Here is a 57,671-nt window from a genome sequence, read left to right on the forward strand (position 1 = left end):
CTATTTTCTTTCTCTAATTTTTCACAAATTGCATCTCTAAGTTCCTTGATCCCGAGGTTAGGTGTATAGTGTGTACAATTATCCCCTATAGCCTGGATACCTGCAGCCTTAATATTATCAGGGGTATTAAAATCAGGTTCACCTGCTCCAAACCCTATAACGTCATGTCCTTGTGCTTTGAGATTTTTGGCAACTGCTACAAGTCCCAATGTTGGTGAAGGTTCAATTTTTTTTACTCTTTTAGACAACGACACATTGATCATTCCCTTCTTTTCTTATAATTTACCAAAAAACCCAGGATTACCCCGGGCTTATTTCGCTCATCAGTTCTTTTCACATATCTGATTTCCGACAGTACAGGAAGTCTTACAAGCTGACTGACATGAAACCTGGCATTTTCCACACCCTCCAGTTTCTTGGGTTTTCTGAAGTTGTGATTTTAGTATGGTTTTAATATGTTTTAGTTCTCTTGCCATGTTTGTTACCTCCTCCTTTTAATGAAACACACCCTATTGAAGCTATACTCTGTTCCCGAGGAATGTCCCCAACTTGCTCGAAAGACGCAATGCAAGATGTTGCCTCTTGAATATTATAGCACTATTGAATTATAAGGTAAACATTGTCAACGGTAAGTATTCAGTATACGTTCAGGATGCATGAGGCAGAAGCTTTTTGCTGATATCCTACTTCTTGAATTAGTACCGCTTTCTCTTACTTGTTGATACTATGCCCAGCTCACTTCTGTATTTTGCTACTGTTCTTCTTGATATATTTATGCCCTGAGCCTTTAAAATATTTGTTAATTGCTGGTCTGTATAAGGTTTATTGGAGTTTTCATTTATGACATAATCTTTCAGCATCTTTTTTATGCTTTCAGAAGACACGCCATTACCAGCATAGTTGTCAACACCACTTGCAAAAAAGAATTTTAGTGGAAATACTCCCTGTGGTGTTTGGATATATTTATTGTTGGTTGCCCTACTAACAGTTGACTCATGTATGTCTAACTGGTCAGCAATTTGCTTTAAATTTAGAGGTTTTAAACACTTTACCCCGTCATCAAGAAAAGCTTTCTGAAAATCTACGATGCAGTTCACAACCCTATATAATGTTAGTCTTCTTTGTTCAATACTCCTAATAATCCATGCTGCTGAATTTAATTTACCTTCAATAAACTTTTTAGCATTAATGTCCACAGTATCTGCTGATAATAATCTTCTGTAAACAGGATTAATCCCCAATCTCGGGGTGGAAACATCATTAACTATTACAATAAATTCACCTTCAACCTTCTCCACAGCTACATCCGGCACAATATATGTTGTCTGATCGGAATCTGCAAACCACCGGCCTGGTTTTGGATCAAGTGTTTTTATATAATCAACTAATTGCTGGACTTCTTCGGGAGTAATATCTAAGCTTTTAGATATCTTCAATAATTTGCCTGCCGCAATATCTTCTAAATGATATTTTATTATTGATGTTAATAAAGAGTTTAGCTCAAGCTCCTGATGACTTATTTGTAATAATAAACATTCTGCTAGATCTCTTGCAGCTATACCAGGTGGGTCGAAGGACTGAACCAATTTTAATGCAGCTTCTGCTTTATCGAGATTCACAGAGTACATATCACAAATTTCTTTCAATGTAGTGCACAAATATCCATTTTTATCTATATTTCCAATAATAAAACTAGCAATGTTTTTCTCGTTAGTACTACAACAAGACATTTCTAGTTGAGTTAATAAGAAATCTTCTAAAGATGGAGCCTTAGTTAAAAAATTATCATAATTAATCTCTTTATATTCTTCACGAGGTGCTTTTATATATCCAATGTCGCGATCCTGAAAGTATTCGTGCCAGTCAACGTCAAACTTTTCCTTTTCATCCTTTGCAGTTTCAGTTGCAGCAACCTCTTCAGAGTTTTCCTCAGCAACTTCTATTTCTAAAGCTGGATTTTCCATGATTTGTTCCTGCACAAACTCAGCCAATTCGAGAGATGATAACTGTAGGACAGCTATAGCCTGACGCAGTTCTGGAGTCATTATTAATTTTTGGGTTTGCTGTAAGTTAAGTTCGAAGCCCATTTGCATAAAACCCACACTCCTTAAAAGACATTTTAAAAGAACAATGTCAATGTCTTACTCCATATATTCTATATAAGTATCAATATTTCCTTCTCATTGCCCCTTGGTTATATTTATTCGCCACATTTTGTTTAATTCTAGATGGACATGACAAATCATTTTGGTTATTATTGTAATAATTTTCAGTTAAATCCACCTGAACGAAATCCATCTCAAAAAGATCCACAAAAAACTTCCTGTCTTAATATAAAATATGAGGCTAAGAGTCTGATTTGCCTTCTCTTCTGTCTTTTGAATTCTGAATTCTGTCTTCTGCAGTTAGATTAGGTTTTATAGGTAGCTTAATTATAAATATAGTTCCAACACCTTTTTTGCTTTCTATGGATATCTTACCCTTATGATTTTCAATGATTCTATAACAAATACTAAGACCCAGTCCCGTTCCTTCATGATTAGTGGTATAGAAAGGATTAAATATATCATTTAGTATTTCATCTTCAATTCCTACACCGTTATCCTTAAAGTCGATATTAACTGACTCACCCTTAATGGTAATTGAAATCTCCAGCTTTTTAAATAATGTACCTTCCATTGCCTTTAAAGAATTCAATGCTAGATTCAGAAAAACTTGCATCAGTTGTTTATTATCCCAGTTCACTATTGGATTATCATTTTGCTTGTATACAAGGGCCACTTCAGTATCTTTTAACTGACAGTGCGGCTTAATCAAACTATATATTTTTTCAAAAACTTCCTGCAAAGGCTTTTCAGTAAACTCAGGTTCTGAAGGTCTTGCGAAGGTTAAAAATTCGTTCAACATTGAATTAGCTCTATTAGCTTCTTCAATTATTAGTGCGAAGGTGTCTGCTAAGCTATCATTTTCGACTTTTCTTTGCTTTAATTGTGCCATACCCTTGATTATAGTTAATGGATTCCTAATTTCATGGGCTATTCCGGCGGCCATTTCTCCTATAGCTGCTAGTTTATCAGCTTGCATAATTTGCCTATCTCTCTTCTTTAATTCTGTAACATCATTTATTAAAAAAGAAACACCCTCTACTCTTTCCTGAATGTTTTTTATAACCCCTACAGATATTAACAGTTCTTTATGTTTTTGAGTTTCACCTCTCAATTTCAGCTCTCGATTCAAAAAATTCCTCGGTGACTGGAGCACTTTTTCTATATAATCGCTAAGTTCATTAGAAAAAAGCTCACGATAACTTCTAAATAACGCTGTATTATGATCCAAGTAAAAAAAGCTACTGGCCTCTTTATTGAAAAATATCAAATCACCTTTTTCACTAAACGTGAGCAGAGGCATTTCTATTGAGTTAGTTATAAAATGCACCTTTTGTTCAAGGCTATATAGAACATTGGTCTGAGTAAGGTCTTTAATTATAAAAACCTTTCCAAGATAAGTTCCATCATCACTTGCAACTTTAGAACAACTCAAAAGATAATTGTTGTCGCTTATAAAAACACCCTCATCACTAGGCAATTCTGTTTCTGTATTTTGAGCTATCTCAACTAGAGATGACGTTTCTGACATACCACTAATATTAGATATACTTTTTTCTAAAACTAGGTTTTTATCTAATTTTAATATTTCTTCAGCTGACGAATTGAAAATTCTTACTATATCGTTGTTATCAATATACACAATACCACAGTCATTATTCTCCAAGATATATTTGTCCCTTTGGGCAAATTCTATTATGCTGGACCTCATCTGCTCTTCTGTTTCCAAGAGGCTACCAAGTAACCAGATTAAAAGAACGGAGATTACTGTAAAAATAAACATTTCTTCGAAGTTAAGATCACTTGCATTTGCTAAAAGGTCTAAAATTAAAAAAGCTATAATAGTTATGCCGGTAATAATAAGACCTATCTGCTTACCATACTTAATGATAACAAGAATCATGGGAATGAAAAATAAACTTTTTGTCACAAAGGAATCAGTTAAATAAGCCAATAAAAATACTGTAAATATATAACCAGCTAATATCAGTATTTCATAAATCAGCGCTTTTTTAGTGTTATATGGTTTTATTTTTCCAAGGAAAGCCAGGGTGATTATTCCTAGAAAGCTTATCATAAGTAGTGCATAAAATGATTCCATACTGGCATAGCTAGCTGCTTCAAACTGCAAGTACCATATAATAATGACAAAATGAAATACCATTTGAAATATAACAAGGTATCTGTTTATTTTTTCTTTTCTCTCGTTTTCAAACATAGAAATATTCATTAAACACACATTCCTAAAACATTATTTTGTTTTATGTCTCCTCATGAAAAGAATTATGAATCCTGTTAAAAAAAGTAAAATAGTCTGTGGAGTAGCAATAGCTATTCTTAATATGGGGCTTTCGATTACTGTTTCAAGGCTTATATTAAATTGATACATTAAAAATTTAAAGGCTATAAACTCATAGACTATAAGAAATATACCAGAACCAAGAGCAGCAGGAATTACCTTGATCATATCATATTTAATAGCATAGGAAATAATAAAAGATAAGAATAACATTAATAGTACAGTATGTACTCCAAAGGCAAATGGCAACAGCCTAATAAATAATGCTCCCGTAGTTTGGATTATTCCCAGCAATAATACCGTTTTCCAATTAAATTTAGCCTTTAGTAATACCATAGATAAAAATACTAGAGCAGTTGATTCAGGTATTCCTTGCAGTACTGCAGATATAATGGGCAATTTATACATTTAAAGGAACCTCCTTAGTTTGTGTCACCTATATATTTCGACAATTTTTGCAGTATTCCTGCTAAATATTACCTGGCTTTTAATAAAGCTTGTTCCCTTTTAATAACTTTGCACATAATATCTACAATATACTTATCGTACAAGGTTCCTGCTCCGTTATTTAACTCTGCTAAAACCTGCTGAGTTGACATCTCAGGTTTGTAAGATCTTTTAGTTATCATGGCATCATAGCTGTCAACAACCCTTAGAATCCTTGCTTCTATTGGAATATTAATATTTTTTATTTTAGATGGATATCCAGTTCCATCAAAGTTTTCATGATGAAATTTTATAATATTTGCTACTTCATGAAAATAATGGTTAGCACAAATAATGTCAGCTCCCCATCCTGGATGCATCATCATCATTTCCCATTCTTTTTTGGTTAGTTTCCCCTGTTTATTTAATACTTCTCTTGGGATTTCTATCTTGCCAATGTCATGGAATAAGGCTGCCCATTTCAAGTTTCGGATCTGTAAATTAGAAAGTTTCATTTCCTTAGCTACTTTTAAAGCTGACTCCATTACTCTTTCTGAATGTCCAAAGGTATAACGATCCTTTGCATTTAATACTCGCAACAGTACTTTTACAGAATCAACAAATCCCTTTTCATTTTCATCTAAATCAGTATCTACAACATCAAATATGGACTGGTATACACTAATCTTTTCTTTGCTTACAAATTTAGCTTTATAAAGGGCATCGTCTGCTGCTTGAATCAAGTCATCCTTTGTCTTTGAGGTAGTAGGATATGCAGCTATGCCCTGCGAAAGAGTAATTTTCCCAATGGGTATTTTTTTTGCTCCATAAAACTCTGCTTTTTCTACAACTTCCTTTACCATTTCAGCTGTCTTTTTTGCATTTATTAAATCATAACCTGGTAGGATTAAAGCAAACTCATCCCCACCAAATCTTGCAGCAATTCCTTCACTATTTATTGTTCTTTTAAGTATATCCGCAACTTCTCTTAACACTTCATCTCCCTTTTGGTGACCATAGGAGTCATTATATATTTTAAAATGATCTAAATCCATCATAACTAAAGATACCGGACTTTGCTCATTACTTATAAAAACGCATTTCTCAAGGATATCATGAAACGTTCTGTGGTTTATTAAATCCGTTAATCCATCCTTTTCAGCTAGTTCAGTAATTCTTTCCCGAGCGGTTTTTTCAATTTCCATGAGGTTGCCTATTAACCAGGATATAAGTATTAATAATCCACCTATAATCAAACTGGTTTCTAAGCTAATAATTTCATAAAAATAATAATAGAATATATCATTAATAAACATAATGCCTGCAATCAGTCCTGCAATCATTATACTTATTCTTTTTCCATATTTTATTGTAATTATAATTACTGGTACAAATAATAATATACGAGCTCCAATAAAATCAACACTATAAATAAGATAACCTATTAAAAAAAGGTAAATTAATAAAACAAGAACTTCATAAGTTAAACCATTTCCATCTTTTTTGTAATTTAACTTTCCCAACATTGTAATGGCAAAGATACCAAAAAGTAATATTATTAAAAATGACATAAAGCTATCTACTGAGGTAATATTATAATAGTCAGCTAAAGTTATCAATAAAATCATCAGCAAAAAATGAAATGCTATTTGAAAGGTAAATATATATTTGTTAATTTCCTTTTGTCTTTGTTCTTCATATTTCATCTAAAATATATCTCCTCACTATAAAGAGGTGGTCTCCCACCTCTTTATATACTATCTTCTTAAGCTTTTTGGAAGTTCAGGTTGATATGCCCAAGCAAAGCAAGCTCCTGCGGCACTAACTAAAGCAAGTATTGTCAACAAGTATGTAGCAGTTGTTAAAACTAAAAGTCTAAGTTTTTTCATGTATCTCCCCCCCTTTCAGTATCAGTTTTAATAAATCATCAATATATGCGATGACTTTGATGCCTAATGGAGTAATGGTAAAACTTTGCCATAAAAACCCAGTAGTGATATATAAAATAGTTCGCATATCAAAAACAAAATATGATAAAATGACAACTGCTCCAATGACTGCACTAAACCCCAGAGCACCCTTTTTCAATTTCCTTCTGTGGGGCTCTGATATAGGCTTTTCCTTTACTTGTACAGGTGCATATACTGCGATAAAAATCACCGCTACTATAAAACAGACACTAATTAAACCAAATGAGAGTGTTAATATATTAGAAGTTAAATATGCAAGAAACGTGAAGACAATTATAGTTACAACAGTACACCGTCCCATTGAACTGCAGTGAGCTCCCCCTGTAAAAACTCTGGTTACCAATGCAGTCAAAGAAATAATTAATGCAGCCCCCAACAATCCAAATAGATAACCAAACACTACTATCCCTAAAAACCCTAAAAAAATCGCGATAAAAGTCTCCATTCCATAGGCTAAGACTTCTCTTTTTTCTTCTGACAAATTAAGTTCTTGTTTGACATAGCAGCTAGCTCTTTCTGTATATCTAGACATAGTTAAACCTCATTTATGTTTAGTTACTATAATGCTATAATTCTACATTTATTCAATTTTTCCTGCATAAAATAGCTTAAACCTCTATTTTTTTCCATTTTGCCTGGTTAAATCTCCACAGAGCAATGGTGGCTATTAATAGCCATTGAAATGCAGTAATCCACCAAACAGCCTCCAATCCCATATTAAAAATACGCAAGGCTACATAGAAAAGTGGTAAGCGGATAAACCAATTACCTAATAAAGAAAGATATAATGGAAATCTAGTATCTCCTGCCCCTCTAAGGGCTCCCGCCATGGTCATTTCAGTTGCTACGGCAGTCTGAGCAAAAGCAGCAATTTGCACTACAGAGGCTGCAATGGGAATAATATTTTCATCAGTAGTAAAAATACGGACAACGGGTTCACTAAGAAAGAAAAATATAAATGCAGCTGTGGTCATTGTGGCCATAGCAAGATACATTGTCTTAAAAGCCAATCTTTGTGCTTTATCAGGGTTCAGGGAACCAAGGTTTTGTCCGACCAAGGTAGCACCAGCAATAGCAAAACCGTATCCAGGCATAAAGGACATGGATTCAATAGCAAGTGCCACTTGATGTGCAGCATATGGTACTGAACCTAAGCCAATGATTAAATATACACCAGCTATTTGACTACCTGCTCGTACTAGTTCTTCTCCCCCAGCAGGTACTGTCAGTCTTACAATCCTTTTAAAATCTATTTTTCGTATTTTCAAAAGGTGACCTTTTGTAATTTTAATGGGTATTTTCCCACTAGCAAGCACAAAGAGAATAATGCAACAAGAAGTGGTAAAACTCACAAATGTACCTATTGCTGCTCCTTTTACACCTAAAGTAGGAAAACCTAATTTTCCAAAAATTAGTACATAATTTAAAACTATATTTACTGTATTACCCACCATTGCTACTTTTAATGGGATTTTAGTGAAACCAGCACTACGACAAGCTGATTCTCCCACAAGTAATACTAATAAAAAAATACTGGACAATGATAAAATACGCAGATACTCTATACCAAGTTCCTTAACCACAATATTAGGAGCAAATATATTAAAAATGGCAGGAGCAAAATACCATGTAAGACCTCCCACAAGAACTCCTATGAGCGCTGCTAAGGTAAGCGCTTGTCCAGTTATTCTGCTCGCTTCCTCCATATTTTGAGCTCCTATTGCCCTTGCAACAATTGCTCCCGCACCTATTCCAACTGCCGCAAATAAAAAAATAGTAGTATAAATAAAATTGCCTCCTAAACTTACAGCTGTTAAGGAGTCAGCACCTAATCTTCCTACCATTGCAATATCAACAAGGCCCACCATCATATGTAATATCATTTCAAATATAGCTGGCAAAGCAAGTCTCATTATGAATTTATATTCCTGCATTTTCATCCCCACTTAGTTAAATTCTAAAGAAAACCACACAAAAAATAATCTATAGCAGAGCTATAGAAATAACCACCTGTTTTCTGGCTTCTGAATTCTGAATTCTGACTTCCGTATTCCTATTGATTCTTCCCAATTCTATCTGCTATCTTTTGTAATCTACGCATTCTATGATTAACACCTGACTTACTTACAACTGGTGTCATTAATTCTCCTAGCTCCTTTAAGCTTAAATCTGGATTACCCAACCGCAGGTTAGCAATCTTTTCAAGTCCAGAAGGAAGTTTATGAAGACCAATGTTTCTTTCTAAGAATTTAATAGTTTCTACTTGTTTAATGGCTGCGTCCACAGTTTTCGTTAGGTTAGCTGTTTCACAGTTTACAATTCTGTTAACCCTGTTCCTAACCTCTTTTTTAACACGAATTCCTTCAAAGGATAAAAGAGCAGCATGTGCCCCGATAATATTTAAGAAATCTACTATCTGTTCACTTTCCTTTAAATATATCATATGTTTATTTCTTTTCATAAGGGTTTTTGGATTAAGCCCGAAATTTCTCATTAATTCACATATTATTTTATAGTGAGTTGTATCTTTAACAACAATTTCTAAGTGATATGTCTTTTGCTCAGGATCACTTACCGAACCACTTCCTAAAAATACCCCTCTTAAATATGATCTATGGCAGCATCTGTTTTTAAAAATATCAGAATCCCATTTAATATCGTAACCCTTTGGAGTGAAAACGATTCCAAGGGCTTCAAAGGCTTTCTTGGTACCTATTTGAGGCAACAACCTTATAACATAAAGATTACTCTTTTTTAATCTAGCCCGTCTTCTAACAGATACTTCCTTTTGGAGGTTAAAAAGATTTTTAGCTAACCTATAAGCTCTTCTAGCAATTGCTGGATTTTCAGTTTCTAGAGTTAGGGATAAGTGATAATCCGCATCAATATGAACATTGCCAGCCATCATAATCAAGCTTTTTAGTTCAGCAAGCTGACAGCATCTATCCCCATCATCTATTCGCGCCATTTCATTTTTAACCTTTTGTGTGAAAGACATTGTCCATCTCCCCCTTTAAGCAGTAGTTATCAGGTTAACCCACTAAGTCTTTATACCTTTCACCAAAAAAGAGATCGAGTATCTTCAACCTTTCAGTAGCTGGTATACCCTTGATGATTTCCTTCATCAAAACTTTTGCAAGTTTATCAGAATCATGCCTCACCACATCTGAAAGATTTACAAAATCAGCCTTGTGTATTTTAGTCCTCAATTGTTTAACTGCTTTTTCGTCAAAAATTACTGGATGTGCACCTTTTTCTCTATATTTCTCTGAATAACTCCTTGGTATTTGTCCAGTATTAACTATTACCCTATCAATTTGCACTTGGGAAGCATTATCTTTTATAGCTTTGATATGATCAGCAACTGTATAGAAATCTGTTTCCCCTGGCTGAGTCATGACGTTACAAACATAATATACCTGAGAGCTACTTCTATTAATGGCATGCGATATTTTTTTTATTAACAAATTAGGAATTATACTAGTATATAGACTGCCTGGACCTATAACAATAGCATCCGCCTCTTTTATTGCCTTAAGAGCATCTTCTACAGGTTCACAATCCCCTGGAACAAGATTCATACGTTTAATCCTACCTGGATGCTTTACAATCTCTGTTTCCCCATAAACTTCCGTACCATCATTCATCTCTGCCTTTAAAATAACATTACTTAAAGTAGCTGGTAATACCGTTCCTCTTACTGCTAGCACTTTGCTTAGTTCTTTAATTGACTTATTCATATCCCCAGTAATATTTGTCATCGCAACAAGGAGTAGATTGCCAAGATTTCGATCTGCTAGCTCTGTCCCTTTTGGAAAGCGATAGTCTAACAAATCCTCAAGAAGACTTTCTCCATCAGCCAAGGCCATAAGGTTATTCCTTAAATCTCCAGGGGGTATAACCCCAAACTCCCCTCTAAGTTTTCCTGAACAACCTCCATCATCTGTCACTGTAACAAGGGCTGTAATGTTACTTGTGTAATGCTTTAATCCTCTAAGAAGGACTGCCAAGCCCGTTCCACCACCTATAACAACGACTTTAGGTCCCCTTTTCAATTGTCTCTTTTGATAGATAATTTCTACTAGTCTAGACTCATTATATGGAATAATTACGTTTAATATTGATATGGCACCTTTCTTAAGAGAAAAAGCAATTACTGCTAATCCGGTAATAATAAAGAATACACCCGCTATATTTACAGCACTATAGGTAATATATTGTTCTTCAATAAGAGTTCCTATAAAGAATAAAAAAGTCCACCATCTAGCCTCAAGGATTAACGCTAAACCCCAAGAAGCAATTATCACCCCTAACAATGCAAGCAGTAGCCATCTCTTAACCTTTAACCCGGGATATAGCCATTTAAAGTTTTTATTGATCCAGTTCATTAAATACCTCCTATACCCCTATCAATATCTCTATGTTTAGTTATGACTTTACAATCAAATTCATTTATACGCATCTCTAGATGATTTGCAATTGCAACTGAGCGATGTCGACCTCCTGTACAACCAATTGCTATAACAAGCTGGCTTTTCCCTTCCTTTTTGTAGTGAGGTATCAGGTAATGAAGCAGATCACAGTATTTTTTGAGAAATTCCTGGCTAACATCATTTTTCAAAACATATTCCTTTACTTCTTCATCATGTCCTGATAAGGGCCGTAATCCCATATCATAATATGGATTTGGAATAAATCTAACATCCACCACTAGGTCAGCATCCATTGGTATCCCATATTTAAAACCAAAGGATATTACTGTTACTGGTAGCTCATCCTTTTCAGCACTAAATATGTTTGTTATCTGTCCTTTTAACTGGCTTGTGGACATGTCCGAAGTATCTAAAATAACCTCAGCCCTATCCTTAAGCTGGGCAAGAATTTTCCTCTCTTTAATAATCCCTTCCATTAAATCTACCGGTGATAATGGATGGCTTCTCCTAGTTTCTTTGAATCTTCTTATCAATACTTCATCTGAAGCATCAAGAAAAAGAGTTCTATATTTCAATCCTTTTTGGTCCAAGCAGGTCAATGCTTTATTTAAACCATCAAAGAATTTCCCGCCCCTAATATCCATAACCAAGGCCACTTTATCTATGTTGTCCGCCTTTTCTATTTCCTCTAAAAGCGTTGGGACTAAAGATGGAGGCAAATTATCAATACAAAAAAAACTGAGATCTTCCAAACAACGAATGGCTTGAGTTTTCCCAGCACCAGATAGTCCAGTAACAATTATCAGTTGTAGTTTACTTAAATTCATTTCAACTCACCTAATTCAAAAGATTTTTAATTTGCCTAGCACTAATACCGGCTTCCATTGCCAGCTTAAAACCAGGTTCTAGATTGCCCACAGTTTCAGTATAATGAGCATCACTATTAATTACAAATATAGGGCCTTCTTTGGCTGCAACCTTGAGTTCCTCAGGAGTTTGATGTAAATGACCGCAGTTTATTTCATATAGAACACCATATTTTGCACAGGCCTTTGCTACCTTTTGAATATTAATCGGCAATCCTAGGCCTGGATGACTAATGGCAAAAGGTTTATGCTTAGCGCAAACCTCAATCAGCGCTTTAGTATTATAATCCATAACCTGTCTATGAGCTATCTTTAAATACTTGCTTGCTTGATTTTTTACAATAAGGTTCCAGTAGCCTGCTAAGGTGCTGGCAAAAACATAAGGGTGAAGCCCTATAATTAGAATATCTAACTGTTGATAGATTTGGACTGGAACATCTATTTCACCCTTTGGACCAATTACATTTGCTTCTACTCCACTTAGAACTTTAAAGTCTTTTAGTGTCTGATTTATATCGCTTACTTTTCGAGCTACTTCCAGTAGTTTCTCAGGACTCCTTAGACCACCTGCTATGTTTTTTGGTCCATGGTCAGTTATTGCAATTTCTTGCAGTCCCATGTTTTGTCCTGCAACTATCATCTCTTCAATGCTAGCCCTACCATCACTATAATTAGAATGGGTATGGTAATCACCAATGAATTCCAAAATTTTAGTCTCCCTTCATCATGAAACATGAGGCAGGAAACATTAATGCAAGATTGCGCGCGCCCTTTTAAGAATGCCTCTGCCTTCTTCCTTGTAGATATGAGTGTATTTTATCGCCTGATCTATTGATAATCTGTTCCTCCCCAATTCCCACCTTTTTCAGAAGCTCTATGGCTGAAATGAAATCTCCTACACGGTCTGCCCAATGTGCATCGCTTCCTACTGCAACCTGTATTTTATGCTCAGCAGCTTTTTCAGCAATTGCCATACAGTTACAGTAGCTTCCCGCACGGGATAAGCCAAGCGAACTATTATTAATTTCTAGAAGTATTCCATTTTCTTTAGCCGCTAATATTATTTCTGTTGGGTCAACCTTAAACTCAGGATTTCCAGGGTGAACAATCACGTCCACCAGAGGATTACTCATTACTTTTATCATTGTCTTTGTATTTTGAGCAACAGTACCCGTTGGTGAACAATAGGTATGAAACCCAGCTAGTATAATATCTAGCATCTTAAGATACACTTCGGGAACATCAACATTCCCTTCTTTATCTATAATATTAGCTTCTACACCTTTTAATATTTCAACACCTTGATAATGTTTAGGTACTGCCCTTAGGTTTCCGAAATGATACAAATTAGGCCCTCCTGGCATGTCAGGACCATGATCAGTTATTGCAATTAACTTTAAACCTTTTTTAGCAGCGGCCTGAACATTTTCTGCTATGGTACTATATGCATGGCCACTAGCTACAGAATGTACGTGCAAGTCTGCTTCAAGCTTCATATTTAAGCACCTCTTTATTAATAGCGCAAGATTTTTTCAAATTGAGACTTGTGCAGAACACAAGTCAGGCGAGAATTAACTTTTCTATTGCCTCAGCTACTCCATCATCATTATTATTGTTGGTAACATAATCAGCATGGACTTTTACATTATCATCTGCATTAGCCATTGCCACGGAAAAACCTGCATATTTAAACATTTCAATGTCATTGTCATTGTCACCGATTGCCATAACATTTTTTCTATCAATTGCAAGTTTTTTAACTACTGCCTCTATTCCTTTTCCTTTAGTAGCCTCTACATTTAAAATCTCCAAGAAATGTGGTTGGGAACGGGTAATATACACCATCCTATCGGAAAGTTTTTCTCTAATCATATGTAAAATATCTTCTTCGCCCATAGCTAACAACTTAATAGGAGATGTCTTTAAAAATTTCAGCAAATCATTAACCTTATATAATGGAACGTTTACTCTGTCTGCATATTTCTGTGCCCAATAATCGTTTCTTTCAACATATAATTTATCCTCAAAATATACATTTAGCTGGCAATCACATTCTCTACAAATCTCTATCACACGCTTTGCGTCTTCTAAGGGTAAATTTCTTTTGTATAATATCTCATCATCAGCGGAGTTTTTTACTAGAGCTCCATTATAGGTAATTAACGGTATATTTATTCCTAGCTCCTGGGCATATGGATATGCAGATGCATACATTCTCCCAGTACAAAGGGTTACTTTCACTCCCCTGTTTTCCGCCTCTTTTATTGCCCTTACTGCTCTTGGTGATATCACCAAGTCATTATTTAATAGGGTGCCATCTAAATCAATTGCTATTAATTTAATATCCATGATGGACTTCAACCTCCTTAAAAAACATTGAGATATAACGTGAGTGAACATACATGGTTTATCTTCTATGTATCATAGTTACTTTCCTTCAGGGTATGTTGGATAATTTTTCTGACAGTACCAGAAGAGGACGCTTCTTGCTTCTTGAATAAAAGAGGAATTATGTGGTAAAATAATTTAAAATACAAGAAGGAGGTTCTCTAAGTGTACTATAAAAATCTTTTAGAACAGTCCCTAAAGGAATTAAATATCTCATATAAAGAAAATAAACTAACTTATACCTTTGAAAAACCTCTGGCAATTACTATTGCTACACCCCAGACTTATTTTTCTTTTAAATCCCAAAGTCTTAAGCTTGTTAGTGATGATGATTTCTTATACATGGACTTTGATAATGACTTCATCTTTAAGACTCAAGCACCCTTTGTAAGCTTTGCACCCGCCAAGAATAACAGTATGTTAATCCGCCTAAGCCATAACAAGTTCTAAGGAAAGGGGACACACCAGTTAAGGTATGGGGACACACCTGCGGACAGGAATGTCCCCAATTATGTTGTCTAGCCATAGAGTTGAGGAATGTCCCCAATTTATAGGAGAATGTCATATGGAGCGAACCATTATTAAATTTTTTTGCAATTGTTGGTTTATGAAGGCAAAAAAGGTGTAATGATTTGCTTGTTTGAGCGAAGCGAGTTTGCAAAACATAGGCTTTTTTGCTGAGAATAAATCCTAGAATTGCTAAAATTTAATTCCAGGTGAGCGAATTATAACATTTTCATGAGTGCCTGTATTCTGCCTTCTGCTTTCACCTGCATAGATAATCATATACCTGCAGGGCAGATTTTTTATTCATTCCTTCTACCTGCTCTAATTCTTCTAGACTTGCTGCCCTTATATTTTCCATGGTGCCAAATTTATTTAAGAGGGCCTTTTTTCTTTTAGGACCTATTCCAGGAATCTCATCCAACTGTGAACGAAAACCTTCCTTACTTCTCAACTGCCTGTGATAGGTAATAGCAAAGCGATGGGCTTCATCTCTAATTCTCTGCACCAAATAAAGTGCTTCGGAATTCTCAGGAAGCCTGATTGGCTCTTGGCTTATCTCTGTAAAAAGAAGTTCTTCCTTTTTTGCAACACCAAAAGTTGGTATCTTAGAAAATCCTAGGAGCTTCATTACATCTCTAGCAGCACTCAATTGCCCTTTGCCACCATCAATTATTACTAGATCAGGTAATCCAGCAGAATCTGCACCTCTTTTAAATCTACGATAAAGCATTTCCTGAAGCGATGCATAATCATTAGGGCCCTCAACAGTATTAATTTTAAATCTCCTGTACTCATTTGACAGAGGCTTACCTCTTTCAAAAACCACCATTGACCCTACTGTATTTGTACCCTGAGTATTTGATATATCATAGCACTCTATTCTAATTGGTAAGGACGACAGGCTAAGGTACTCCATTAACTGCACGAGAGCTCCTTCATCAGCCATTTTCTTTTTTTGCCTTGATAACTGAGCCTCTTCTAGAAGCAGGAGGGCATTTCTTGCTACCAATTCAATAAGCTTAAGCTTATCTCCTATTTGTGGCATTTGAATTACAACTCTAGCATTGCCTTTTTCTTTAAGCCATTGTTCTATTACATCCTTATCCTCAACATGCTCCTGAAGAAGTATTTTCTTTGGTATGTCAACAACCCTGCTGTAATACTGCTTTATAAAAACCGTCATTACTTCGCTTCTACTCAGACTATCTGTACCGTCTAGGAAAAAATGTTCTCTACCCACAACCTTACCGTTACGTATAAAAAACACCTGAATACACACTTCATTATTTCCCCTAGCAAAGGCTATAACATCCTGATCCTCTTCAACGGAATTATCAATCTTCTGTTTCTCAAGGACTTTTTCTACTGCCTTGATTTGATCTCTTAACTCAGCTGCCTTTTCATATTCAAGGTTTTCTGCAGCTTTTTTCATTTTATAATGAAGGTTTTTGATAACCCTTTCCTGTTTCCCTTCAAGAAAAAGTATTATCTCATTTATCATTTCCTGATAGTCCTTTTCTGAAACATTTCCCACACAAGGAGCTAAACATCTTTTTATATGCTGATTCAAACAAGCCCTTTGCTGCTTTTCAAAATTTTTACAGGTACGTATGGGAAAAAGCTTTCGGAGAAGCTTAATAGTTTCATGCATTGACCCAGCACTAGTGTATGGACCGTAATACTTTGCCCCATCTTTCTTTACCCTGCGTGTGATTATTATCCTCGGATATGTTTCACCCAAAGTAACCTTTATATAAGGATAAGTTTTATCATCCTTTAAAACCACATTATACTTAGGCCTGTGCTTTTTTATTAAATTACACTCTAGTATTAAAGCTTCCACTTCTGTATCAGTAACAATATAGTCTATATCTTTAATATGGCGTACTAAAGCTGTAACCTTTGCCGAAGCACTACTATCCCTAAAGTAGCTTCGCACACGGCTCCTCAATGAAGAAGCCTTACCTACATAAATTATAGTTCCTTCTTCAGAAAGCATTAGATAAACTCCGGGTTTATCCGGTAACCGCTTTAGCTTGTCCTCTGATACCGTCATCATACACCTCCAAAACCTTTGTCAGATACTGACCTGTATAGGAGGTCTTAACCTGAGCAACTTCCTCCGGGGTTCCTGTGGCAATAACCAAACCACCTTTATCTCCCCCATCAGGTCCAAGGTCTATGATATAATCAGCCGTCTTTATAACATCAAGGTTGTGCTCAATAACAAGTACTGTATCACCATTGTCTGTAAGTTTTTGAAGAACATTTAGAAGCTTGGCAATATCCGCAATGTGAAGACCTGTAGTAGGCTCATCCAAGATATACATTGTTTTACCATTACTTCGCCTGCTTAATTCTGTTGCTAGTTTTATCCTTTGAGCTTCACCCCCTGAGAGAGTTGTTGCAGGCTGCCCCAGTCTAATATATCCTAATCCCACATCGAGCATTGTCTTTAGCTTCCTATATATCTTAGGTAGATTAACAAAAAACTCTGCTGCTTCATCTACTGTCATTGCCAAAACATCTGAGATAGTTTTCCCCTTAAACTTTATTTCAAGAGTCTCCCTGTTATATCTTTTCCCCTTACAAACTTCGCAAGGCACATAAACGTCTGGAAGAAAATGCATTTCAATCTTAATTATTCCATCACCCTTACAAGCTTCACACCTACCACCCTTTACGTTGAAACTAAAACGACCTGGCTTGTATCCCCTTGCTCGGGAGTCTGAGGTTTGAGAATATATATCCCTAATACCATCAAAAACTCCTGTATAAGTTGCAGGGTTTGAGCGTGGTGTCCTTCCTATTGGTGATTGATCAATATCAATCACCTTGTCAAGATGTTCTATACCTGTTATTTCTTTAAACTTCCCTGGTCTATTTTTTGTGTGATGGAGATCACCTACTAGCTTTTTATATAATATCTCATTGATTAAAGTACTCTTTCCGCTACCAGAAACTCCTGTTACACAGGTAAAGATACCTAGTGGAACTTCCACATCTATTTTCTTAAGATTATTCTCTTCAGCACCTTTGATTTTAATGCGTTTCCCATTTCCTGTTCTCCTAGCAAGAGGTATCTCAATTTTTTTTATACCATTTAAGTACTGGCCAGTAATAGATTCAGGAGATTTCATAATATCATCAATTGTACCCGCTGCAACCACCCTTCCTCCATGGGCACCTGCTCCAGGACCTATATCTAAGATATAGTCAGCTGTACGAATGGTTTCTTCATCATGTTCTACAACTATTAAAGTATTCCCTAAATCCCTTAAATGTTTAAGGGTTTTTAAGAGTCTTTCATTATCCTTTTGGTGAAGTCCTATACTCGGTTCATCAAGAATATATAAAACTCCCACAAGACTTGAACCTATTTGTGTTGCAAGTCTAATTCTTTGGGCTTCTCCACCTGACAGACTTCCTGCTGCCCTATTAAGAGTTAGGTAATCCAGTCCGACATTAACCATAAAGGAAAGTCTTTCCTGGATCTCTTTAATAACTTGGTGGGCAATAATTCTTTCTCTATGGGTAAAATCTATTCTTTTTAAAAACTCTAATGCGTCAGAAATTGATAATTGGGTAAACTCATAGATATTTTTATCCCCAATTAAAACTGATAACGCTTCTTTTCTCAACCTTGCACCTTTACAAGTTGGACAAAAGCTTGTACTCATATATTCTTCTATTTCTGTCCTTACCCAATCAGATTGTGACTCCTTGTATCGTCTTTCCAGGTTAGGAACAACACCTTCAAAACTAGAATAATAGGTCTTGTGTGTACCAAAGCGATTTCTATATTTAAACATTATCTTTATACCCTTGTTTCCATATAAAACAACATCCATTTGTTCCTGTGATAATTCATTAAAGGGTGTATGAATTGAAAAGCCAAAATGTTCTGCTAGACTTTCGAGCATCTGAGGATAATAGTTGCTAGTAGATTTACTCCAGGGTACTATAGCACCCTTAGCAATGGATTTGCTCATATCTGGTATTATCATATCTGGGTCAACCTCATTTTTAAAACCAAGTCCGCTACAGCTTTGACAAGCACCAAACGGACTATTAAATGAAAATGTCCTTGGGTTGACTTCTTCAAGACTTATACCACAATCCATACAAGCAAATTGTTCACTAAATGTAAGTTCTTCGCCATCTATAACATCAACTTTTACTATTCCTTCAGCAAGCTTCAAAGAGGTTTCTATGGATTCTGCTAATCGAGATTCTACTCCATCTTTTATAGCAATCCTATCAACTACTACTTCAATAGAATGTTTTTTATTTTTTTCTAAATTAATTTCATCATCAGCTAGGTTTAGAATTTCACCATTTACCCTTACCCTTGCAAAACCATTTTTCCTAACTTCCTCTAGCAATTTCTGATGCTCGCCCTTGCGACCTCTTACCAAAGGAGCCAAAACCTGTATCTTGGTCTTCTGCGGTAAAACCATTAGCTGATCTACCATCTGACTAACTGTCTGCTGTGTTATTGGTTTTCCACATTTGGGACAGTGGACCTTTCCTACTCTGGCAAATAACAGCCTTAAGTAGTCATATATTTCAGTAACAGTTCCCACAGTACTCCGAGGATTCCTGCTTGTAGTTTTCTGATCTATAGAAATAGCTGGAGATAAGCCTTCTATATAGTCAACATCTGGTTTATCCATCTGCCCCAAAAACTGCCTAGCATAAGCAGAAAGAGACTCCACATATCGTCTTTGTCCTTCTGCATAGATGGTATCAAAAGCCAAAGAAGACTTACCGGAACCACTAAGTCCAGTAATAACTACAAATTTATCCCTTGGTATCTCTACATCTATGTTTTTTAAGTTATGCACCCTTGCGCCTTTTACGATTAGTCTATCTTTTGCCATGTATATGCACCGCCATTTTCTAGTCTTGATGATTATTTTACACCACTTTTGATATTTAGTAGCTAATTAGTAATATTTTTTACAATATTTTCTTCCTAATTAGTAACTATTATTATTTTCACTTAAGATTATAACACTAGTTTTTATGGCAGGCAATAATCTCACAAATTGTTGTATGTCGTATATATCACACACTATTTAAATCAAATTGTCTTCTGAGATATTTGGTAAGAACTGTTAAAAACATGCAGGATTTTAGCAAAATTTGGCGAAATGGGATACTGTACAATTGTTTTACAAACAAACGCTGTCAGAAAGGGGCACGAAATTGGAAAAGGAAACTAGAAAAAAACAAAACAATAAATCTAAAAATCAAATGTCTATTAAAGGTAAATTGATCATATCCTTTCTATTTATTATAATGGTTTTTATCGCTGCATCTGCTTTTAATTACAGCCAATTGCAGGTCATTGATAGAAATTTAGGGGATCTTAATCAAAAAACAGTATTAAGCAGACAGATAAATGAGTTAGCTATTGCCAACAAAGAGGCATATAATTGCTTTACAGAACTATATGTATTTAATAATTTAGAAGCTGAAACAAGCTTTAGATCATCAGAAATGAAGTTTAATTCTACAATCAACTCTATAAAAGGTAGGATAGATGAGGACCAGTGGGGTAAGCTTGATATAATTGAAGACATTTTTAAAAATATGTCTGACCTTTTTGAAAACAACCTTCTGCCAGCATACCATGAAGAAAATGAATTAGTAATGGTTTATGCAATTGACTCAGCTAGAACAATAATGAGAGATTTAGAATCAACCATTAATAATCTTAATTTGCAAGCACAATCAGACTACACACTTAGCAATTTAGCAATAATTGATATAATTAATGAAAGCAATACTTATTCTCTTTTAGGTCTTGGAATAGTTGTTATATTAGTACTTATAATATCACTAGTTTTATATTCCTCTATCTCTAAGCCTCTAAAAAACATGATAGCTTTAAGTAATCAAATTGCTAATGGAGATCTTACAGCAGAGTTCTCTGAGCAAAAGGGCAAAGGAGAAATCGCAAAGTTTACTGCAGCTTTTAAAAATATGCAAGATAATCTTCGAACTCTGATTAAGGGTATATTAGAAATAGCAGAAGAGGTTGGAACTAATAGTTCTCAATTGGCCAGTAATGCTGAGGAGACCAGTCAGTCTTCATCCCAGGTTGCTGCGACAGTATCAGAACTAGCTCAAGGTTCTCAAGAACAACAAAGCCTAGTTACAGCAGCAGTAGATTTCATTAACACAACAGCTGACAGTATTAGTTTAGTTAATGATAAATCAGAACAGATGGCTCTGGGTGCAGAAACAGTTATCAAGGAAGCCCATAGTGGAAAGGAGATTATGGGAGAAATGGTTTTACAAATGGAGGCAATAAGTGTTCGCGTAAATACTTCTGCAGTTTCTGTAACAGATTTAAAAGAGCATTCCAAACAAATCAGCAATTTTGTTGAAATTATAACTACGATTGCTGAACAAACCAATTTGCTTGCCTTAAACGCAGCCATTGAAGCTGCAAGGGCAGGGGATCACGGTAGAGGATTCGCAGTAGTTGCTGAAGAAGTTAGAAAGCTAGCGGAGCAGTCAAATGATGCAGCTGGAGAAATAGCAACTATAGTAGAAAGAATCCACAAAGAAACAGATGCAGCAGTAATGGCTATGCAGGAAAGCACTAAAGAAGTAACAAGCGGAACTCAAATAGTTAACCAGTCCGGAAAACAATTTAATAATATCTTTAATGAAGTTAATACCCTTGTGTCATATATAAAAGAGGTTGAGACCATTGCAGTTAAAATAAATTCTGATAGCAATCAAATTATTGAGTCGGTGAATAATATATCTGCAATAACGCAGGAAAGTTCGGCTGGCTTAGAGGAGGTATCAGCTACTACTGAAGAACAAACAGCAAGTGTACAAGAGGTAACCTCTGCAGCAACACAACTAGCTGTGCTATCCAAGAAGCTTGAAGATACTGTTAAAAGATTTAAAGTGTAAGCACTAGAAAAACATTTGGAAGAAATTAGTCTGGGTCAATGACCCAGACTTTTGTGTATATTTTTAGATGAACTTTTAGATAATAAATTTAACTTTAAGTTTTTTGGAGATGTATTCTGCGTTGTTAAAGTTAAAAAAGGAGACTTTTAACCTATGAATATTTATTTCCTAACATTTGTTGTTTTAATACTCATCTTTAGCACAAGCATATGGAGGTGGATGACAAGAACCAATGCCCCTGTTCTTCGAAAGATGGTTGCAGAAGATGTTGAACAAGAATTAGATGAAAGACAGGAGTTAAGTGAAGATACACTAGCCGATAAGGATAAGGATAAGAATATGGAATTGAAATAGCTTAAGGACAAAGGAAGCAAAAGAACCGCCTATGCTTCCTGCTATGGTTCCAAAAAAAGTGACGCTCATTTTAAAAAGCGCCACTTTTTTGTATTATCCTTATTTTTCCATAACGGAGCACTGTGCCCCACACTCGGAGCATTTTTGTTTTAAGGCTGCTACAGCAGGCTCCCCTTTTATCTTTTTAACTATCTCCATTATTTTCTCTACTTCCTGCTCTTCACCTTCTACTACCATAACTACAGAACCTTCCGACCCTCCAACCCCGCCAGCACCAATACAGTATGCATCAACTTCAGCAAGGATTTGTAGTGCTTCTATTTCAGTAATTGGCAAACCGTAAGTGACAGGCATAAGACCAACGGGCATTCCAATTGACTTGTCAAATGTCTTACTTCCTGCTACATTAGCAGCTAAATTTACATCAGGAATCATTTTTTCAAGGCCAACTGGCATAATGAGGTGACTACCCCTGGCAGCTACAATGGGTAATGCCTTACCTATAGTTCCTGCGAATGGATCAGCTACTAAAACCCCTACAGTTCCATGATTATCAATTGCATTTCCGCCTTTAATAAATACGTCATTTGCATCCATTTTCTCAGCCGCTTCCACCCAATTCATTTGACTTTTTTCACCATTAACTAAAACAACCGGAGCTAACCGTTCCTTTACAGGAGTTACACATTGTCTACCTCTAGTTATTATGCCAGCAGTATACTTGGCTTTATCAACTTTTTCACCTGTTAACTCTTCCAGGACAAAAGCATTTGTGGTGCCTCCTGCTATTATTACCATTGCTTCTTTTAAAGCGTGCTGAACGGCCGGCAAAACGGCGACTGATTTTGCTAACAACCTTTTTGATTCTGCAGATGTAAATGTAAAAATCGCTTTCATTATGTAATACCTCCAAATAATTTAATATATTCATAATATATGGGGCCATACCCCAATTTCTGCTCCTTAAATTCCAATTTGTTTCTGTAAATCCACAATAATATCCCTTAACTGAGCAGCCCTTTCAAATTCTAACTTGGAAGCAGCAACTTTCATTTCCTTCTCCATTTGGTTTATTAAATCCTTTATTTCATGTTTTGCCATTTTATTGATTTTCTGTTTGGATAGGTAATCTGTCTTTTCTTCTGCAACCCTAGAAGCTTCCAAGACTTTCCTGACTTCTTTTTTGACTGTTTCAGGAGTTATATGATGTTTCTCATTAAATTCTAACTGGATATTTCTTCTTCTTTCTGTTTCACCTATGGCTCTTTCCATAGAACCTGTGATTTTATCTGCATACATGATAACTTGACCATCAATGTTTCTAGCAGCTCTACCCATGGTCTGAATAAGTGCTCTATCAGAGCGTAAAAAGCCCTCTTTATCAGCATCTAATATTACTACAAGAGATACTTCTGGTAAATCCAATCCTTCCCTTAGTAGGTTTATGCCCACAAGGACGTCAAATTCTCCTAAACGCAAATCCCTGATTATTTCCATTCTCTCAATTGTATCAATATCTGAATGCATATATCTAACCTTTACGCCCAGCTCCTTGAAGTAATCTGTTAGATCTTCTGCCATTCTTTTTGTTAGTGTTGTAACTAGAGTCCTTTGATTTTTACTGACTCTTTTTTGAATTTCAGTATATAGATTATCCATCTGTCCTTTTATTGGCCTTATAGAAATCATTGGGTCTACAAGACCTGTTGGCCTAATTATCTGTTCAACTGTTTGCTGGGTCCTTTCTAATTCATAGGGACCTGGCGTAGCTGATACAAACACAATTTGATTAATCTTTTTTTCGAACTCAGCAAACTTCAACGGCCTATTATCTAAAGCAGATGGCAGCCTAAATCCGTGCTCAACAAGATTCTGCTTGCGAGAATGATCACCTTTATACATGCCACCTATCTGAGGAACTGAAACATGGGATTCATCAATTACAAGCAGAAAATCTTCTGGAAAGTAATCAATTAAAGTAAAGGGTGGCTCTCCAGGAGCTTTTCCTATTAAATGTCTTGAGTAATTTTCGATGCCTGAGCAGAAGCCTATTTCCTGTAGCATCTCCAGATCGTACCGTGTCCTTTGTTCCAGTCTTTGAGCCTCTACAAGCTTATTGTTGTCCTTCAATTCCTTGAGTCTTTCATCAAGCTCTTGTTCAATATTCATAATTGCTACTTTTAACTTGTCCTCTTCAATCACATAGTGACTAGCAGGAAAAATTGATATATGATTTCTTTGAGAAATAACTTCTCCTGTAAAGGTATCTATTTCAAGAATTCTTTCAATCTCATCTCCAAACATTTCAACCCTGATAGCCTTTTCCGTAAAAGATGCCGGAAATATTTCTATTACATCTCCACGAACTCTAAAGGTACCCCTATGAAAATCATAATCATTTCTATCGTACTGAATATCCACCAGTTTCCTTAATATTTTATCCCTATCATATTCCACACCCTCACGCAAAGAAAGGACAAGGTTTCTATAGTCAACGGGAGAACCAAGTCCGTATATGCAAGACACACTAGCAACAATAATAACATCATTTCTTTCAAAAAGAGCACTTGTTGCTGAGTGCCTCATTTTATCTATTTCATCATTTAAGGAGCTATCCTTTTCTATATAGGTATCTGTATGAGGAATATATGCCTCAGGCTGATAGTAATCATAATAACTAACAAAATATTCAACACTATTCTCTGGAAAGAAATCCCTAAACTCGCTACAGAGTTGGGCAGCTAGAATCTTATTATGGGCCATAACAAGAGTTGGCTTTTGCACTTTTTCTATTACCTTTGCCATGGTATATGTTTTTCCAGTACCTGTAGCCCCAAGTAGAATTTGATTTTTTAAATTTCCCTGTATCCCATCAGCCAACTGCTCAATTGCCTTGGGCTGATCTCCCTTTGGTGAATACCCTGAAACAACTTTAAAGGGTTTCATATCTTTAAACAGTCACCTGCCTTTTGCATTCATTATGGAAAGCTTAACATATTATAGCACATTTCATTAAATTTCATAAATACGGGAAATGCATTGGCAGTTTCTTGCTTTACTCTTTCAAAAAATTAAAAAAGGAAAATAAATTTTCAGACAAGATAAAGGACACTCAACTTCACAAGTGCCACAATACCAGCATTCTTTATATTTTAAAAAAGGTTTATTATCTTCCCCAAGGCGTAAACAATCCAAAGGGCACAAGTCCACACATATTCCACAACCATTACATTCTTCAGTAACTTTAATTGAAAAAGTGTTCACGCCTATCCCCCCTTTTGAATTTCCCTAAGCGAAACCTTGACCCCATGGTGGTTATTTCCCACTTGTAGATCAATATGTTTTAACCAATTCTCATTATCTGTATCAGGGAAGTCAGTACGTCTGTGTATACTTCCCCATCTGCTTTCTTCACGAGTCAAAGATGCTATTGCTGACATTTGAGCACAATCTAGTATGAACTCCAACTCTACTGCTTTTCCTAATCCATGACAATCATTAACATGTAAATACTTGGGTAATTGTTCTCTTAATTCTAATATTGTATTTAATCCTTTTGTTAGGGAATACGAATTTTTTGGTGATAACAAATATTCATTAATAATTCTGCGTAACTTATATTCAAAGTCCATGTAACAAATTCTATCCGTTTTCGGACTCATAAAGATATTCAATTGCTTAATCACACCATTCATACATTCATCAAAGTATTTATCTGAAACCTTTGTGTTAGATGTTTTTACATACTCCAAGGCACTCTCCGCAGCAATCCTACCATATACAAAAGCCCCACTTAAGTGCTGCATGGGAACGGAACTAACATCTCCTGCTGCAAAAAGTCCTTTAATACTTGTGCGAGCAGATTTATCTGTTACAATACCAGACAATCCGTGTCCACCACATAATTGAGCTTCTGTAAGGTTTAATTCTATTAGGTCACGCCCAAGTTTAATATTTTTTAATTCCCAAAAACGCCTTTGCATTGGTCTTTCTGTGCTAAATAGAATATTTTCAATTTCTTTAACCATACCCTTAGAAAGATGATCAGTTTGGAGAAAAGCCGGTCCATCATTGTTTTCAAGTTGTTCTATTAAACGATGTACTGATAGATTATTTTCATTAACTAGGATATTTCCCTTTAAGTCAACCACCCTGGCCCCTCGAGTAATAACAATATATAATAGCGGAATGTTCAAATCTTTTACCAATGGGTATTTCAAGGTATATTCCATACCAGTTATTTTAGCTCCAGCTTTATATGCCATTGAAAAACCGTCTCCAGAATTACCTGGAAAATCAAAAGTTCCATATAAATACCCTGTATTTGGAAGACCAAATCTAGCTGCAGAACCGTTGGCAAGAATTACAGACTTTGCCTCACAAACAATTAAATTACCATCAACAATGTTTAAGCCCATGGCCCCAATCACTATTCCATTTACAACTACAAGTCTTAAAGCCATAGTTTTATTAAGCACGGAGACTTTTAGTGCACGAATTTTTCTCTCCAATATCACCTTTAAATCCGGTTCATCCATCCCCACACAGAACTTGCCTCTATCATCAATAGTCATTAATGAATATTGCCCATTGTCATTTTTTGGAAAAAATACTCCCCATTCTTCTAATAATCTTAAAGCATCATAACTCTTTTCTGCCAATCTATAGCTGGGTGCTTCATCAACAATGCCCCAGCATTTGTGCTTTATCATGTCCACGTACTCATCAGGTGTTGATATGCCGGGTACAACTACAACGTTTAATGCATCCATTCCCATAGTAATAGAACCGCTTCTCTTAGTATTTCCTTTTTCCATAATACACACATCAAGATTAGGGTTAGCTTGTTTCAAGGAGATACCTGCCATAGAACCAGCACTCCCACCACCGATAATTAGCACATCCGTTTTAAGTCTTTTAACTGAAAACCCCATTTAATTAAACCGCCCCTCTAGCTGACCTGAAATTTGCAGGGCTTACCTTTTCAATACGTTTAAAAGTATTACAAAAATGCTGAACTGTACTAAACCCTACCTCTTTCGCAATCGCTTTCAGACCTTTATCATTTTCATGCAAAAGGAGAAACTTAGCTTTTTCAATTCTTGCCTCTATAATAAAACTACTAAGAGATACCCCTGTGGTGCTCTTGAATAATCTACTCAAATAACCTGGGCTCGTGTGAACTAGATCTGCAATGGATTCTAATGTAACTTGCTTATCCAAATTTACCATTATATATCCAATTGCTTCTTCAATTCTCTCATCATTAAATGCTACATTTTTGTTTTTGTGATCTTTTTCATTTGCCCACAAGTTAAACAGATTACTTGATGGATTATTATCATTCTTTTCCTTTTTTAATCTTATATGTTCTTTTAGTCTTTGAAATGTATTAAGCAAATCATTTATCTCTACCGGTTTTAATAAATAGTCAAACACAGAACATCTTAAGGCCTGCTGAGAATATTCAAATAGCCCAAAAGCGGTAAGGATAATCACTTCAACTTCCTTGTTATCCTTTTTTATATGTTCTGTTGCTTTAAGTCCATCCATAATTCCCATTCTAATATCCATCAATATCGCATCTGGCTGTAGGGTAGAGTTTAGTTCAACTGCTTGTAAACCATTGGTAGCTTCTCCAACTATTTGAATACCTAGCGGTTCACTAGCAAAAATTTGTTTTAATGCTTCTCTTTCTATTTTTTCGTCTTCAGCAATTAACAATTTCATAACTCTCACCGCCAATCATTTGTCAAACCAAAAGACGGGAACATAATCATCTTCTATATCTGATACAAAAGGAATACTAATTGTTACCTCTGTCTGTTTATTAGGTTCAGAGCAGATATTAAGACCATAATCTTCTCCACAATAAAACTTAATACGCTTCTCAATATTATTTAGACCTGTTCCCGTAGACTCCTCAGATTTCTTGGTTGTTTGGGAGCTATTCACATTGTTTTGTGCAAACCCAATTCCATCGTCAATAACTTTCAATATGAGCTTTTGATCCTCTAATCTACCAATAATTTTAATCAATCCTCCCCCTTTTGGTTCTAACCCATGTTTTATAGAATTCTCTACTAGGGGTTGAAGTGCTAATGCAGGAATAAGCCCTCCCATAATATTCTGTGATATATCTAATTGGTAGTTTAATTGATCATCATAACGATTTTTTTGAATAAACAAATAGTTTTTAACGTACTGTAGCTCGTCTCTAACTCTTACCAACTCTTTCTTTTCCATGGAATATCTTAGTAATTTTGATAAAGCATATACAACTTCTAAGGATTCTGCACTTTTTTCAAGGTATATTAATCTTGCTACTAAATTAAGTGTATTGAATAAAAAGTGAGGTTTTATTTGTTTTTCTAGACTTTGGATTTCAAACTGTGCTAATTCAATTTCCGTTTGCTTTATTTTGGTTTCAAGTGTGTTTAATTCCTGTTCATGCTTATAAATTCTATCTAGAACCCTATAATAATTAAAGCTTTGTTTTATAAACAAATCCAAGAATTGAAACAAGTTTTTTCCAATAAAATGGTCATTTGTAATTTCCTGTAACCATTCTTTTACATCAATTTTCTCGTATGGCATGGTCCTTTCGTAGTGAATATCCTTAAACTCTTCTAAGTGAAGAAGTGCCCCACCGATCAATCTATCTTGCAAAAAAATAGGCATAGTAATTAAAAGTCCTTGAGTATCACAAATAATAATTACGCTCTTTGATTCATAGGATCTGCTTAGTAGATTATCAACTATATAGGTCCCAGAGTTGACATTAAGTTTATCTCTGTTGTTGAAAAAAAAAGGAGTGTTATCCCCTTTAATTAACAAATCACTTTGGGAATTATACAGTTGAAAATTAATTCCCCACATATTTGAAAGGTCTATTAGCATTTCTTCAAGTGCTTGTAAATCTACTGAATCTTTCTGATCCATACGATACACCTTCCTATTGTGCAATAAGCACTTACTGTTTTATTCTATATTTATAATAATTATTCCTGCCAATTTTCATAAAGACCCTATTGATTTGCTTGTGCAAATTTAGGAAATAAGTGATTATTCAGTATTTGTAAATTGTAGGTTATTAAAGATAATGCTCATTTTTTAAAATTAAGTCCTAGGAGTTGAACCAACAACTCCTAGGCCGCTCATTTTCCTTACTAATTTTTTTTATAAAAATTTTCTATATTCCTTGTACAAGCTTTGGTAAGAACATGATAATTTGTGGGAAATATATCATTAATACAACACAAATAATCATAGCCACAATAAATGGAAAGGCTGCTCTTGCTACTTTTTCAATAGGAATATTTGCAATCGAGGATGAGACAAATAAATCAACACCTACCGGTGGAGTTACAACACCGATAGTTAGTGCTATTGTCATTAAAACGCCAAAATATATTGGGTCTATGCCTACTGCTACAACGACAGGAACTAAAATAGGTGCTAAGATGACCATAGCTGGTGCAGCATTCATAAATGTACCCACAATAAGCATAACTCCTACTAGCATTAATAAAAGTGTATTTGGATTAGTTGTTAGACTTGTAAGTGCAGTAGCAATTGTCTGAGGTATTTGATGATTAACCAGTATCCAGCCGAATAAACCCGCTGAATTCATTATGAACATTACAATTGCAGTAGCCTTCACAGCACCAAGTAAAACATCTGGTATTTGAGAAAATTCCATATCTTTATAAACAAATAGTGAAATAATAAACCCATAAGCAGCTCCAACAGCAGCAGCTTCAGTTGGAGTAAATATACCACCATAAATACCACCCAAGATTATTACTGGCATTAGTAAACCCCAAAAACTTTCTTTGAAAGTTACCCATACAGCTCTTCCACTAAATTTCTCTGTTCCAGCATATCCTTCTTTCTTACTATAATAATAAACAACGGCCATCATAGCTGCCATCATAAATATGCCAGGAATAAACCCTCCTAGGAAAAGAGAGACAATTGAAACTTCAGCTGCAACACCATAAATAATCATGACTATACTAGGAGGAATTATCATTCCTAACGCTCCTCCAGAAGCAGTTACTCCAGCAGAGAAATGTCTAGCGTAGCCACGCTTTTCCATAGTTGGTATCATGATTGCACCAATTGCGGCTACTGTAGCTGCAGATGAACCGGAGATGGCAGCAAAAAACGCACACCCTACTAGCACTACCATGGCCAATCCTCCAGTAAGAGCACCTACCAATGCACTAGCGAAATTTACTAATCTCTGAGAAACCCCACCTTTTGTCATAACTGCCCCAGCTACCATAAAGAAGGGAATTGCCATTAAAGGAAAGGAATCATTTGTAGTAAAAATTCTTTGGGCAATTACCATTAAAGGTATATCAGATACCCAAGCCACTAATAGCGAAGAAGAGCCGATTGCAATTGCTACAGGGACACTTGAAAATAATAGTACTATTAAGGATACAAACAGAATTGCTGAAATCACTAGCTACTCCCCTCCCCAATAAAGTTTTCACTATTACCAAAAAATTCTTTATAGCACATTTCAAGAGCAAAAATTAGCATGAAAAATGCTCCTGTGGGAATAGCAAAATATGCGTAACTCATTGGTATACCACTAGCTGCAGCAGGTTGGATATGGGTTATTATTGTCATTTTCCATCCCTGATAGACTAACAAACCTAAGAAACCAACGCTGACAATATAAACAAAACTCCTAAATATCCTGCTTAAAAATTCAGGTACATACATAACAACAATTGTGATTGCTGCATGCGATTTATCTCTCATAACCAAAGCAGAACCTAGCATAACTACCCAAACAAACAAGAACCGATTAATCTCTTCAGAAGTTGGAAAGGAAAAGCCAAAAACATATCTACTTAGTACTTGAGCTATTCCAAGTAATACTGAAACACCAAAAACAACTATGCAGATATATTTAATTGTTGAATATAAACCATCTAATAATTTTGTCAACCATTTCACCTTCTTTCGGATAGCTTAACTGCCGGAGAAAAACCCCCGGCAGCCCCCTTAATACTTTATTGACCAGCTGTACTTGCCTTTTCTACTAGCTCCTCACCAATTTGAGGTGCATATTTTTCCCAGACAGGTTCCATAGCTTCTTGGAATAGCTTCTGTTCTTCAGGTGTAAGTTCTGTCACTTTTAAGCCTTTATCAATCATTATTTCTAAGAACTCTCCTTCTTTTTCCTGTGCTAATGCTCGCTGCCACTCAACAGCTTCCGCAGCACACTCTTCAATAATTTGATGGTATTCACTAGGAACCTTATTCCAAGCTATACCACTTATCATCAGCATTATCCCGGCATATTGATGACCAGACAATGTCAGATATGGATTAACTTCATAAAAAGATCCGGCATAAACATTACCAATGGGATTATCCTGTCCGTCAACTGTACCCTGCTGTAAAGCAGTAAATAATTCACCAAAAGAGATTGGTGTTGCAATAGTACCCAAGGCCTCAAAGGTATCAACATTTAGTGGGCTGTCTGGCACGCGCATCTTTAAACCCTTCATATCATCAGGAGTTCGAATTTCACGAACCGAGTTTGTAAATGTTCTAAAACCGCTTTCAAACATTCCCAGGGTTATAAATCCAGTCTTAGCCTGTAAACCATCATAAATTTCTTGACCAATTGGTCCATCAGCGACCTTATAAACATGCTCGCGGTTGTTGAAAATAAATGGTAGGTAAAACAAATCTAGAGTATTATAAAATACAGCCATATTTGTAGTCGGACTTAGCGTCAGGTCAACAGTTCCAATTTGCATCCCTTCAATTAGATCTCGAGAAGAACCTAATGTATTATTTGGATATACAGTAATTTCAACGTCACCATCTGTTCGTTCACTTACTAATTCTGCAAATTTTACTGCACCCTGATGAAATGGCTGATTTTCAGCAGCATGGTGCCCTAATTTTAGCTCAATAACTTCTTTTTCAAGTTCTGGGGTTTCAACATCTTCTGCGGGATCATTATTACTATTATCAGCAGCACTACAACCAACCAACCCAACAAAAAACATAGCAATAAGCAACAAGCATAAACCTAAGTGAATTCTTTTCATTTATTACCTCTCCCCTACTATTTATTTTGGTAAAGGCATTATGGACTAAAGATACAGTTCATAATGCACCAAAAATAACTTTTCAGCCTTACCTCATTAGATAAGGTATCTTTACATGTATTGCTTCTTGAGGACACTCAACTTCACATGGTAAGCAAGACCAGCAGGTACGGAATTTCCCATGTGCTTCACCACAGGATATACAGCGTTTGGCCTCCAAATCAGCCTGTTCCTTACTCATGCAGAGTTCTGTTTCCTTAAAGCTGCGACGTTCATCGCCTTCTAACTTGCCTATTCTAACAGGAGGAATTGCTTTCGCCTCTGAGGTATCAACTTTAAAATCTACTTCGCAACCACTTAAACGATCTCTAGCATAATCTAATGGTATCTCTTCAAAATAGCGATATACAGATTCTGCAGCCTCTCGACCTTGTGCCATAGCATCAACAATAGTTTTTAACCCAGGCGTTACATCACCCGCTGCAAAAACCTTCTCTAGATTAGTTTGCTTAGTAATAGGGTCTATGCTAATACAGGTTCCATTTACTTCCACTATACTATCAGATACTAACTGCAAATCACTTTCATTTCCTATAGCAATTATTACTGTATCAGCGGAAAACATTGTAGTTTCGCCTTCACAAAACTGGGGATCAAATCTGCCTTCCTTATCCAATACCTCTAGGCAGCGCTTAAATTCTATTCCAGTTACTTTATTATCTTCAATATAGAATTTACTTGGACCCCAACCATTTTCAATAATGATCCCATCTTCCATGACATCTGAGATTTCCCATTTATAAGCAGGCATACTCTTGCGATCTTCTAAACTAACTATCCGAATTTCCTCTGCACCTAGCCTATATGCTGTCTGAGCAGCATTAATAGCTGTATTTCCACCTCCTATAATTAGCGTTCTCTTACCTACAGTTAAGTCTTTCTGTGATGCCTTCGCTTGGCTTAAGAAATCTAGAGCATTATAAACATTCTCTGCTTGTTCCCCATCCATCCCTAGTTTTTTATCTAACTGCATTCCTACTGCTATAATTACTGCATCATAATCTTCCATTATCCCTTCGAAGGTTACATCTTGCCCTACAGTAGTGTTATAAAATACTTTTACACCTATCTCATCTAATATCTTTGCTTCCCATTGCACAACATTACCAGGTAATTTAAACTCTGGGATACAGCTAGTCATCATACCGCCTAGGCGCTTTCCAGCTTCATAGATATGCGTTTGGTACCCTTTCTTTCTAAGTTCATACGCAGCCATCATTCCCGCTGGGCCTCCACCAATAATTGCAACCTTTTCAGTCTTTTCTTCATTCAGCTTGCAATTAATTGATACTTCATCCTGCTTGGTATCAGCAAGATATCTTTTTAGACCTCTTAGGGCTAATCCATGATTGTCTATATCATTGCGTGTGCATTCTGACTCACATGGGTGATGACAAACTCGACCTAGGATGCCTGGAAATGGTAGCTTTTCATATATGACCTCTAAAGCCTTCTTCTCTTCTCCACGGACGATTAGCTGAGCATAACCCTGGCAGTTTAATCCTAGGGGGCACGCCTTAGAGCAAGGAGCTAGCTTCAAGCGGATATTATCCATTATGCAAACCTCTGCACATGTACCGCAATAAATACATTTTTCCTTATCAACCATTACATTTTGAGATAATCCTTCTATTATATTACTCACGATTTATGCCCTCCCCTCAGATTTAGATTGTTTATCAGCCATTTTTATTGGTTCCCGGAGAGTTGTAATAGGGTTATCACTATTCTCATCCTTCTTAACTATTATAAGCTTACGGAAGTTTTCTTCATCTCTATCAGGATAATCGGATCGTTTATGCCAGTCCCCCCATCTGCTTTCCTTACGTTCAATGGAAGCAGTTGCAGATAATACTCCACATGATATTATGCTTTCTACTTCAAAAGCCTTTACCAGGTCATGCACTCTGTTAATATTTACAATCTCAAATAACTCTTTATTTAGCACATCCATACTTTCAATTCCGCGTTTCAGTTTGTACTCATTTTTTGGTGATGGCAAGTATTCACCAATCATCCTACGAGTTTTGAACTCAAATTCTTCAATTGAGACCTCGCCTTTGCAATTTTGCCACTTATCAATTTTTCCATGAATCTTTTGCAGATAGCTTTCTGTATCACACTTTTCATCTTTTTTGATAGAAGCAGCAAATTCAGTCGCACTTTCTGCTGCTATCTCGCCAAAGACAAATGCTCCGGATAAATGACCACGTCCCACGTTTGCAACGTCACCAGCAGCATACAGTCCAGGCATTGATGCTTCTGCCTTTTCATTGACTACAACTCCTGTAATACCATGTCCACCACATAAATAGGTTTCCGTTGGCCCTAATTCGATATCCTTATTCCTAAAATCAATATCTCTACCTTTAAAGAATCTTTCACAAGCCGGTTTCTCTGTCGTAAATAAGATATCTTCAATACTCTTGATCTTTTCCTCTGGTAAATCACTCATTCTTATACGTACATATCCAAAACCTTTTTCATGTTCTGCAATTATTGACTTAATTGATGGATGACCTAAATCCATACGCTTATCAACAGCATTTAGTAATTGTGCACCACGGGTTAAAGTAATGTAAAGAAGAGGCGAACTTATATCTTTAATAATGTAATAGTGCAATGTATATTCTAATCCGGTTAGCTCTGCTCCTGCTCTATAAGCAAGATTGTATCCGTCACCCGTATTCGCAGGATAATCATAAACACCATAAAGATAACCATTTGGTGGTAGGCCAAATCTTGCACATCCACCTGCAGAGACTATTACAGCCTTTGCATGACAAACGATAATTTCACCTGTACGTACATTAAGTCCTATAGCTCCAGCTACCCTGCCACCTACTACTAATAACTGTAGTGCCATTGTGCGATTGATAACGATGCAGTCTGTTTGCATCAGGCGATCGTAAAGAATAGTCTTGAGGTCTGGTTCCTGCATTGTAACAGTATAGCCTTTTTTAGCATGGGCTTTAACCACTTCATATTTACCATCATATTTCGGGAAATATACGCCCCAGTCAATGAGTTTATTCATTAGTGCCCAGCTTCTCTTTGCCATTTCATAGCTGGGCGCTTCATCAAGTATACCGTCACATCCATGTACCGCATCTTCTAGATAGTCTTCCGGAGTAGCCACTCCCGGTACTGTTACAATATTTAGAGCGTCCATACCACGAGGGATACATCCACTATATTTCATGTGACTTTTTTCAAATACTACAACTTTTTGGTTGGGGTTAACTTCTTTGGCACGAAGAGCGGACATTATTCCACCGCTACCCCCTCCAATAATTAAAACGTCAGTATGAATTGTGCTAGTTTTCAAAGAATCTCCTCCTTTATTTAGTCTGCATACCTTAAAGTTATACTAAGCCGCCTATCATCACCTCTCTTTTCGAGTTTTGATTATATTAATTTCTATAATTTCTTATATATATATTAAATTCTATCAGTTGACTTTTTAACCTTTGCATATATTCTACCTATAGTTGTAATTATTTGATATTATCGATAGGAGCAAATTAACAGCTACTATAAGCCATATAAAAAACCACTTCCATTTTATTGAAAGTGGTTTTTTATATGAAACTTCTTATAAACGAATACGTAGCTACTAATATCAAAAGAACTAAAACAATTTTCTTAAAGAGTTCCTCTGAAACTTTTTTAAACAGCTGCCTTCCTATGAACATTCCAACCAGTATAAATGGAGCTAAGACAATAGCATATCTAATATTTTCAAGAGGTATAGCCCCCATGAGTATCATGGGAACAAAGCTTGCTGGATGCATAATAGCAAAGTATCCTAAAATAGTAGCTCGAAATTCTTCCTTCTTCATATCAAGATTATTCATCAATAAAATGACTGGAGGACCTGACATTCCAACACTTCCTGATAAAAATCCTGAAATGCCACCCACTATTACTTTCCATTTTTCCTGACTTTTATCAAGATTAACCTCATAGTTTGTTAAATTCAACAAGCTTATTACAACAATAGCTATACTAACAAGTGCCTTTAGCGTGTCAACGGTAATAGTATAAAAAACTATTAATCCTAAAGGAAGCCCAATTAAGGATCCCTTTAATAGTTGTTTAACTAATTGCCAATTTACATCTTTTTTAAAAGAGTAAAGAAGTACAATTACTGACGAGAACGACAAAATTAAAGTTAAACCAACAGCTGTTTTGGGATCAAAAATGATAATTAAAAACGGTGCTGCCATCATCACGAAGCCAAATCCTGCTAAAGCCTGTGTAGAAGCTGCTAATACTATGGCTAGGGCACCCCACATCAAAATATTTAAGTCCATTCTTACACCTCAACTAAATACTTCTTGAATGCAATCTTTTTTAATATCATTATAATTGTAACACAGTTTAAATTTGTTTAGCTTTAATATTCTTACTGATGGGAGAAATTGCCTGCTTCTTGTCTAAAGCTTCCTAGTTTTTCATAAGTCGCATACCATTTATTATCACTAAAAGAGCTGCCCCTGTATCGGCAAATATTGCCATCCAGAGAGTTGCATTTCCTGTAAGAGCAAGACCAATAAATACAGCTTTAATTACTAGAGAAAAAATAATATTTTCTTTTATAATTGTCGTAGTCCTTTTGCTAAGTTTAACAACATAGGGCACCTTGCTAAGATCATCTGCCATTAATGCAATATCAGCAGTTTCAATTGCTGTATCCGTTCCTATGGTTCCCATGGCTATACCGATATCAGCGGCAGCCAAAGCAGGAGCATCATTAATACCATCACCCACCATAGCAACCTTTCCACTTTTTTTCATTTTCTTTATATAATCAAGCTTTTCTTGAGGAAGAAGCTCAGCCTGATAGTCTATACCTACTTCCTTGGCTACTTGACCAGAAGTTTGCTGGTTATCTCCAGTTAGCATAATAACGTTACTCAAGCCTAATTCCTTCAATTGTCTTACAGTAACCTTGGCCTCGTCTCTGATACTATCTTCAAAGGTTATAACCCCTTCTATCCTTTCAGGCGTTCCTACGATGACAATTGACTTTTCTTCAATACTAGATTCTATTTGCTTACTGTATTCACTTAACTTATCTTGATCCATTATCTCCCTAAAAAGTTTCATGCTTCCCGCATAGTAATTATTGTTGTCTATTGTACCAGAAACACCTTTACCTGTTAAATGTTTAAAATTATCTACTTTTTGTACTAAAAGACCCTTGTTTTGAGCCTCGTTAACTAAAGCTGAAGCTAGAGGATGATTAGACATCTTTTCAAGTGATGCAGCAATGGTTAATAAATGTCCATCAGACTTACCTGATAGTAAATAGATTTTTTTAACTTTGGGCTGCCCCTTTGTAAGGGTACCTGTTTTATCTAGAGCAATTGCCTTTAACGAACCAACTAACTCAAGAAAATTTCCCCCTTTTATTAGTACCCCATTTCTAGCTGCATTACCTATTGCAGCCATCAGAGAAACTGGAGTAGATATTACAAGGGCACATGGGCAAGCAATCACCAATAGTACTAGACTAGAATAAAACCATTGTTCAAAGGGCTGCCCCAATATCCATGTGGGTATAATTGTAAGAAGTGTTGCAGCAACGATAACTACAGGGGTATAATAATTTGCGAATTTGTCCACAAGATGCTGAACAGGTGCCTTTTCATTTTGTGCTTCCTCTACCAGGTGAATAATTTTAGCTAAGGTGCTATCTGTTGATCTTTTTTCTGTCTCTACTTCCAAATATCCATCTATATTTATTGTCCCGGCAAAAACCTGGTTCCCTTCACTCTTATCCATTAGCAAAGACTCACCAGTTATTGGCGACTGATCCACAGCAGTACTGCCTTTTTTAATAGTACCATCAACTGGAATTCTATCTCCGGGTCTTACTATAACAACATCCCCAGGTACCACTTCAGAAATAGGTACTATCTCTTCTTTTCCATTCTTAATTAGTACAGCTTGTTGAGGGGCCAGATCAATAAGTTGACTTATTGATCTTCTGGTTTTTTCCATAGTTCTGTTCTGTAAGGTATTCCCAACTGAAAACAGAAAAACTACGGCTGCTCCTTCTAGCCATTCACCAATTGCAGCTGCCCCAATTATAGCTATTGTCATCAGTACATTCATATCCATATTTAATGTCTTAAGCGAATTAAAAGCATTTCTAGCTATTAATAATCCACCTAGAAATATGGCTGCAATATATAAATACATACTAAGCGCATCTAATTTTAAACTGTATTGAGTTATAAGGGCAATTAAGATAAAGATTCCTGAAATAATCGTTAATACAAGACGAAGATCATGAAACCAGCTACTAGAGGTTTTTCTGTTTTCACCTGGGTTATCCAATACCGCCCCATAGCCTAGACCTTCAATAAGCTTAAGTAGTTCATTTTCATTAACCTGATGTTCAATGACTATTTTTCCAACACTAAAATTTAGTTTGGCGAATGTTACTCCTGGATATTCAGCCACAGCCTTTTCTACCTTACGCGCACAATCAGCACAGTCTAACCCACTTAACCTTAATGCTGTTTTTTCTATACTTACACCTTCTACCGCAATATCTTTAGCAGTCATATGGAAAACCTCACTTCGTTTAAGTTACGGGGATACACCTCTTTTGAAGCTCTACTCTAAGGTTGAGGAATGTCCCCAATTTTTGGTCCAGAATTCAGTAAACACCTTAGTTATGCCTAACGTGCTCTAAGCCTGCTGTAAAAAGTTTTTCAATATGATCATCATCAAGAGAATAATAGACCACCTTACCTTCTTGACGATTCTTTACTAATCTACTTGTTCTTAACAACCTAAGCTGATGTGAAACAGCTGACTGGTTTAATCCCAATACTGCTACAATGTCACAGACACACATCTCCGACTGAGAGAGAACATGAAGTATTTTGATTCTTGTAGGATTGCTAAGAAGCTTAAACATCTCTGCAAGCTCATTTGCCTCTTCTTTAGGAATGTTTTTCTTTTTTACCTTTTCAACTATGTCCACGTGTATACAATTAATCTCACATAAATCTTTTTTTATCATATAATCCCCTCTTCCATAGATTTCATAGAATCAATACTTTCTATCCAAGTGATGAAGATGCAAATATTTCATCTGTCATTATGCTCATGTGTTGATATGTTCATATGAATTTATTTATAGTATATACATTAGAATTTGCATTGTCAAAGTAAAATGTTCTAATGCATTAGTAGTGAATTAAAATTGCTACTTGCTTAAAAGGATATTAGCTAGTTTTGGCGAATAGTAAATAAGTTGTTGTTGATATTTTTCTAGTAATTAATTACATTTTGGGAGGTATTCTGTGAAAAGAAGTCTGTTGGCCATTTTAATAGTATTAATCTTAATTGCAATTCCTACATGGTCAGTAGGACAAGAAACAATAGTTGTAATTGACGGCGAAGGTTATAATTTTGACCCCACCCCTGTCAGCGTGGAAGGACGTCAACTAGTCCCTATGAGGCCACTATTTGAAGCTTTGGGGGCAAATGTTCATTGGGAAAAGGAAACAAACACAGTTATTTGTTACATAGAGGATTATGAAATCGAATTGCCTGTAGATGGTGATACTGCCCTAGTAGATGGAGAAGCAAAACCAATTGATGTACCGACACAAATGATCAATGGGGCTACTTTTGTTCCGCTAAGATTTGTAGGTGAAACCCTAGGATATTCTGTAGATTGGGATAACAACACTAGCACAATCCAAATTTCTAAGGGAGATAGTACAATTGAAAAGGATATCCTCTATTCAATAAATGGTATAGCTTCTTGGTATGGAGGTAAGTTCCATGGCAGAAGGACATCAAGTGGAGAGGTTTTTGACCAGAATAAATTTACTGCTGCACATAGGACATTGCCTTTTGGTACACTTGTTAATGTCACATTCTTAGACACAGGAAAAACTATAAAAGTACGTATAAATGATAGGGGCCCTCATAAGGAAGATAGAATTATTGATCTTTCACGGGCTGCAGCAGAATCTATTGGTCTTAGACCCCATGGATTAGGGGAAGTAAAAGTCGAAGTTCTTGCAACTGAATAGAAGCAAATTTAAAAGAGAGAGCCTTCACAATCACAAAGGCTCTCTCTTTTTACAGTTAAGTGCTTAGATATAATATCATTCAAATGTGGTAAATTATGAAAAAAGAACCTTACAAATGCTATAAGGTTCCTGCCCATTTCTTTTAACTATATTATTTACAAGCTATTATTGTTATTATGTTTTTCTATTTCCTCTTTTAAGTTTTGCTTTAGATTTCCTAATATTACGTGCAATTTTTTATGGACTGTAGCAGATAAATATATTTTATCAAGTTTATCATAGAAAGCTTTTGCTTCTTTAAAAGTACGTACAGCTTGCTCCTGCGTTAGTTCAAACTCTTCCTCAAGGCGTTCTGCTTCCTTAGCAGAATTAACAACAACTTCCTCGTCGATACATTCAAGCATATCAACAACAACATCACCGATTCTAGTAGGTTCAATCCAATGCGGTGGTGTACCATGAATAACACTAACCTTCAATTGTGGTATGACTACCATATCAAATTTACTTGGATCAAGAGCACAGTGATAAATGTCTATATTAAAATTATTGCTTGTTGCTTCTTCAACTACCTTTTCTATAAGCGTGGCTTTACCTGTTCCTGGCTGCCCCTTTAATATATATCTTTTTGTACAGTTGGCAGTAATCTCATTAATAAAGTTAACTGAACCTTTAAAATTTATGCTACTTGCAAACAGATGACGTATCTTGGGTCCAACATCCTTAAAAATTTCATTTATTACCTTATGGGCTTTTTTATTTGCTGCATCATGTCTTAGCCCCACAACATATAATTGTTCCCAATGATTATGTATTTCTCGAGCTGTCTTAAGATAACGAGTACCTTTTTCCATAGTATTCATTACTTTATTAGTTAAATCAACTATTTCTTCTCTATCTTTATCAAGCACATCTTTATCCCAACATTCTTCTAAGTTGATAGTTTCTTCAACAACACCAGGGTATCTAGCTTCATATTTATGGGGATATGATCCATCAATTATAGCAGTTCTTATGGGAGGAATTATTATTCCATCCACCTTTTCATGATCAATACCACACATTATAAACTCAATAGGTATCCCCTTATTATTTAAAAAATCTGCGGTTTCAATAAGATAGTCTGACTTTAACTTATGAGTTCCTCCAGTTAGAATATAGATTTTTCTTAGTCCTGACAAAACCGAATCAATATATGAAATAAAACCATCTGCAGTACTGGCCTCAGCGAAAATGTGGACATGCGCTTTCCTTACATTATCCATAAACCTCTCTCCCTTACAGTATTACTCATGGCTACTTTTCTGATTTGAATTTGGTGACAATTTTATGGTACCATCTCACTAAAATACCTTTGCCAGAAAGGGTTACCTGCGGGCTATCTGTAAGTTCAGGTACTGGAATCACACCAAAAGATTTCCCCGGCTTTATCCAAAGGGTTTCACGATATATTCTATTATCGCCACTTTTAAGATATTCAATTTCGACGAAATTATAGAGGGTTTGCAATAAAGCGGCCATATGATACCTATTCTCAACTTTCATATTGTTAATCGATAGGACAATATCACCACTACGAATACCCATCTTCATTGCGGGAGATCCCGTCATCACATCTAGAATCTTTACCCCAACTTCAGAAGATACGTATAAGGGTTTTCCTTGCATCTGATTTTTTTTGCCAAGATAAATAGTTAATTCGTGTCCAAGTGCCCCAAAAAGGGCGGGTAGGATTGCTAAGTAAATATAATGAGAAGCAATAACTGCAAGTATAAACAAAACAACACTATATATTGATAAAAGAGCTGCAGTATGATAGCTTTTTTGTTGAGGATTCATTGTCATCGCAAGATCAGTATAGCCTAATGCTGCCACCACAGGCAACATAGCATAATAACCCTTGCCAGCTTCAAAAGGTTGTTCTAAGGACTTAATCAGGGGCCACCAATCAGGCATTGGTACTGTTTCACCAGCAGGCACACCTGTTACCACCATAAGGGCCACAATAGGTATTGGCCAGAACTTCTGCAAAGTAAAGGCACCTACGGTTTCTCCCTTATGATTCTTTGTGTATACAGGCATTGCCCCTAAATGACCGCTTACTAATATTAAAAAACTCTCAACTAAGTGTAATATAGCTACTAAACCCATCAAGTGAGCTACTTCAATTACAGGCCACCCAAACATCAGATAACTTAAAGAAATGATACTACCTGCATAGGAAAAACACAAAAATCTAGGACTAACAAACAGAAGAAAAATGGCTACTGCCCATAAGTACCCGATCCCAATATTTGTAATAGTGATGCCTCCTATAATCATTAGAAAGGCACCAAAAATTCCCCCTAATATCCCATAGAGAATGGCAACAGTTACCTGCTGCCATACAGTTTCATCTTTTACTCCAAACAAAACTTCTTTTTGTTTTGCAATACGTCTGTACTGCATGCCGATTAAGAATACTATTACCCAAAAAAACGGAGAAAGTATCAAATAAGCAAAAGATCTTAAAACCATAGGTATTAAATCTACAATAAATGAAAACATATTCTATCACCAACTTCAATAAGGTAGCTGGACGCTTGCCTCTAGACTCCTGACTCTTGTATTGCTTAGTTTAGCTTGGACTTTATTATTTCTATAGCTTTTTGCAACTGTGGATCGTTAGCTGGATCTGGCGCATCCTGCAAAGCTTCAAAAGCTTCCTCAGGGGTAAGGATGACTTCAATATCAGGGTCAATTCCTTTCTTATTTATATCTCTTTCATTTGGTGTTAGATACTTAGCCGTTGTAAGCTTTAATGCAGCTCCGTCATCTAATGGAAATATACTTTGGACAAGTCCTTTGCCAAATGTTCTTTCACCTACTAAAATTCCTACGCCTGTATCCTGTATAGCTCCTGCTACTATCTCAGAAGCACTTGCACTTCCTGAATTTACAAGAACAACAAATGGTATATCAATAGCTGGCCCTGAAGCGGTAAAGGTATTAGTGGAGAATTTGCTTACAATATGAACTACCGGTCCCTCAGGTATGAATTCATCTGCTACTTCTATTGCGGACTGCAGACTACCTCCAGGATTATTTCTCATATCTAAAACAAGAGCACTATATCCTATCTTACCCAGTTCTCCTAAATCCTGCTGCAGTTCATCTATAGTATTTTCATTAAACATAGATAGGTTTATATATGCTATATCAGGTTCTTCTTCAATTATAGTGCCATCAACAGATGGAACTGTAATTATTTCCCTTGTAATTGCTATATCTTTATTTTCTCTACCTTCTCTGAATGTAGTAATAGTAACATCTGTTCCAGGGTCCCCCTGCATCAATGAAGCAGCAGTTTCCAGCTCCATGTCAGATGTATCCTCGTCATTTATCTTTACTATAAAATCTCCCGTTGCCACCCCAGCTCTATGAGCAGGAGTCCCTCTAAACGGAGACACAACAACAAGCCTCCCTTCATCATCCTTTGTAATCAATAGTCCTACACCACCATAAGTACCGCTCATTCTTTCCTGAAGGGTATTAAAAGTGTCTGCATCCAAATAAACTGAATATGGATCATCAAGAGCATCGATCATTCCACTTACAGATCCTTGAATTAACTCTCCAGTAGTAGTTTCTTCTATAGATTGAGCTTTTATTAATGTAAACGCTTTAATTACTTGACCCAAATTTTCGTGATTAGTAGAAATTATATACACAACACTAGAAGATATTATGAATGAGACAATAATTAAAACTATAAGTATCCCATACATTACTTTTTTTACAGCTGAGTTTATCATGTTCGCACCTACCTAACTTGTTTTAAGGACAGGAGACAGAATTCGGAATTCAGAAGAAGAGAAGATCTAGCTTTTAGCTCTTGATATTTCGATTCTGACTACTGACTACTGTATTCTTTATATGGTATGTTGAAGGACTTTAATTATATTACATATTATTTACGTCAACATCCTTATTTACACTTATTCATTTTAAGCATGCTTTTCCCCTTTAGAAACTTTAAAAACAAATAAAAAAAAAGCAACACCCTAATTGTAAGTTAAGATACTGCTTTAGTCTATACCAATTTTTATCCAAAATATTTTATAACCAGGAATGTCCCCAATTTGGCTAAATCAGGTGGAGTAGAGTCTCCATCCGATTCCCCAATGTTCAGCTTTGGCTGAACGAGTTCACTTAGATTTCCTTAGAAACCTATGAATAAACAGGATTCTTTATTCAGGTGGAGTTTTGACTCCATCTGAATATTAGAAACCGTTATCCAGGGGCTTAGTACCACTTATCTCCCACCTAAAGAGGTGGGAGTCTTGGAGAACTTGTCAACTTGTTGGCATAGCTGAACCCATGCAAGGCTAGTGGTAGTTAGCCATCGGACAAACTTCTAGATGCGATTAACGCAAGTAAGACCAAGGATTAACAGGATCTCCATTTTCCCTAACTTCAAAATGTATATGAGGACCTGTACTTAAACCACTTGTTCCAATTTTTCCAACTTCCTGTCCTCTAGCAACTATGTCACCCTCATTAACAGTTATTTTGGAAAGATGGGGATACATTGAGGATATGTCACCTCCATGGTCAACAACTACAGTCCACCCATAGCCGCCAAACCAACCTGCATAAATCACCTCACCCAGTTCACCTGCTACTGCAGAACTTCCATTGGGAGCCCCAATATCGACTCCGGTATGCATTCTTCTAGTTTTTAGAACTGGATGGATCCTCATACCATAATCAGAAGTAACCCTAGTGTAACCAGGAGTTGGCCAATTAAATTTCCCATTAGGACCAGTCAAGCCACTTCCACTTCTGCTTACCTGTATAGCACGAATCCTAGAAGCAAGCTTCTCAGAGTCACCCTCTAATTCAGCTAAGGCTCTTTCTATAACTGATTTTTCCTGCCGAACCTGAGCTAAAAATGATTGCTGTTCTTTTTTCTGCGCTTCTAGTTGGGCAAGCTTGGCTTCACTTTGTTTTTTAAGTAAAACAACATAGTCTCTTTTCTTTTCAAGCTCTTCCTTTTTTTCTTCGGCTATTATACGCTGTCTATCAATTTCCTCAACTAGTTCCATATCCTTTTCCGCTATCTTCTTAAGAAGTTCAAAGCGGACCAAGAAGTCTGTAATACTTGACGATTCTGTTAACACCTCAAAGAAATTGACATCTCCCTTTTGATAGATCTGCTTTAGGCGTTCTTTGAATGAATCTACTTTTTCCTGGAGCTCATTTTCAACTTGAATTAGCTCTTCTTCAGCAAGAATCACAAGTCCTTCTGCATCCTTTACATTCTTATTTAAGGTAGCTAACTCACGCTCAACTTTAGAAAGTTGATCTTCTAAATACTTTACCTGTTCTGATAAGGACGTAAATTGTTGCTCCGCAGATTTCAAAGATTCTTTTTCCTGCTGCATCTCTTTTTGAATTGCTTCTTGTTCTCGTCTAAGATCATCAAGCTCATCTGCAGATACAGTACTTAGGGTGACTGTTACAAAAAGAACAACTATGAAAATTGCAATAATCCTTTTCAATTCTTCACCCCTTTCGTTTTAGATTTGGAAAGTCATTAAAACAATTAATCTATCATTACATTACTCTCCATAGTAATGTTGATGTTGATTTAAAAACGAAGATATCTACCTAAGGAAAGATAACTTGCTATACCACCAAAAAGTGTTCCAATAAGCACTAGCAACCCTGATATGTTTAACAACAATTCTTTATCTTGAATAATAGGGATAAAGGTAATTGCTGGGGAAACCTGTTCCACCAAAACATTGTAGCCAAAATAGACCGAAGTGGCTGCAATAGCAGCACCAATAGCACCTAAAAACATGCCTTCAAGCAAAAAAGGCCAACGAACAAACCAATTTGTAGCTCCTATATATTTCATAATAGTGATTTCATTAGCTCTGGCATAAACGGTAATTCTAACAGTATTTCCTATTAAGAATACTGCTGCTGCTGCTAGAAGAGAAGTCATTCCAATTCCGACCATTCTCACCCAATATAATAGAGATAGGACCTTATCCAAATAATCCTGTCCATAATCTACTTTTTCAACAGGGGGAAGATTTGCAATCCTCTGAGCAACGGTTCGTACAAGTTCAGAATCATTAACCTTTACAACATAAAAGTCGGGCAATGGATTTTCTCCGCCAAGGGACCAAAGAAGATCATAGTTTCCTCCAAGTTCTCTGCTTAGCTGTTCTAAGCCTTCCTCTTTAGAGACATACCTGACTTCATTAACCTGACTGATATTTTGGAGATAAGTACCTACATCTTCAACTGTTTCCTTATCTGCATCACTATCAACCCAAACGACCACTTCTAAGGTTGATTCAACATGACCAGAAATCAGATTAATATTCATCATTACTAATGCAAAGACACCAAAGATAAGTAAGGCTATTGCTGTGGTTAATACTGATGCAGCTCCCATCCACCCATGCCTAAATAGGGACTTACCTGCCTGCTTAAAAAAATATAATATAGTCCTAGGTTTCATTAGATGTAGCTCCCTTCTCTTTCATCACTTGTAAGCTTACCATTGTCAAGAGCTACCACTCTTTTATGCATAGAATTAACGATATCCTTATCATGTGTAGCTACCATTGTAGTTGTACCACGATAGTTGATATCCTCAAGTAATTTCATTATTTCTACAGATGTTTTAGGGTCAAGATTTCCAGTAGGTTCATCTGCTACAACAATTGGAGGGTTGTTAATTATTGCTCTGGCGATTGCGGTCCTTTGTTGCTCACCACCAGAAAGTTGTTTAGGAAAGTTTTTTGCTCTATGTGCAATGCCAACCTGTTTAAGTACAATTGGAACCAATCTCATGATATCTTTCTTGCTGTATTGTAGAACTTCTAAGGTAAAGGCAACATTTTCGAAAACATTTCTATCTGGGAGTAAACGAAAATCCTGGAAAACTATGCCCATATTCCTACGGACATAGGGTAGTTCACTTCTTTTTAATCTCACAATATTTTTTCCAGCAATAAATATTTGGCCCTTAGATGGTATTTCTTCTCTAAATAACAGGCTCAGCAAGGTAGATTTACCAGCCCCACTTGCCCCTACAAGAAATAGAAAATCTCCTTTTTCCACTTTGAGGTTAATATTATTAAGAGCGGTGGTGCCATTTTCATATGTCTTAGTTACACTGCAAAACTGTATCAACTTTACCACTCCTAGCGCGACTATTACTTTATGTCGAAGTTATTTGCTATTATTTTACTATATCCTTAGCCTATTTCGACAAAAAACCTTTTTCTCCTTCAGAAGAAAAAGGTTTGTAAGAAATTGTCATGTTTATTTTTTTTAACATTTATTATGTATTATTCTGAAAAATTTGTCGAAAGTCTATCAACAAATAGAAGTTGCATTATATTACTTTAGGTCTTGTCAGATCAGAGTTTTTTGGAGGGCTGTGGATGTTCGGTTATCCTAAAAGCTTTACACCCACTTTTCCTAATATACCCATAATAAAAAAGACCCCCAATCCACTACAACGGAACGGAGGTCATGTATCTACTTTTAAGCTATTTCATATTGCCACTGATCTTTACCACCTAACAGGTTTCCTATCCCAATATTTCCTAACATGCTACCTTCTCCTTTACTCTTACCTCCACCGGATTTGCTTGCAGCGTAAATTCTGTCTGCAGGACGAGAGAATAGTAGTGACTGCGGCCATATTTTCCCGGACCAGTTAACGTTACAAGAGTTAGACCCTCTCCACCAAAAAGGGCGTTCTTTATGTTTCCTGCAAATTGAATATCATTATGAAACCCTCTCCACCAAATAGACCAATGCCTATTTTCTTTTGAAAAGCAATACCTATTGAGATGCCCTTGGCATCACATAGGAAGGAATCCTTCTGACATATCAGCGTCCCACCGTATTCTTCCAAATCAAAAGGTATTACCTTGCCCCGATAAGGCGTTGCCAAGGCTACGCATCGCTTGCCATTTCCTTGGTTTGTAAAGGTGGTTATAAACAAGCCTTCACCAGTAACCATACTCTTCAGCAGAGAAAAGCTTCTCTTTTAAATCATTGCCTTCTTTTCCAGAACCGTCTTTTTTTAAATAATACATTATCCACTTTACTTATGATGGCATGTAGTCTTTCTATCCATTACCCTTATAACCGCACTAGCAATATTTTCTTTAGTCAGTCCATATTTTTTCAAAAGTTCGTCAGGCTTTCCAGACTCGCCAAAAGTGTCCATGATGCCTACCCTTTCTAATGGAACTGGACATTTTTCTCCTAGCACCTCTGCTACTGCACTACCTAATCCCCCAATAATACTGTGTTCTTCAGCTGTTACAACACAGCCTGTTTGTGCAGCTTCCTCAATGGCGTCTACGTCAATGGGTTTGATTGTTGACATATTATAAACAGAGGCTTGGACACCTTCCTCTGCTAACATTTCAGCTGCCTCCAATGCCTTGCTAACCATGATTCCCATGGCAATGATAGATACATCCTTACCGTCTCGTAATTTACTTGCCTTGCCTATTTGATACTTATAATTATCATCATATAGTACAGGAACTCCTGACCTTCCAAGACGTATGTATACTGGTCCGTTATAATTATAAGCGGCTTCAATAATTTGTTCTGTCTCCACAGCATCAGCAGGTACCAAAACGGTCATGTTAGGAATGGCCCTCATTATCGCGACATCCTCATTTGCCTGATGAGAAGCACCATCTTCCCCTACAGTAATTCCAGCATGCGTTGCAGCGATTTTAACATTGAGCTTTGGATAGCATAATGAATTACGTATCATTTCAAAAGCTCTACCTGTAGCAAACATGGCAAAACTGCTAGCAAAGGGAACCTTGCCAGCTAATGACATTCCACCAGCAACACAGGCTAAATTCTGTTCTGCAATTCCAACATTGAAAAATCTATCTGGAAATTCTCCCTTAAATAGAGCAGTCTTTGTAGATTTGGATAGGTCAGCATCTAAAACAACAATATCTTGATATTTTTTGCCCAGCTTAACTAGTGTTTTTCCGTAAGCATCTCTAGTAGCTATCTTCGTTTGCATATAAACTGCCTCCTTGTAACAAGTATTAAAACTATAAGTCTATGATTTAGTTGCCAGCTAATTCAGCAAGCGCCTTATTTCTCTCCTCTATATTACACGCTTTTCCGTGCCAATCAGCACAATCCTCCATATATGAAACACCTTTACCTTTAACTGTTTTCGCTACTATCATAGTAGGTTGCCCTTTGTGAGAGGCAGCTTCATCAAAAGCCCTATCAATTTCCTCCAGATTGTGTCCATCAATATCAATTACATTCCAACCAAAAGCCCTCCATTTATCGCTTACTGGTTCTGGTGACATAACATCTTCAACTTTTCCATCAATCTGAAGTCCATTATGGTCTAAGATTGCAGTAAGGTTGTCCAGCTTATAATGTGCTGCAAGCATTGCTGCCTCCCACACAATACCCTCTTGAATCTCGCCATCACCCAGAAGTGCATAGACCCTGTAGTCGGCTTTATCCAAATTAGCTCCTAGTGCTAAACCAGTTGCTACAGAAAAACCTTGTCCTAAAGAGCCCGTTGACATTTCAACTCCTGGAACAGATTTCATATCTGGATGCCCCTGAAGATCACTATTAATCTTTCTTAATGTCATGAGTTTCTCAGTAGGAAAAAAACCTTTTTCCGCTAGCGTAGCGTAAAGTAGGGGTGCAGCATGACCCTTGGATAGAATAAATCTATCTCTTGATGGATTTTTAAGATTATCAGGATCAATCCTTAGTGTTTTAAAATATAAGACAGCTAAAATATCAGTTGCAGATAAAGATCCACCGGGATGTCCTGATCCTGCTTCCCCTATCATATTAATAATGTGCTGTCTAATAATATTTGCTTTTTGTTCCAAATGCTTTTTTTCAATTAGGTCCATTTTGTTACCTCCTGTTTAATTAAGGGGACACACCTGCTATTATGGACAACATCACACTTCACACCTGAGGAATGTCCCCATTTGTACGGCTTAATCCAGCCAGAAGAACCGTCCCCTTGGCTGGTTCTTAGACATTGGAGAGGCTTTTAAAACCTTCACCAAGGGCTTCATGAATATGAGTAATAATTATGAAAGCACTATTATCTATCCCATGTACTAACACCTTTAACCGAGTTACCTCTGGCTGGCTGATTACAACCAGGATAACATCCCTCTCTTTTCCGCTGTAAGCCCCTTTTCCTTTTAAAATTGTTACGCCCCTGTTTAGCTTCTCAAAAATTTCCTTGGTTATTTCATCAGGTGCATTAGATATAATAAAAGCAGCCCTTGCATAGTGAAACCCCTCTTGAACCAAATCAATGACCTTTGAAGTGGCAAATAAAGCAATCAGGGCAAAAAGAGCAAGCTCCACATTGAAAAAAAGTGCTGCTATCGTAATCACAAAAGCGTCAATAATCAAAAGTCCCTGGCCAGAACTCATTCCTGTAAATTTTTTTAAAAGCTGAGCACCAAGGTCAGTACCTCCAGTAGTTCCACCAAATTTAAATACGATCCCAATCCCAATTCCCGCAAGAATTCCTCCATAAAGAGCAGCTAAGAATGGATCTGTAGTCAATGGAGTAACAATTGGCTCAAGGTAATCTACCACTATAGCAATAGTTATTGTTCCAAATAAGGTCTTAATACCATACCTTACTCCCAATGCCTTTACACTAAAGATAAATAACGGAATATTTATAGTTAGCATTGTAATACCCACAGGAAATCCAAGAGTATGAAAGACAACTGTTGCTAAGCCACTAACTCCACCTGCTGCAATCTTATTTGGTACCAGAAACAAAACAAGCGCAAGGGCTGTTAATACTACCCCTACCAATATCCCAAAGTATTCTATCACGAAATGAATTCTTTTAGAAGACATAAAGACCCCTTCATAGACATATTATGACTTATTGTTCCACTTTTTCTTACATAAATCACAAAAAATGAATTTTACCCAAAAACATTTCACCAACTTTGGTTTAGTACCACTAAATGGTATAATTATTACATATTTATGTGGTTAAGGAGCAAAATCATGTATACACTAAAATACAAAATATGGTTAGACAAGAAAGGTAAAGTATTCGGTGATGGCCCATACAAACTTCTACAAGGGATTGAAGAACAGGGTTCTCTCTCAAACGCTGCCAAATCCATGGGGATGTCTTACAGTCAAGCCCACACTTTACTTAAAAGAATTGAGAAAAACCTTGGTTTTCCATTAATTCAAAGTCAAATAGGAGGTCCTATGGGTGGAGGATCTGAACTGACAGATGATGCTCGCCAATTGATGGAGAAATACGTTATTTTTCATGAAGAGTGTGAAATAGCATTGGAAAAAATATTCAAAAAACACTTTGACTAGTCAACATTAGATGCGTTATACTAAAACAAGTACAACGTTTCAAGGAGAAATATACATGAAGGAAAGACTTATCACGTTATCATTCTTTATGATTTTAATAGTATTCATATTTGGTTGTACCCAAAAAACAACTGATACCAACCAAACTACCATAACGGTCGCTGCAGCATCTGACCTGCGTTTTGCCTTTGAGGAAATAGGTACATTATATGAAGAAAAAACAGCAACAAGGGTTGTATTCCTGTTTGGTTCATCTGGCAACCTTGCTCAGCAAATATCCCAGGGTGCACCTATTGATTTATTTGCCTCTGCAAATAAAGAATTTATTGAAGACTTGATTGAATCAGAACATCTCATAGCAGAAACAAAAGAATTATATGCGATTGGAAGAATTGTCTTAGCTGTCAACAAAAAGTCAGGCTTAGAGATAGAATCCCTAAACGATTTAGTATTAAAAGAAATTGATCAAATAGCAATCGCAAATCCAAACCATGCACCGTATGGATTAGCAGCCAAAGAAGCTCTTCTATCCAGTAACGTATGGGATGAAATTGAGCAAAAGTTGGTATATGGGGAAAATGTTACCCAGACATTACAGTTTGTACAGACAGGCAATGCTCAAGTTGGAATCATTGCGCATTCAATAGCTAATGTTCCAGAAATCGAATTCACTATTATTGATGATACGCTCCATAATCCTCTAGAGCAGATGCTTGCAGTAGTGAAAAACTCCTCTCATATAGAAATCTCTTTAGACTTTGCAAACTTTATCAATAGTTCAGAGGGTAGAGCTATTATGGAAAAGTATGAATTTACACTACCCCAGAACCAAAATTAAAAAAATGCAGGTGATTTTTATGGATTTGTTTCCTATCTATCTATCACTTAAAGTAGCAGCATACTCCACATTAATAGTAATTATCATAGGGACCCCCTTAGGTTGGCTTATGGCCAGGGGTATTTTTTTTGGTAAATCTCTTTTGTCCTCTTTTATAACTTTACCCCTCGTTCTACCCCCTACTGTACTAGGATATTATTTGCTTGTTCTCATAGGAAGACAAAGTTTTCTAGGAAATTTTCTCTTCAATACCTTTGGTATTAACTTAATTTTTACATGGCAGGCTGCTGTAATAGCTGCTTCCATAGTCTCTCTACCGCTACTAGCCCGTACTGTACAAGCAGGTATTGAGGCAATAGATACGGATTTAGAGGACGTAGCACGTACCCTTGGAAGATCTGAAATTGTCATCTTTTTTACCATCACACTACCACTTTCCTGGCAAAGCATTATTGCTGGGATGGTTTTAGCATTCGCCAGGGCTATGGGGGAATTTGGAGCCACACTTATGGTAGCTGGCAACATTCCAGGAAAAACTCAAACTCTTTCAGTTGCAATCTATGATGCAGTCCAAGCAGGAAATTCTCAACTAGCAAATATGTTGGTAATAATTATCAGTATTCTAACAATAGCAGTACTATTAACGCTTAATAAAGTCACCAAGATTAAGAGGTGGTAATTTAATGCTTACTATCATGATAAAAAAGGACTTGGGTTCTTTTATTCTAGACAAGCAATGGCAGGTAAATAACGGAGAGATAATTACCCTATTTGGACCATCAGGCTCAGGTAAGAGCTTAACACTCAAATGCATTGCCGGATTGATAGAACCTGAGAATGGTTTCATTAGGTTGGGCGAAACTTATTTGTTTAATAAATCTAAAAATATAAACCTTACTCCACAAGAAAGAAAAGTTGGCTATGTCCCCCAACAATACGGACTATTTCCTCATATGACAGTTGGCGGCAATGTAGGTTATGGACTAGTAAGTAAAAGCAAAAGGGAAAAAAAGGAAATCATAGAAGCTCTCCTCAAAAAAGTAGGCCTTCAAGATAAAACCGCGATGTTTCCCTGGCAATTATCTGGGGGTGAGAAGCAGAGGGTTGCCCTCTTACGAACATTATCCACATCACCTAAAGTATTATTATTAGATGAACCTTTCTCAGCTGTGGATGCTACAATGCGGCAAAGGTTAAGAGAAGAAGTTAAGGAATTCTTACACCAATTTTTTATCCCAGTTGTCCTTGTAACCCATGATCCCTCTGATGCAGAATTCTTAAGCACAAAGGTTATAAAGTATTAAAATAAACAAGGAATTCGACAATAAATGTGTAATTTATTAAAAAAGTCGACTGCCAGCCTTGCGAATTTTTATAGGAATGTTGGAGGAATGGGTTTTATGTCATATTCTATTAAACATAGGATTTTAATTGGAGCTATAATAATTGTTTCCCTTGTTATGATTCAGGGTGTATCTTTGTTCTGGATAAACATAACGGAAGATAACCTGCAAGAACAAATTTCTGTCACAAAAGAAGAAAACTTACAATTGGCACAAGCACGTTATCAACATCAGACATGGATACATATGATAGATAGTGGTTTAATGGAGGGTACAGTACCTTCTCCTGAATTAGATGACTCCCAATGTGCAGTTGGAATATTTTTAAAAAATTTAGAACCTAGTTCTGCTGATCTACACATATTTCAAGAAACACTGTCTAGGCACGCAGAAGTCCATGCCTCTGCCAATAGCACAATTAATTTCTTAAACTCAGGAGATATTGAGGAAGCTCGAGTAGAATTCTTAACTAATACACTTTCCATCTCACGAGATTTTGACCAGCAAATGAATGAATTAGAAAGCAGATCATACGATGCCGTTACTGCTTTAATGGAACAAAGCGAAAATTCTAGAACTTATCAACTCCTTATGTTACTTATCTTAACACTGACTGTAGTTATTGGTGCTTTATTGGTTACTAGAGATTTGAACAATAATGTAATCAAGCCCATTTATGAAATTTCTGAAGCAATGAAAAATGTTGAAGAAAACAACTTTGAATTAAAGATTACAGCTAAAAACAATGATGAGATTGGCTTTCTAGCAAAAAACTTCAATACAATGGTAGATATACTAAAGCAAGAAAAAGTTTCACAGAACACCTTAAAATGGATGGCTTCTGGATATAACAAGGACCACATTCTACAACAGCTTACTAAGGAACTTGCCGGCTCAGAGGAAATAACTTATTCCGCTATCTATATTTATAATGAATGGGAGAATGTGTTAGTTCTAGAGAGTGGTTTTACTTCAAACAACCTTACTGACAGCTACCAGATTGGAGAAGGATTTGTTGGACAAGTAGCAGCATCAAATAAATCCATAACAATAGATTCCCCTGGTGAGGAATGGTACATTCCAGTTGGTACATTACATATTCCTTTAAAAACTATTGCTGGAATTCCAATATCCTATCAGAATAAACTACTGGGAGTAATTGTGCTGGGTAGCCTTCAGAGTATCTCCAAAAAACAGCTCACCATGTTTAACCAGATAGCGTCCCAACTGGGGATTACTCTAAACAACATTTCTAATTACAACTCTATCCAATCACTTGTGGGAAAATTAGAAACCAAAAATATTGACTTGGATAGAGAAAAAAAATATGCAGAAGCAGTATTAAGAAGCTCCGCAGAAGGTATTCTTAGTATTGACACTAACTGTACAATCCAATCTTGGAGTATAGGTGCTGAGAGAATAACCGGCTATACAGCTTCAGAAGTTCTCGGCAAAAAATGCATTGATTTACTTATGCACTCTGATTCAAAGGGAAATCATTTATGTAATACTAAAAGTTGTTACGGTTCTCAGCTTATCCAGGAAAGAAAATTTATTAATGGGGAAGAGTTTTTTTTAAAAACAAAAAAAGGAATTTCTATTCCTTGCCTGCTTAGCGCCTCACCAATTATAGATGAAGATGGTACTATTCTGGGTGCAGTTGAAGTTTTTAGAGATATTTCTGATGAAAAAGCCAATCTGCACCAAATTCAACAAGCTAATAAAGCCAAAAGTGAATTTCTTGCCACAATGTCCCATGAGTTGAGAACTCCACTAAATTCCATTCTGGGCTTTTCAGAACTACTCGAGCAAGAGGTTGCTGGGAAATTAGGTGGAAAACAAACCCGATATGTCCAGAACATTATATATAGTGGTAATCATCTTCTGTCTCTAATTAATGACATTTTAGATATCTCAAAAATTGAGTCAGGGAAAATGGAATGGGAAGAAGAACAATTTAATTTGGCCAATATGCTTAAGAACAGCCTCACTATGATTAAGGAAAGAGCCCTTAAGGATGGGATAAAACTTCAATTACAAATTGATGAAAAGTCCCTCACAGATGTATATGGTGACAAGAGAAAAATCCAACAAATTGTTTATAACTTGTTAACCAATGCCATTAAATTTACTCCAAAAGAAGGCTCAGTAGGATTAAATGCTAGAGTAGAAAACAGCTTGGTAGTAATCGAAGTATGGGATACGGGGATTGGCATACCAAATGATAAGCACAAGATCATCTTTGAACCATTTTTGCAATTAGATAACTATTTAAGCAGAAAGTATGAGGGGGCTGGTCTAGGACTTAATTTAGTTCAAAAAATGGTCGAATTAGGTAATGGTACAGTTCAGGTGGAAAGTGAATTAAACAAGGGTAGTAAGTTTATCGTTAAATTTCCTCTAACGATTTCCACATCATTGCAAGACCAAGTGAATGTAGAAGCCATTGCAAGTATAAAAAAAGATAATTTAGTCAACAAAGTAGGTAAAAGTAAACCCTTATCTCTAATAATTGAAGATGACCCATCATTTACTTCAGTACTCTCAGAGTATTTAGATGATCTCAACTTTCACTCCATTATTGCAAAAACCGGAGAAGAGGGTATATCTATTGCAGATGAACATAGCGAAGAGTTATCCTTGATAACCCTTGACATCATGCTACCTGAAAAAGATGGATGGGACGTACTATCAGAATTGAAAAACCGCAAAAAAACTGCTCATATTCCCGTAGTGATAATATCTATCCTATCTGATCAAGATAAAGGTCTAGCTTTAGGGGCTCAAGATTACCTCTTAAAACCAATAAATCAAGACAGGCTGTATTCTGCTTTAGAAAATATTTTCCCAGAAATACAGGCGGAAAACATTGAACTTCTTGCCATTGATGATGAACCACTAGCTTTGGAGTTAATCTCAGATCTATTGGAAGCTAAAGGCTATAAAGTACAGAAAGCTTATAGCGGGAAGGAAGGAATTGAAAAAGCTAAAAGTATATCACCCGCAGTAATCCTACTTGATTTAATGATGCCAAAGATGGATGGCTTTGATGTAATAGATGAACTTGCTAAAATCCCTGAAACCAAGGATATTCCAATTATCATAGTAACTGCGAAAATTTTAACCCTTGAGGAAAAGAAAATTTTAAATGAAAAAGTATATCATATTGCCAAAAAAAGCGATTTGAAGCTTGATCAGTTCGCAAAAGCAATAAAAAAGGCCATTAAGACTAGGACACCAACAACCTAGTAGTAGTAGTACAAAAAAGGTACTGCATCAAAGCAGTACCTTTCTTTATTCTTCGTATTCTAATCTTTATGGACGAAGAGTCCACACCAGCAACGTTTCATTTGGTCAAATTCTTCTCTGTGGAAGGGTATACATGGACAAACAATTTTCATGTCTCTTTCCCTATCACCTATCATTGCCTGACACGGACAATAGGGGCTACCATATTTTTTCTCAATTTGAACTTCTTGCTCCAACAGAAATTCTACCAGTTCTTGATCATCGGAGAATCGATACCCCAGCTTATCAACTACTTCGGCATACCATTTTCTATACTTTTCTTTCCTAT

The 57,671-nt window shown here is 36.2% G+C and carries 48 protein-coding genes and 1 pseudogene (2 of these 49 running past the window's edge); 8 read left to right on the top strand and 41 right to left on the bottom strand.

Annotated features, from left to right (window positions below; all coding sequences use genetic code 11):
* The 14 genes from APF76_11480 to APF76_11545 all read right to left on the bottom strand — a co-directional run.
* Nucleotides 1–254: the beginning of an aspartate aminotransferase gene (locus tag APF76_11480; protein ID KUO50323.1), read on the bottom strand. It extends 940 nt beyond the left edge of the window; the window shows 254 of its 1,194 coding nt (coding positions 1–254); it begins with the start codon at nucleotides 252–254; the stop codon falls past the left edge of the window.
* A gap of 69 nt (nucleotides 255–323) precedes the next feature.
* Nucleotides 324–476, bottom strand: coding sequence for a six-cysteine peptide SCIFF (locus tag APF76_11485; GenBank protein KUO50324.1), 153 nt, complete (start codon nucleotides 474–476; stop codon nucleotides 324–326).
* A gap of 219 nt (nucleotides 477–695) precedes the next feature.
* Nucleotides 696–2,093 (bottom strand): RNA polymerase sigma-54 factor, encoded by a 1,398-nt coding sequence (locus APF76_11490; GenBank protein ID KUO50325.1) that lies wholly within the window; start codon nucleotides 2,091–2,093, stop codon nucleotides 696–698.
* Between the two features lie 253 nt (nucleotides 2,094–2,346).
* Entirely contained in the window at nucleotides 2,347–4,335 is a 1,989-nt protein-coding gene (locus APF76_11495; GenBank protein ID KUO50326.1) for a hypothetical protein, read from the bottom strand.
* A 21-nt stretch (nucleotides 4,336–4,356) separates the two neighbouring features.
* Nucleotides 4,357–4,812: a hypothetical protein gene (locus APF76_11500; protein ID KUO50327.1), complete on the bottom strand. Its 456-nt coding sequence runs from the start codon at nucleotides 4,810–4,812 to the stop codon at nucleotides 4,357–4,359.
* A gap of 68 nt (nucleotides 4,813–4,880) precedes the next feature.
* On the bottom strand, nucleotides 4,881–6,536 hold the full coding sequence (locus APF76_11505) for a hypothetical protein (GenBank protein KUO50328.1): 1,656 nt from the start codon (nucleotides 6,534–6,536) through the stop codon (nucleotides 4,881–4,883).
* Between the two features lie 169 nt (nucleotides 6,537–6,705).
* On the bottom strand, nucleotides 6,706–7,332 hold the full coding sequence (locus APF76_11510) for a hypothetical protein (protein ID KUO50329.1): 627 nt from the start codon (nucleotides 7,330–7,332) through the stop codon (nucleotides 6,706–6,708).
* Nucleotides 7,333–7,408: 76 nt separating this feature from the next.
* Nucleotides 7,409–8,734: a hypothetical protein gene (locus tag APF76_11515; protein ID KUO50330.1), complete on the bottom strand. Its 1,326-nt coding sequence runs from the start codon at nucleotides 8,732–8,734 to the stop codon at nucleotides 7,409–7,411.
* Between the two features lie 119 nt (nucleotides 8,735–8,853).
* Entirely contained in the window at nucleotides 8,854–9,798 is a 945-nt protein-coding gene (locus tag APF76_11520) for a sporulation regulator WhiA (protein KUO50331.1), read from the bottom strand.
* A gap of 34 nt (nucleotides 9,799–9,832) precedes the next feature.
* Complete coding sequence (locus APF76_11525; GenBank protein KUO50332.1) at nucleotides 9,833–11,188, bottom strand: hypothetical protein; 1,356 nt, start codon at nucleotides 11,186–11,188, stop codon at nucleotides 9,833–9,835.
* Entirely contained in the window at nucleotides 11,188–12,060 is an 873-nt protein-coding gene (locus tag APF76_11530) for a glmZ(sRNA)-inactivating NTPase (GenBank protein ID KUO50333.1), read from the bottom strand. The genes APF76_11525 and APF76_11530 overlap by 1 nt, the downstream gene beginning before the upstream one ends.
* A gap of 10 nt (nucleotides 12,061–12,070) precedes the next feature.
* Nucleotides 12,071–12,805, bottom strand: a complete 735-nt coding sequence (locus APF76_11535) for a hypothetical protein (protein ID KUO50334.1) — start codon at nucleotides 12,803–12,805, stop codon at nucleotides 12,071–12,073.
* A 67-nt stretch (nucleotides 12,806–12,872) separates the two neighbouring features.
* Complete coding sequence (locus APF76_11540; GenBank protein ID KUO50335.1) at nucleotides 12,873–13,595, bottom strand: hydrolase; 723 nt, start codon at nucleotides 13,593–13,595, stop codon at nucleotides 12,873–12,875.
* A gap of 64 nt (nucleotides 13,596–13,659) precedes the next feature.
* Complete coding sequence (locus tag APF76_11545; GenBank protein KUO50336.1) at nucleotides 13,660–14,448, bottom strand: hypothetical protein; 789 nt, start codon at nucleotides 14,446–14,448, stop codon at nucleotides 13,660–13,662.
* Between the two features lie 204 nt (nucleotides 14,449–14,652).
* On the opposite strand from APF76_11545, the gene APF76_11550 reads away from it, so the two are divergent.
* Nucleotides 14,653–14,937, top strand: a complete 285-nt coding sequence (locus APF76_11550; GenBank protein ID KUO50337.1) for a hypothetical protein — start codon at nucleotides 14,653–14,655, stop codon at nucleotides 14,935–14,937.
* 316 nt (nucleotides 14,938–15,253) lie between these two features.
* On the opposite strand, the gene APF76_11555 is transcribed toward APF76_11550, so the two are convergent.
* Both APF76_11555 and APF76_11560 read right to left on the bottom strand, forming a co-directional pair.
* Nucleotides 15,254–17,050, bottom strand: coding sequence for an excinuclease ABC subunit C (locus APF76_11555; GenBank protein KUO50338.1), 1,797 nt, complete (start codon nucleotides 17,048–17,050; stop codon nucleotides 15,254–15,256).
* On the bottom strand, nucleotides 17,010–19,877 hold the full coding sequence (locus APF76_11560) for an ABC-ATPase UvrA (protein ID KUO50339.1): 2,868 nt from the start codon (nucleotides 19,875–19,877) through the stop codon (nucleotides 17,010–17,012). The genes APF76_11555 and APF76_11560 overlap by 41 nt, the downstream gene beginning before the upstream one ends.
* A 328-nt stretch (nucleotides 19,878–20,205) precedes the next feature.
* Here APF76_11560 and APF76_11565 point away from each other — a divergent pair, with 328 nt between their 5' ends.
* Entirely contained in the window at nucleotides 20,206–21,933 is a 1,728-nt protein-coding gene (locus APF76_11565) for a hypothetical protein (GenBank protein ID KUO50340.1), read from the top strand.
* A 453-nt stretch (nucleotides 21,934–22,386) separates the two neighbouring features.
* Here APF76_11565 and APF76_11570 read toward each other — a convergent pair whose 3' ends face one another.
* The 14 genes and pseudogenes from APF76_11570 to APF76_11635 all read right to left on the bottom strand — a co-directional run bounded on the left by APF76_11570 (nucleotide 22,387) and on the right by APF76_11635 (nucleotide 39,474).
* Nucleotides 22,387–23,184 carry a hypothetical protein gene (locus APF76_11570; protein KUO50341.1) on the bottom strand — a complete coding sequence of 266 codons (798 nt, stop codon included), beginning with the start codon at nucleotides 23,182–23,184 and terminating at the stop codon, nucleotides 22,387–22,389.
* A gap of 66 nt (nucleotides 23,185–23,250) precedes the next feature.
* Nucleotides 23,251–25,233 carry an excinuclease ABC subunit B gene (locus tag APF76_11575; GenBank protein ID KUO50342.1) on the bottom strand — a complete coding sequence of 661 codons (1,983 nt, stop codon included), beginning with the start codon at nucleotides 25,231–25,233 and terminating at the stop codon, nucleotides 23,251–23,253.
* 117 nt (nucleotides 25,234–25,350) lie between these two features.
* Nucleotides 25,351–25,551 carry a hypothetical protein gene (locus tag APF76_11580; protein KUO50343.1) on the bottom strand — a complete coding sequence of 67 codons (201 nt, stop codon included), beginning with the start codon at nucleotides 25,549–25,551 and terminating at the stop codon, nucleotides 25,351–25,353.
* Nucleotides 25,552–25,553: 2 nt separating this feature from the next.
* Complete coding sequence (locus tag APF76_11585; GenBank protein ID KUO50344.1) at nucleotides 25,554–27,221, bottom strand: hypothetical protein; 1,668 nt, start codon at nucleotides 27,219–27,221, stop codon at nucleotides 25,554–25,556.
* 4 nt (nucleotides 27,222–27,225) lie between these two features.
* A complete protein-coding gene (locus tag APF76_11590) occupies nucleotides 27,226–28,017 on the bottom strand; it encodes a hypothetical protein (protein KUO50345.1) in 792 nt (263 codons plus the stop codon).
* A 15-nt stretch (nucleotides 28,018–28,032) separates the two neighbouring features.
* On the bottom strand, nucleotides 28,033–29,229 hold the full coding sequence (locus APF76_11595) for a hypothetical protein (protein ID KUO50346.1): 1,197 nt from the start codon (nucleotides 29,227–29,229) through the stop codon (nucleotides 28,033–28,035).
* Between the two features lie 250 nt (nucleotides 29,230–29,479).
* Nucleotides 29,480–30,757 carry a C4-dicarboxylate ABC transporter permease gene (locus APF76_11600; protein KUO50389.1) on the bottom strand — a complete coding sequence of 426 codons (1,278 nt, stop codon included), beginning with the start codon at nucleotides 30,755–30,757 and terminating at the stop codon, nucleotides 29,480–29,482.
* Nucleotides 30,758–30,759: 2 nt separating this feature from the next.
* Nucleotides 30,760–31,254 carry a hypothetical protein gene (locus APF76_11605; GenBank protein KUO50347.1) on the bottom strand — a complete coding sequence of 165 codons (495 nt, stop codon included), beginning with the start codon at nucleotides 31,252–31,254 and terminating at the stop codon, nucleotides 30,760–30,762.
* Nucleotides 31,255–31,319: 65 nt separating this feature from the next.
* Entirely contained in the window at nucleotides 31,320–32,372 is a 1,053-nt protein-coding gene (locus APF76_11610) for a hypothetical protein (GenBank protein KUO50348.1), read from the bottom strand.
* A gap of 88 nt (nucleotides 32,373–32,460) precedes the next feature.
* Nucleotides 32,461–34,077, bottom strand: coding sequence for a hypothetical protein (locus APF76_11615; GenBank protein KUO50349.1), 1,617 nt, complete (start codon nucleotides 34,075–34,077; stop codon nucleotides 32,461–32,463).
* A 72-nt stretch (nucleotides 34,078–34,149) separates the two neighbouring features.
* Nucleotides 34,150–35,760 (bottom strand): annotated as a pseudogene (locus APF76_11620).
* A 253-nt stretch (nucleotides 35,761–36,013) separates the two neighbouring features.
* A complete protein-coding gene (locus APF76_11625; GenBank protein ID KUO50350.1) occupies nucleotides 36,014–36,748 on the bottom strand; it encodes a hypothetical protein in 735 nt (244 codons plus the stop codon).
* Between the two features lie 133 nt (nucleotides 36,749–36,881).
* Entirely contained in the window at nucleotides 36,882–39,011 is a 2,130-nt protein-coding gene (locus APF76_11630) for a hypothetical protein (GenBank protein ID KUO50351.1), read from the bottom strand.
* Between the two features lie 106 nt (nucleotides 39,012–39,117).
* Entirely contained in the window at nucleotides 39,118–39,474 is a 357-nt protein-coding gene (locus APF76_11635; GenBank protein KUO50352.1) for an ArsR family transcriptional regulator, read from the bottom strand.
* A gap of 742 nt (nucleotides 39,475–40,216) precedes the next feature.
* On the opposite strand from APF76_11635, the gene APF76_11640 reads away from it, so the two are divergent.
* The gene (locus tag APF76_11640) at nucleotides 40,217–40,498 is read left to right on the top strand and encodes a hypothetical protein (GenBank protein KUO50390.1); all 282 of its coding nucleotides are present in this window, start codon (nucleotides 40,217–40,219) and stop codon (nucleotides 40,496–40,498) included.
* A gap of 155 nt (nucleotides 40,499–40,653) precedes the next feature.
* Here the strand turns inward: APF76_11640 and APF76_11645 are convergent, their stop codons facing one another.
* The 10 genes from APF76_11645 to APF76_11690 all read right to left on the bottom strand — a co-directional run bounded on the left by APF76_11645 (nucleotide 40,654) and on the right by APF76_11690 (nucleotide 51,427).
* Nucleotides 40,654–41,763, bottom strand: coding sequence for a hypothetical protein (locus APF76_11645; GenBank protein KUO50353.1), 1,110 nt, complete (start codon nucleotides 41,761–41,763; stop codon nucleotides 40,654–40,656).
* 31 nt (nucleotides 41,764–41,794) lie between these two features.
* Nucleotides 41,795–43,045 (bottom strand): hypothetical protein, encoded by a 1,251-nt coding sequence (locus APF76_11650; GenBank protein KUO50354.1) that lies wholly within the window; start codon nucleotides 43,043–43,045, stop codon nucleotides 41,795–41,797.
* 65 nt (nucleotides 43,046–43,110) lie between these two features.
* Nucleotides 43,111–44,292, bottom strand: coding sequence for a hypothetical protein (locus APF76_11655; protein KUO50355.1), 1,182 nt, complete (start codon nucleotides 44,290–44,292; stop codon nucleotides 43,111–43,113).
* A 612-nt stretch (nucleotides 44,293–44,904) separates the two neighbouring features.
* Nucleotides 44,905–46,041 (bottom strand): hypothetical protein, encoded by a 1,137-nt coding sequence (locus APF76_11660; protein KUO50356.1) that lies wholly within the window; start codon nucleotides 46,039–46,041, stop codon nucleotides 44,905–44,907.
* Between the two features lie 89 nt (nucleotides 46,042–46,130).
* The gene (locus APF76_11665; GenBank protein KUO50357.1) at nucleotides 46,131–47,018 is read right to left on the bottom strand and encodes a hypothetical protein; all 888 of its coding nucleotides are present in this window, start codon (nucleotides 47,016–47,018) and stop codon (nucleotides 46,131–46,133) included.
* Complete coding sequence (locus APF76_11670; protein ID KUO50358.1) at nucleotides 47,018–47,695, bottom strand: cell division ATP-binding protein FtsE; 678 nt, start codon at nucleotides 47,693–47,695, stop codon at nucleotides 47,018–47,020. The genes APF76_11665 and APF76_11670 overlap by 1 nt, the downstream gene beginning before the upstream one ends.
* 577 nt (nucleotides 47,696–48,272) lie before the next feature.
* On the bottom strand, nucleotides 48,273–48,536 hold the full coding sequence (locus APF76_11675; protein ID KUO50359.1) for a hypothetical protein: 264 nt from the start codon (nucleotides 48,534–48,536) through the stop codon (nucleotides 48,273–48,275).
* An 84-nt stretch (nucleotides 48,537–48,620) separates the two neighbouring features.
* Nucleotides 48,621–49,574 carry a transketolase gene (locus APF76_11680; GenBank protein KUO50360.1) on the bottom strand — a complete coding sequence of 318 codons (954 nt, stop codon included), beginning with the start codon at nucleotides 49,572–49,574 and terminating at the stop codon, nucleotides 48,621–48,623.
* Nucleotides 49,575–49,620: 46 nt separating this feature from the next.
* Nucleotides 49,621–50,445: a transketolase gene (locus APF76_11685; GenBank protein KUO50361.1), complete on the bottom strand. Its 825-nt coding sequence runs from the start codon at nucleotides 50,443–50,445 to the stop codon at nucleotides 49,621–49,623.
* Nucleotides 50,446–50,572: 127 nt separating this feature from the next.
* Nucleotides 50,573–51,427 carry a hypothetical protein gene (locus APF76_11690; GenBank protein ID KUO50362.1) on the bottom strand — a complete coding sequence of 285 codons (855 nt, stop codon included), beginning with the start codon at nucleotides 51,425–51,427 and terminating at the stop codon, nucleotides 50,573–50,575.
* 156 nt (nucleotides 51,428–51,583) lie between these two features.
* On the opposite strand from APF76_11690, the gene APF76_11695 reads away from it, so the two are divergent.
* The 5 genes from APF76_11695 to APF76_11715 all read left to right on the top strand — a co-directional run bounded on the left by APF76_11695 (nucleotide 51,584) and on the right by APF76_11715 (nucleotide 57,343).
* On the top strand, nucleotides 51,584–51,913 hold the full coding sequence (locus APF76_11695) for a hypothetical protein (protein KUO50363.1): 330 nt from the start codon (nucleotides 51,584–51,586) through the stop codon (nucleotides 51,911–51,913).
* A gap of 55 nt (nucleotides 51,914–51,968) precedes the next feature.
* Nucleotides 51,969–52,751 carry a hypothetical protein gene (locus tag APF76_11700; protein ID KUO50364.1) on the top strand — a complete coding sequence of 261 codons (783 nt, stop codon included), beginning with the start codon at nucleotides 51,969–51,971 and terminating at the stop codon, nucleotides 52,749–52,751.
* Nucleotides 52,752–52,755: 4 nt separating this feature from the next.
* Nucleotides 52,756–53,430: a hypothetical protein gene (locus tag APF76_11705; GenBank protein KUO50391.1), complete on the top strand. Its 675-nt coding sequence runs from the start codon at nucleotides 52,756–52,758 to the stop codon at nucleotides 53,428–53,430.
* Between the two features lie 4 nt (nucleotides 53,431–53,434).
* A complete protein-coding gene (locus tag APF76_11710; GenBank protein KUO50365.1) occupies nucleotides 53,435–54,055 on the top strand; it encodes a hypothetical protein in 621 nt (206 codons plus the stop codon).
* A 96-nt stretch (nucleotides 54,056–54,151) separates the two neighbouring features.
* Nucleotides 54,152–57,343, top strand: a complete 3,192-nt coding sequence (locus APF76_11715) for a hypothetical protein (GenBank protein KUO50366.1) — start codon at nucleotides 54,152–54,154, stop codon at nucleotides 57,341–57,343.
* A gap of 59 nt (nucleotides 57,344–57,402) precedes the next feature.
* Here the strand turns inward: APF76_11715 and APF76_11720 are convergent, their stop codons facing one another.
* Nucleotides 57,403–57,671, bottom strand: partial view of a ferredoxin:thioredoxin reductase gene (locus tag APF76_11720; protein KUO50367.1) — the 3' portion only. The gene runs 4 nt beyond the window's last position; only the last 269 of its 273 coding nucleotides appear in the window; its start codon lies off the right edge, out of view — the gene reads right to left on this strand; the stop codon is at nucleotides 57,403–57,405.

The sequence above is a fragment of the Desulfitibacter sp. BRH_c19 genome, from assembly GCA_001515945.1.
Taxonomy (GTDB): domain Bacteria; phylum Bacillota; class DSM-16504; order Desulfitibacterales; family Desulfitibacteraceae; genus Desulfitibacter.

What these genes read in the sequence shown, in the direction of transcription:
- APF76_11485 (KUO50324.1), bottom strand. Translation starts at nt 476, where the DNA reads ATGGCAAGAGAACTAAAACATATTAAAACCATACTAAAATCACAACTT.
- APF76_11490 (KUO50325.1), bottom strand. Translation starts at nt 2,093, where the DNA reads ATGCAAATGGGCTTCGAACTTAACTTACAGCAAACCCAAAAATTAATA.
- APF76_11495 (KUO50326.1), bottom strand. Translation starts at nt 4,335, where the DNA reads ATGAATATTTCTATGTTTGAAAACGAGAGAAAAGAAAAAATAAACAGA.
- APF76_11500 (KUO50327.1), bottom strand. Translation starts at nt 4,812, where the DNA reads ATGTATAAATTGCCCATTATATCTGCAGTACTGCAAGGAATACCTGAA.
- APF76_11505 (KUO50328.1), bottom strand. Translation starts at nt 6,536, where the DNA reads ATGAAATATGAAGAACAAAGACAAAAGGAAATTAACAAATATATATTT.
- APF76_11510 (KUO50329.1), bottom strand. Translation starts at nt 7,332, where the DNA reads ATGTCTAGATATACAGAAAGAGCTAGCTGCTATGTCAAACAAGAACTT.
- APF76_11515 (KUO50330.1), bottom strand. Translation starts at nt 8,734, where the DNA reads ATGCAGGAATATAAATTCATAATGAGACTTGCTTTGCCAGCTATATTT.
- APF76_11520 (KUO50331.1), bottom strand. Translation starts at nt 9,798, where the DNA reads ATGTCTTTCACACAAAAGGTTAAAAATGAAATGGCGCGAATAGATGAT.
- APF76_11525 (KUO50332.1), bottom strand. Translation starts at nt 11,188, where the DNA reads ATGAACTGGATCAATAAAAACTTTAAATGGCTATATCCCGGGTTAAAG.
- APF76_11530 (KUO50333.1), bottom strand. Translation starts at nt 12,060, where the DNA reads ATGAATTTAAGTAAACTACAACTGATAATTGTTACTGGACTATCTGGT.
- APF76_11540 (KUO50335.1), bottom strand. Translation starts at nt 13,595, where the DNA reads ATGAAGCTTGAAGCAGACTTGCACGTACATTCTGTAGCTAGTGGCCAT.
- APF76_11545 (KUO50336.1), bottom strand. Translation starts at nt 14,448, where the DNA reads ATGGATATTAAATTAATAGCAATTGATTTAGATGGCACCCTATTAAAT.
- APF76_11555 (KUO50338.1), bottom strand. Translation starts at nt 17,050, where the DNA reads ATGACGGTATCAGAGGACAAGCTAAAGCGGTTACCGGATAAACCCGGA.
- APF76_11560 (KUO50339.1), bottom strand. Translation starts at nt 19,877, where the DNA reads ATGGCAAAAGATAGACTAATCGTAAAAGGCGCAAGGGTGCATAACTTA.
- APF76_11570 (KUO50341.1), bottom strand. Translation starts at nt 23,184, where the DNA reads ATGAAAGCGATTTTTACATTTACATCTGCAGAATCAAAAAGGTTGTTA.
- APF76_11575 (KUO50342.1), bottom strand. Translation starts at nt 25,233, where the DNA reads ATGAAACCCTTTAAAGTTGTTTCAGGGTATTCACCAAAGGGAGATCAG.
- APF76_11585 (KUO50344.1), bottom strand. Translation starts at nt 27,221, where the DNA reads ATGGGGTTTTCAGTTAAAAGACTTAAAACGGATGTGCTAATTATCGGT.
- APF76_11590 (KUO50345.1), bottom strand. Translation starts at nt 28,017, where the DNA reads ATGAAATTGTTAATTGCTGAAGACGAAAAAATAGAAAGAGAAGCATTA.
- APF76_11595 (KUO50346.1), bottom strand. Translation starts at nt 29,229, where the DNA reads ATGGATCAGAAAGATTCAGTAGATTTACAAGCACTTGAAGAAATGCTA.
- APF76_11610 (KUO50348.1), bottom strand. Translation starts at nt 32,372, where the DNA reads ATGAAAAGAATTCACTTAGGTTTATGCTTGTTGCTTATTGCTATGTTT.
- APF76_11625 (KUO50350.1), bottom strand. Translation starts at nt 36,748, where the DNA reads ATGGACTTAAATATTTTGATGTGGGGTGCCCTAGCCATAGTATTAGCA.
- APF76_11630 (KUO50351.1), bottom strand. Translation starts at nt 39,011, where the DNA reads ATGACTGCTAAAGATATTGCGGTAGAAGGTGTAAGTATAGAAAAAACA.
- APF76_11635 (KUO50352.1), bottom strand. Translation starts at nt 39,474, where the DNA reads ATGATAAAAAAAGATTTATGTGAGATTAATTGTATACACGTGGACATA.
- APF76_11645 (KUO50353.1), bottom strand. Translation starts at nt 41,763, where the DNA reads ATGGATAATGTAAGGAAAGCGCATGTCCACATTTTCGCTGAGGCCAGT.
- APF76_11650 (KUO50354.1), bottom strand. Translation starts at nt 43,045, where the DNA reads ATGTTTTCATTTATTGTAGATTTAATACCTATGGTTTTAAGATCTTTT.
- APF76_11655 (KUO50355.1), bottom strand. Translation starts at nt 44,292, where the DNA reads ATGATAAACTCAGCTGTAAAAAAAGTAATGTATGGGATACTTATAGTT.
- APF76_11665 (KUO50357.1), bottom strand. Translation starts at nt 47,018, where the DNA reads ATGAAACCTAGGACTATATTATATTTTTTTAAGCAGGCAGGTAAGTCC.
- APF76_11675 (KUO50359.1), bottom strand. Translation starts at nt 48,536, where the DNA reads ATGGTTACTGGTGAAGGCTTGTTTATAACCACCTTTACAAACCAAGGA.
- APF76_11680 (KUO50360.1), bottom strand. Translation starts at nt 49,574, where the DNA reads ATGCAAACGAAGATAGCTACTAGAGATGCTTACGGAAAAACACTAGTT.
- APF76_11685 (KUO50361.1), bottom strand. Translation starts at nt 50,445, where the DNA reads ATGGACCTAATTGAAAAAAAGCATTTGGAACAAAAAGCAAATATTATT.
- APF76_11690 (KUO50362.1), bottom strand. Translation starts at nt 51,427, where the DNA reads ATGTCTTCTAAAAGAATTCATTTCGTGATAGAATACTTTGGGATATTG.
- APF76_11695 (KUO50363.1), top strand. Translation starts at nt 51,584, where the DNA reads ATGTATACACTAAAATACAAAATATGGTTAGACAAGAAAGGTAAAGTA.
- APF76_11700 (KUO50364.1), top strand. Translation starts at nt 51,969, where the DNA reads ATGAAGGAAAGACTTATCACGTTATCATTCTTTATGATTTTAATAGTA.
- APF76_11705 (KUO50391.1), top strand. Translation starts at nt 52,756, where the DNA reads ATGCAGGTGATTTTTATGGATTTGTTTCCTATCTATCTATCACTTAAA.
- APF76_11710 (KUO50365.1), top strand. Translation starts at nt 53,435, where the DNA reads ATGCTTACTATCATGATAAAAAAGGACTTGGGTTCTTTTATTCTAGAC.
- APF76_11715 (KUO50366.1), top strand. Translation starts at nt 54,152, where the DNA reads ATGTCATATTCTATTAAACATAGGATTTTAATTGGAGCTATAATAATT.